This window comes from Actinoplanes sp. NPDC049681, assembly GCF_044465265.1.
In the GTDB taxonomy this organism is placed as follows: Bacteria; Actinomycetota; Actinomycetes; order Mycobacteriales; family Micromonosporaceae; genus Actinoplanes.
Genome location: NZ_JBITLP010000001.1, coordinates 1,085,482 through 1,140,760, shown reverse-complemented (window position 1 = coordinate 1,140,760; position 55,279 = coordinate 1,085,482). Strand labels below are relative to the sequence as shown.

Here is a 55,279-nt window from a genome sequence, read left to right as displayed (position 1 = left end):
ATTTCCCGGGTACGCGCAGAGCTGTTCGGCTCCCTGGGCGCCACGGGCCGCGGGCACGGCTCGGACACCGCCGTCATGCTCGGCCTCTGCGGCGAGGACCCGGAGACGGTCGACACCACGCGGGTCGCGGAACGGGTCGCCGCCATGCGCGCCGAGGGCCGCCTGCTGCTGGCCGGCAAGCACCCGATCGCCTTCGACGCCGACGCCGACCTGGTGCTCAACCGCCGCGAGAGTCTCCCGTTCCACCCCAACGGCATGCGGTTGCGGGGGTTCGGCGCGGATGGGGAGCTGCTCGCCGAGCGCACCTTCTACTCCGTCGGCGGCGGTTTCGTGGTGGAGGACGGCGTCGCACCGAATCAGGACGAGGCGGCACGGGTGCCGTTCCCGTTCGCGTCGGGCGCCGAGCTGCTGGAGATCTGCCGCCGCCAGGGTCTGCCGATCTCCGCGGTGATGCTCGCCAACGAACAGGCGTCGCGGCCGGCCGCGGACGTACGGGACGGGCTGCTGCACATCTGGGACGTCATGCAGGGGTGCGTGGAGCGTGGGCTGCACGCCGAGGGGATCCTCCCGGGTGGGCTGCGCGTACGGCGCCGCGCCCCGGGACTCTGGCGTGACCTGGTCACGCACTCGGACAAGGACCCGCTGCACGTCATCGACTGGGTCAACCTCTACGCGCTGGCTGTGAACGAGGAGAACGCCGCGGGCGGCCGGGTGGTCACCGCCCCCACCAACGGTGCGGCCGGGATCATCCCGGCGGTGCTGCACTACTACACGCGGTTCGTGCCCGGTGCCGACGACGAGGGCGTGGTGCGCTTCCTGCTCACGGCGGCGGCTATCGGCGTACTCATCAAGGGCAACGCCTCCATCTCGGGAGCGGAGGTGGGCTGCCAGGGCGAGGTCGGGTCCGCCGCCGCCATGGCGGCGGGCGCGCTCTGCGAGGTGCTCGGGGGTACGCCGGAGCAGGCGGAGAACGCCGCGGAGATCGCGCTGGAGCACAACCTCGGCCTGACCTGCGACCCGGTCGGCGGGCTGGTGCAGGTGCCGTGCATCGAGCGCAACGCGATCGCGAGCGTCAAGGCGATCAACGCCGCCCGGCTGGCCCGCAACGGCGACGGCACGCACCGGGTCAGCCTGGACACCGCGATCCGCACGATGCGCGACACCGGCCGCGACATGTCGACCAAGTACAAGGAGACGTCGCTCGGCGGCCTCGCGGTGACCGTCGTCGAGTGCTAGCGGCGGACGACCCGGCGCGGCTTCGTCGTCTTCGCGATCGTGAACGCCTTCAGCGACTTCGACCGGTAGTCGCGTCCGAGCGCCGTGGCCGTCCAGTAGCCGAGCAGGGTGCCGACGATCGCGAAGCCGCCGTACAGCCAGATCTGGGAGAAGAAGTTGCCCGCACCGCCCGAGAACGGGTAGTCGCCGCTCACGAACGGGCCGACCAGCACGGTGAGCAGCATGCCGCCGACCGCCGCCGCGACCAGCTCGGGCAGCCAGGTACCGACCGGGACGCGCTGCGCCCGGCGGAAGGCGATCACCGCGAGCACCAGGCCGATCACCGCGAACATGACGATGGAGACCCGGTTCTCCGCGGTCTCGTTGTCGGGAAAGCCCAGGCGCGTCACCAGCCGCGCCACCACGTTGATCGCGAACAGCGCCGCGGCCAGCACCGCGATCGACACCCAACGCTGCTTCATGACGTCCTCCCGGACGGACTTACGGCTCCTCGCCGCAGACGAATCGTGGCTCGGGATCGTAGCGCCAGGTGAACTTCTCGCGCTTGACCTCCTTGCCATCCTTGCGGATGACGCGCCACGCATCCTGTGTGAAACCTGGGAGTCCGCTGCTAGTTATGCACTTCGGGCCGGGCTCTCGGTGCACGGTCGGCGGGGACGTGATGTTGCGGCGGGGGCTGCGCACGGTCTTGACGCTGTCGTAGACCTTCGTGCTCCACATGGAGACCGTCACCGACCTGCTCGTGTACGAGGTGTCGATGAAGATGCCCCACGGCGTGGTGTTCTTGAACTTGAGATCGAGCGTCGGGTAGAAGATCGTCGACTCGATCACGGCCGGGTAGCGCGAGAAGTAGAACGAGTGCGGCTTGTGCTCGACGTCCTGGAGCCCCGCGTAGTAGGCCGCGTTGAACAGCGTCGTGGTGAACTGCGAGGCGCCGCCGCCGACCCCGGGCTCCAGCTTGCCGCCCACGATCACCGGCGCGTCCTGGTAACCGGACGCGTAGTCGCGCTCGCCGGTGTGCCCGTTGAGCGAAAAGGTCTCGCCCGGCCGGACCACGGCGCCGTCGACGGCCCGGGCGATCGTCATGATGTTCTGGCTGCGCGGCGAGCTCGCGCCGCCGGTGAAGTACGTGGTGAAGGTGGAGACCTTCTCCTTGATGCCGAGCGCGGCGATCTCCGCCTCGGCCACGGCCGGCTGCTGCTCGGTGCGGGTGGCGTCGACCACGCGGGGTGCCGGGGTGGGCAGGACGGCCAGCAGGGCGGTGCCGAGCGCGCCCAGGTCGACCATGTCACCGGCAGCGCCGGCGACGACGCTCGGCTTGCCCTTGACCAGCGTGATCCGGGCGTCCGCCGGCGCCTTCTCGACCTTGGCGAACTCCTTCGCGGCGGCCGCGTGCAGCCGCTTACCGTCGATCGCCGGGGTGAGCCGGCCGTCGTCGTCCGAGCGGAAGACCAGCCCTTGTGCGATCGCTGCGGGCGAGAGGGTGAAGGACTCCCCGGCGACTCGTACGGTCACGGGAGCCGCCACCGCCGGCACCGCCAGGTCGCGCACCAGGGCGTCGACCTGTTCGCGGTTCGTCGCCGGCGGCCGGTCGACCAGCGGGACCCGGGCCGTGCCGCCGGTCAGCCAGGCCTTGCGGATCTCGCCTGCGGCGGCCGCCGGGTCGAGGGCACGGCCCGCCGCCGGGTACGTGGGCTTCGGCGTGAGCCCCGCCCACGCGATGCCGGGCTTCTTGAGCGTGACCTTCTTCGGGTCCAGCTGCTTGCGCAGGACCGTCGCCAGCTTCTCCTTGTCGAGCTCGATCACCGGCGCGACGCTGCGCTCGCCGAACGGCGAAGGGCTGCCCTTGATCGCCCGGCCGACGGTGAGGTCGACGTTCAGCTTCAGCGCGATGTCGGCGGCCTCGATGCGCACGGCCTCGCCGTCCAGGTCGACCGTGACCGGGTCGCCGGTGCGCGGGCCGAGCGCCTCGGTGAGCTTGCGCTCAGCCTCGGTGCGGGACAGGCCGCCCAGGTCGACGCCGAGGACCCGGGTGCCCCGGGGCACGTCACCGCCGTACGCCCAGGCCGCGACCCCGGCCGCGGCGATGAGCAGGGCGGCGACCGTGCCCACGACGACGATCCGCCTGCGGTTGACCGAACGGGGCTCTCCGGCCTCGACGGCGGCCGGCGCTTCTGAAACGGCGGTCACGGCGCCGGCCTCCTGAGGATCGCCCGGTACGTGTAGACCGCGAACGTCAGGCTGCCGACCAGGATCATCACCAGGGCCACCCAGTCCTTGCCGCTGACCAGGTAGTCGCCCTCGGTGGTACGCCCGCCCGCGGCGAAGAACATGATCGCCGTCCACAGGCCCCAGGGCGGGGCGAGAGCCCAGCGCTGCCCCACCGTCGTGACGGCGAACCACGAGATCGCGAAGTTGGCCGCCGCGGCGACCAGGATCGCCACGCCGATCGGCGTCCCGCCGATGCGCAACGGCGTCAGGAAGAGCTCGATCAGCGCGGAGAGCACCGTCGCGACCAGGGAGATCACCACTCCCGCGGTCCTGATCAGGCGCTCGAGCCCGGCACGCGGCGGCTGCGGCTCGCCGGTGGGCGGCGCGGGCGCCGGCGCCTCCAGCGTCATCGCCCCACCACGTTGCTGAACAGGTCGCTCTCCCACTTGTGCGGGCCGCTCACCTCGCCGCGCTCACCCTTGGCCAGCGTGAAGTACTCGACGCCCATGAACTCGCCGCCGAAGTCGCCGGCGATGCCGTACAGCCACGAGTTGTCGGGGATCTGGGTGGCGTGCGCGCGCATCGCCGCCACCTTCTGCTCGTAGAAGTCGGTGCCGTCGATGCGAGCGGCGATCTCGTCGTCCGGGTGGCCGAACGGCAGGTCGTCGACGTTCTCCACCTCGGCGAACGGGTTGTCGTCCAGCGCCTTGAACGCCTCCATGCCGCCCTCGAGCACACTGCGGGGCATGGCCGTCCAGTAGATCTTCTCGGGCCCGAAGCCCTCGGCCTCGGCCAGCTCCGCGGCGCGCATCGCGACCCGGTGCGCCTGGATGTGGTCCGGGTGGCCGTAGAAGCCGTTCTCGTCGTACGTGATCAGCACCTGGGGGCGTACCTCCCGCATGATCTCCAGGCAGTGAGCCGCGGCCTCGTCGAGATCGGCCTGCCAGAAGGCCCGGGGGTGGTTGTTGGTCTCCAGACCCATCATCCCGGAATCGCGGTAGCGCCCCGCGCCGCCCAGGAACCGGTGGTCGGTGACGCCGAGCGCGGCGCAGGCGCGCTGCAGCTCCCCGATGCGCCAGCCGCCGAGCTGGTCCGCCTGGCGGGCCTCCAGCTGCGCCAGCTCCGGCACGTGGATCTCGCCCTCCTCACCCAGCGTGCACGTCACCAGCGTCACCTGGGCGCCCTCGGCGACGTAGCGGGCCATGGTGGCGCCGGTGCCGGTGACCTCGTCGTCCGGGTGGGCATGCACCAGCATGAGGCGGCGTGCGGGCAGGGTGTCGGTCACCCGCGCCACTTTACGCGCGCCCGTCCCGCCGCTTCGTCTGCTGTTTGCCCCCCGCGAGTGGTGTCCGATCAGCGATGCTGGTCGGCGTGGACTATCCCGAGCTCGCCGCCCGCACCGGCCGGTTCCGCTTCGGCGCTCCGCACGCCGTGACGGTCGGCGGGGACGGCGCCCGGGTGGCTTTCCTGCGCTCCGCGGGACCGTACGACCCCGCGTCGGCGCTGTGGACCCTCACCGTCGCGTCCGGGGCGGTCACCAGGATCGCCGACGGGCCGATCGACGCGTACGCCGGATCGGCCGACCTGTCCGTGCTGGCCTGGGCCCGCGACGGCCACCTGCATTGCTCGGGCATCGAGCGGACGGCGACGGCCCCGGTGGTGCACCCCCGGCCCGACCCGACCGGGCGCGCCGTCGCTTACACCACCCCCGACGGCACGCTGCGCGTCATCGGCGAGGACGGCGAGGATCAGCTGCTCGCCGGAGAGCCCGGCTCCGGCGTGTCGTGGGGCGTCGCCGAGCCCGCCGCGGCCGAGTTCGGGCGTACCCGGGGCTGGTGGTGGTCCCCCGACGGCAGCCGCATCCTGGCCGTCCGCAGCGCCGGCACGGTCAGCCTGCACCTGCTCGACCTGTACGGCGGGTGGGTCGACGTCCACTGGGACCGGGAGACGTACCCGTACCTGGTCGACGTCCGCTGGAGCGCCGGCAACCCCCTGATCACGGTGCTGCGCCGCAGCCAGCAGCACGGACTGGTGCTGTCGGTCGACCCGCGTACGGGCGAGACCCAGGTCCATGCCGAGCTGGCCGACGCCCGCTGGGTGGAACCGGTGCGCGGCACGCCGCTCCTGCTGCCCGACGGCCGGGTCCTGGTCGGCGGCGAGCTCGCCCACGACGGCTTCGACGCCCGGTGCCTGTTCGCCGACGGCAGCCTGCTCACCCCGCCCGAGCTCTACGTACGCCGGGTCGTGGGGGTGCTCGCCGGCACCCAGGAACTCATCGTCGAAGGCACCGAGGGCGAACCCGCCGAGCAGCACGTGTACGCGGTGCGTACGGCACTCGGCGGAGGCGGCGCGAAGTCCCGCCGCCTCACCGACGAACCGGGCTGGCACCACGCCACCGTCGGCGGCGACGTCATGGTCGTCGACCACACCGTGCGCCGCGGCAGTGCCGTCCTGCCCATGCCGACGAACGTGCTGCCGCTGCCGTACGCGCCCCAGCCGGCCCTCGAACGCGTCACCGACCGGCGCCTGCCCACCGGCGTGCTCTACCCGGCCGGCCACGTCACCGGCACCCGCCTGCCGGTCCTGATCGAGTTCGGCGCCGGCCCCGGCCACCAGCAGGTCGTCGTCGACCCGGCCCGGTGGCAGGAACGGCAATGGTGGGCCGACGCCGGCTTCGTCGTGGTCAGCGTCGACACCAGGGGTACGCCCGGAGTCGCGCCCAGCTTCGAGAAGGTGGTTCACCGCCGCCTCGCCGACGTGGCCCTCACCGACCACATCGACGCCCTGCACGCCCTCACCGGCAAACACCCCGACCTCGACCTGGGCCGCGTCGCCGTACGCGGCACCGACCTCGGCGGCTGGCTCGCGATCCTCGCCGTCCAGCGCCGCCCCGACGTCTTCCGCTGCGGCATCGCCGTCGACCCGGTCACCGACTGGACCGCGCTGCCGCCCGCGTACGCCGAGCGCTACCTCGGCACCAGCACCGACAACGCCGAGATCTACGACCACCACGCGGCGGAGCCGTCGGGAACGGCGCCGCTGCTGGTCTCCCCCACCGGGGGCCTGTCCGAAGAACTGCGATTCCTGACCCGGGAGTGTGCATGACATCAGCCCTGATCGGCCGCAGCCTGCCCATGGAAGCCCTGCCGACGACCGAGGTCGACTACCTCCAGCTCGGCGAGACCTCGGCCATCTCGGAGCTGTGGGACGGCAACGTCCTGACCTGCCCCCGAGACACCCCCCGCCACCAGATGATCCTGAACGCGCTGGCCAACGCGCTGCGCGCGGGACGCACCGACCTCAACGTGGTCACCGGCATCCCGGTCCGCCTGGGCCCGGGCCGCATCGCCGTGCCCGACCTGATCATCACGGGCGCCATCGACCCGGACATCCCCCTGGTGGAAGCGGGCTCCGTCCGCCTGGTCTGCGAAATCACCTCCGCAGCGAGCGCGACGGTGGACTGGACCCTCAAGATGCACGCGTACGCCCAGGCGCGCATCCCCTGCTACCTCGTGGCGGAACCGGACCGAGGGCTGCTGCACAGCAACATGCTGACGGCACAGGGCTACGTCGAGCAGTCGGTGATGCAGCTCGTCCGAGTAACCGGCCTGAACCTCTGAACCTGCCGGACGGATCCTCGCCATGGAAGAATCGCAGCCATGACGACGTCGGCATACTTCCGCCACGGCGGGCCGCTGAGCGAAGAAGAGTTCTTCGCGCTCGAAGCGGGATCCGAGCGCGTCGAACTCTTTGACGGAGACCTTCGCACGACGCCCGCGCCCTCGCCGCGTCACCAGCACATCTCCAGCGAGCTGAAATTCGCTCTGCGGCAAGCGGCCAAGGATGCGGGTCTTTACATCCACGAAGCGGTCAACGTCCGGCTCAACCCGGGGCGCATCCCCATTCCGGATCTCTCGTCATCACCTCTGCGATCAACTTTGATGAAGCTGCCGTCCCGGGCGAGGCCGTGCTGCTCGTCTGCGAGATCGTCTCGCCGTCCAATGCCTCCACGGACAAGATCCTCAAGATGCACTACTACGCGGAAGCCGGCATCCCTTGGTACCTGATCATTGAGCAGGAGACCGGGGCGCTGCACCTCTACGAGCTCAACGAGAGGCATTACGTGGAGCGGTCGGTCACGAAGGTCGGCGAGGCGCTGCACCTGCTGGATCCGCTCGACGTCACGATCGACCCCGAGGAGCTGCTTCCGCCGCAGTGACAGCGACTGTCCACAGGCGCCCCCGGCGAAGGTCCGTACTCGTCTAGGGTTTCGGCATGGATCACTTCGACGAGGCGGGGTCCGCGGTTCAGGCCGCGCTGGATGCCGGCGCGCGGTATGCCGACGCCCGGGTCATGCTGCGCCGCACCGAGACCATGACCGCCCGGGACGGCGAGGTCGAGGACCTCAGCTTCGACGAGAGCGCGGGCATCGGGGTGCGGGCCCTGGTCGGGTCCAGCTGGGGCTTCTACGCCGTACCGGATCTGTCCGACGCCGCGGCCCGGGCGGCCGGCCGCCGCGCCGCCGAGATCGCCGCCGCCAGCGCCCTGGTGCCGGGGCCGAAGATCGACCTGGTGCCGGCCGGCGGCGGGACGGCGAGCTGGGCCAGCCCGTGCGAGATCGATCCGCTCTCCGTGCCGCTGTCCACCAAGGGTGACCTGCTGGTCGCGGCGACGGGCGCCGCGCGGGACGCCGGCGCCGACCTGGCCGAGGGCATCTACCAGGTCTGGGACACCCGCAAGTGGTTCGCCTCCAGCGAGGGGCACCGCATCGACCAGCACATCCGGGAGTGCGGCGCCGGCATCACCGCCAGCGCGTACGGTGACGGCGAGATCCAGCGCCGCTCATGGCCGTCGCACCGCGGACAGTACGGCACCCGAGGCTGGGAGCTCGTCGACGAGCTGGCGCTGGCCGACAACGCGGCCCGGATGGCCGACGAGGCCCGTGCGCTGCTCACCGCGCCGCTGTGCCCCTCCGGCGACACCACGCTGATCCTCGGCGGCGAACAGCTGGCCCTGCAGATCCACGAGTCCGTCGGGCACGCCATCGAGCTCGACCGCATCCTCGGCTGGGAGGCGGCGTTCGCCGGCACGTCCTGGCTCGACCTCGAGCAGCTCGGCAGCCTGCGCTACGGCTCGGAGCTGATGAACATCACCATCGACCCGACCATCCCGGGCGCGCTGGGCAGCTTCGGCTACGACGACGAGGGCTCCCCGGCGGCCAAGCGCGACGCCGTCCGCAACGGCGTCTGGGTCGGCGTGCTCGCCGGCCGCGACTCCGCGGCGATGGCCGGCCTCGACTATGCCGGCAGCGTCCGCTCCGACGGCTGGGCCCGGATGCCGATGGTCCGCATGACCAACGTCGGCCTCGAGCCGGGCCCGCACACGCTCGACGAGATCATCGCGGCCACCGACGACGGCGTCTTCATGGACATCAACCGGTCCTGGTCCATCGACGACCGCCGGCTCAACTTCCAATTCGGCTGCGAGATCGGGTACGAGATCAAGAACGGCAAGCGCGGCCGGATGCTGCGCAACCCCACGTACACGGGCATCGGGCCCAAGTTCTGGCAGTCGATGGACATGCTCTCGTCGGAGAGCGTCGCGTGGGGCACGCCCAACTGCGGCAAGGGCCAGCCCGGCCAGATCGGCCACACCGGGCACCCCGCCGCACCGGCGCGGTTCACCAACGTACGGGTGGGGGTCCGGGGATGAGCGAGCGTTCCAGTGCCGAGCTGAACCTGGCCGCGCAGGTCGTCGACCTGACCCGCCGGCTCGCCGGCCCGCAGGCCGAGGCCGAGGTCGTCGCCGCGCACTCCGCCGAGGCGCTCACCCGGTTCGCCAACTCGGCGATCCACCAGAACGTCGCCGACGCCACCACGACGGTCCGGCTCCGGCTGCACGTCGACGGGCGTACGGCCGGAGGCTCCACCACGGTCACGGACACCGCGGGCCTGCAGGCGCTAGTCGAGCGCACCATCGCCGCCGCCCGCCTGTCCCCGCCGGACACCACCTGGCCCGGCCTCACCCCGCCCACGCCGCTGTCCGGGGATGCCGGCTTCGATCCCGCGACCGCGGCCGCGGGCCCCCAGGAGCGCGCCGCCCGGGTCCGCGACTTCGTGCAGGCCGCGGGCGGCCTGGAGACGGCCGGCTTCTGCCGCACCACGTACGCATCCGGCGGCTTCGCCAACACGCTCGGCCAAGCGGTGCAGGGCCGGTCGGCGGACGCGGCCATGGACGGCATCGCCCGCCTCGACGGCGCCGACGGTGTGGCCCGCCGCGCGAGCGCCCGCCTGGCCGACCTCGACGGAGCCGCCCTCGGCACCCGCGCGGCCGCAAAGGCCCGCGCCGGCGCCCGGCCCGTCGAACTGCCACCGGGCCGCTACGAGGTGGTCCTGGAACCCACCGCGGTGGCCGACCTGCTCGACAACCTGGCGAGCTTCGGCTTCAACGGCAAGGCATTCGCCCAGCACCAGTCCTTCGCCGAACTGGGCGCCCAGCAATTCGACGAACGCATCACCATCATCGACCAGCCCCTGGGCGCGACCTTGCCGTTCGACGCGGAAGGCACACCGCGGAGCAGCCTGGTCCTCGTGTCGGGCGGGGTGACGCAGGCGGTGAGCCACGACCGCACCTCGGCGGCGGAGGCGGGCGCGGCTTCGACCGGCCACGCTTCGGCCGCTTCCCGCTCGTGGGGGCCCATCGCCGCGAATCTGCGCCTGGCCGGTGGGCCGGCTTCCGAGCCGGGCACTTCGGCGACGGGTGGAGACGGGCCGGTCGCGGGGTCCGCGCGGGCTCTGGTGGCCGGGATGCGGCGGGGACTGCTCGTGACGGACCTCTGGTACACCCGCGTGCTCGACCAGAAGAGCCTCGTCGTGACGGGGCTGACCCGCAACGGCGTCTGGCTGGTGGAGGACGGCGAGGTGACGGCGGCGGTCGGCAACATGCGCTTCACCCAGTCCTACCCGCAGGCGCTCGGTCCGGGGGCGGTGCTGGCCGTGGGAGCGGAGGAGGTGTCGCTGCCGGACCGCTGGTCGGGCGTGCGATACACGGCCCCGGCCCTCCACCTCGCCTCCTGGAACATCACCGGCAACGCCTCAGGCTGACGCCGCCGGCCGGCAGGGCCGGTGCGGCCGGCAGGGCCGGTGCGGCCGGCAGGGCCGGTGCGGCCGGCAGGGCCGGTGCGGCCGGCAGGGCCGCTGCGGCCGGCAGGGCCGCTGCGGCCGGCAGGGCCGCTGCGGCCGGCAGGGCCGCTGCGGCCGGCAGGGCCGCTGCGGCCGGCACGGGCCGCTGCGGGCAAGCAGCGGGGCTGCGCCTACGGCGAACGCCATGCCACGTGGCCGGAAAGCGGCCGCCGGCGCGACCATCCAAACGGCGCGGACGGCGAAGGGCGGACGGCGACGGCGCCGGGCGGCTGGCCCATCGCTGGGTGGGCCGCCCGCTTCGGTGGGCGGCTCATTGACCGGCATGCTTCACTGAGGCCGTGAGCGACATGCGGCGTGACCAGGGAACGGACGGCGACGAGGGCGACGAGCCCACCACCGGTGCGCCCGCCGGAGCTGTCGCCGCGAGCCAAGCCGACTTCAGCGCCCAAGCCTCACCGGACCCCACGCCCAGCGGCACCACGCCCAGCGCCGCAGCGTCCATGCCCGGCAGCGCGGACCCGGTCCCGCCCGGCAGCGCGGGCACGGTCCCGCCCGGCAGCGCGGACACGGCCCCGCCCGGCAGCGCAGGCACGGCCGCCCCCGGCAGCGCGGCGGCGGGTATCCCGGGCGGCGCAACGCCCCCGCCCGGCCCAGCAGGGCACACTGCGGGCCGCTCGACGGGCTGGCGGACCCGGGCTGCCCGGCTCGCACCCGCCGCGCCCGACGGGGACGCACGCATGAAGCGCCGCCGCCGGTGGTTCATCGGCGGGCTCGCCGCCGGGGCCGTCCTTGTCGTCCTCACCCTCTGCGCCGGCGGTTTCATCGTCGTCTCGGCGTTCATCTCCGACGGCCGCCATGACGTGGACGAGGTTCGGCAGGACGACCGTCTGCGCAACACGGCCTGCCTGGAGCTGGAGCAGCGCCTCAACCGCCTCATCCCGCCCGGCGCCACCACCACTCCACAAGCTCGCGCCCTGGCCATCCGGGACGAGAACGCCGCCACGCGGATTTACGTCAGTCGGTTGCAGGGCGAGCGGGCCGGCGATGGATGGCGTCAGGTGCTCGATGCGCGTACCGCTTATGCCGAGGCCCTCGATGCGCAGGCGAAGTCCCGTACCCCCGCCTTCTATGTCGCTCCCCGGACCGGCGACGGCCGGGCCGTGACCGATGAGCTGGACCGGTTCTCCCCGGCCGAGTGCGCCGGACCGATCCGCCGCCTCGCCGCTCCCGACCTGTAGCGCGCGGTAAGCCTTCCCTTACAGCGCACGAAGCTGACCTTCGTTGTAACGTGTGCCACACATCGCGGACGCACACAGACTGGGTTCCTGCGCGCCCGCCGCCAGAGCACGTCATGGCTGCACTGTTCAGGGAGACGTCAATGACGACGACGGCAACGAGGCTGGATGCGGGGCGTTCGCGCGCCGCCATCGCGGCGAAGACGTTGCGTACGGACCGGTGGTGGCTTCCGCCGCTGGTGACCTTCGTGGGGCTGAGCGCGTGGGTGATCTACGCCACTGTCCGCGTATTCATGCACAGCAAGTACTACGTCGAGCAGTACCACTACCTGACCCCGTTCTACTCGCCGTGTCTCACCGACCGGTGCGTCGAGGGGTCCGCGGAATTCGGCACGCCGTTGCCGTCCTTCTGGCTCATCCCGGAAGCCGCCTTCACGCTTCCGTTCCTGCTGCTCTTCCGCCTCACCTGTTACTACTACCGCAAGGCCTACTACCGGGCCTTCTGGATGTCGCCGCCGGCCTGTGCCGTGCCCGACGGGCACAAGAAGTACACCGGCGAGACGCGGTTCCCGCTCATTTTCCAGAACGCTCACCGGTACGCCTTCTACGCCGCCGGCATCATCTCGGTGATCAACACCTGGGATGCCGTACGGGCCTTCCAGAGCGGCGACAAGTTCGGGTTCGGGCTGGGCAACATCATCCTCGTGGGCAACGTGGTGATGCTGTGGGCGTACACGTTGTCCTGCCACTCGTGCCGGCACATCGTCGCCGGGCGGCTCAAGCACTTCTCGAAGCACCCCGTGCGCTACCGCTTCTGGCTGCTCGTCTCGAAGCTCAACGCCCGGCACATGCAGCTCGCCTGGATCACCCTCGGGACGCTCGCCCTGACCGACTTCTACGTCATGGCGGTGTCGGCCGACTGGTTCCACGACCTGCGTTTCATCAACTAGAGGGCCCTCCACAATGACTACGCGAATCGAACGACACCACTACGACGTCGTCGTCATCGGCGCGGGCGGGGCCGGTCTGCGCGCCGCCATCGAGGCCCGGCTGGCGGGCAAGCGGACCGCCATCATCTCGAAGTCGCTGTTCGGCAAGGCGCACACGGTCATGGCCGAGGGCGGTGCCGCGGCGGCGATGGGGAACGTGAACAGCCGCGACAACTGGATGGTGCACTTCGGTGACACCATGCGCGGCGGCAAGTTCCTCAACAACTTCCGGATGGCGGAACTGCACGCCAAGGAGGCCCCGGAGCGGATCTGGGAGCTGGAGACGTACGGCGCGCTGTTCGACCGTACGAAGGACGGCAAGATCTCGCAGCGGAACTTCGGCGGGCACGAGTACCCGCGGCTCGCGCACGTCGGCGACCGTACGGGACTGGAGCTCATCCGTACGCTGCAGCAGAAGATCGTGTCTCTGCAGCAGGAGGACTTCGCGGAGACCGGGAGCTACGACTCGCGGATCCGGGTCTTCGCCGAGACGACCATCACCGAGCTGCTGCTGGACGGCGACAAGATCGCCGGGGCCTTCGGCTACTACCGGGAGTCCGGCGAGTTCATCCTGCTGGAGGCGCCGGCGGTCGTGCTGGCGACGGGCGGCGTCGGCCGCTCGTACAAGGTGACCTCCAACTCGTGGGAGTACACCGGCGACGGCCACGCGCTCGCGCTGCGGGCCGGGGCGACGCTCATCAACATGGAGTTCCTGCAGTTCCACCCGACCGGCATGGTCTGGCCGCCCAGCGTCAAGGGCATCCTGGTCACCGAGTCGGTCCGCGGCGACGGTGGCGTGCTGCGCAACTCCGACGGCAAGCGGTTCATGTTCGACTACGTCCCCGACGTGTTCCGCCACCAGTACGCCGACACCGAGGAGGAGGCGGACCGCTGGTACACCGACCCGGACAACAACCGGCGCCCGCCGGAGCTGCTGCCCCGCGACGAGGTGGCCCGCGCCATCAACAGCGAGGTCAAGGCCGGGCGTGGCACCAAGTCCGGCGGCGTGTTCCTCGACGTCTCCACCCGGATGCCCGCCGAGGTCATCACCCGGCGACTGCCGTCGATGTACCACCAGTTCAAGGAACTGGCCGACGTCGACATCACCAAGGAGCCGATGGAGGTCGGACCGACCTGCCACTACGTGATGGGCGGCGTCGAGGTCGACCCGGACACCGGCGCGGCGTTCGGCCACGTCGAGGGCCTGTTCGCGGCCGGTGAGGTGTCCGGCGGCATGCACGGCTCCAACCGGCTCGGCGGCAACTCCCTGTCCGACCTGCTGGTGTTCGGCAAGCGGGCCGGCGAGCACGCGGCCGCGTACGCCGACGCCCTCCCGAAGCGCCCCAAGGTGGCGACGTCCGACGTCGAAAAAGCTGTGGACACCGCGCTTGCACCGCTGAACCGGGCGGACGGCGAGAACCCGTACACCTTGCAGCAGGACCTTCAGGCCGTCATGGGTGACCTGGTCGGCATCATCCGGCGCGAGGGTGAGCTGAGCGACGCGCTGAAGCGGCTTCAGGAGCTGAAGCTGCGGGTGGCGAACGTCGGCGCGGTCGGCGGCCGGCGTTACAACCCGGGCTGGCACCTGGCCCTGGACCTGCGCAACATGCTCGTCGTCTCCGAGTGCACGGCCAAGGCCGCGCTGGAGCGCGAGGAGTCCCGCGGCGGCCACACGCGCGAGGACTTCCCGAAGATGAGCCCGCAGTGGCGCAAGGTGAACCTCGTCTGCTCGCTGGACGACGCCGGCGACGTGCACCTGGAACGCAAGCCACTGCCGAAGATGCGCGAGGAACTGCTCAAGCTCTTCAAGCGCACCGAGCTCAGCAAGTACCTGACCGACGAGGAACTCGCCGAGTTCGACGCGATCGCGACGGAGGCCAACTGATGAAGCGTCACTTCAAGGTCTGGCGGGGCGACGCGTCCGGCGGCGAGATCCAGGACTTCGACGTCGAGGTCAACGAGGGCGAAGTCGTGCTGGACATCATCCACCGGCTGCAGGCGACCGAGACCCCCGACCTGGCCTGCCGATGGAACTGCAAGGCCGGCAAGTGCGGCTCCTGCTCGATGGAGATCAACGGCAAGCCGCGGCTCGGCTGCATGACGCGGATGTCCACGTTCGAGGAGAACGAGACCGTCACCATCACGCCGCTGCGTACCTTCCCGGTCATCCGGGACCTGGTCACCGACGTCTCCTTCAACTACGAGAAGGCGCGGGAGACGCCGGCCTTCGCACCGCCGGCGGGCGTGAAGCCGGGCGACTACCGGATGCAGCAGGTCGACGTCGAGCGCTCGCAGGAGTTCCGCAAGTGCATCGAGTGCTTCCTCTGCCAGAACACCTGTCACGTCGTCCGTGACCACGAGGAGAACAAGAAGGCGTTCAGCGGCCCGCGCTTCTTCATCCGCGCTGCCGAGCTGGACATGCACCCGCTCGACGACCGCGAGGACCGCAAGGAGTACGCGCAGGCGAACCAGGGCCTCGGCTACTGCAACATCACCAAGTGCTGCACCGAGGTCTGCCCGGAGCACATCAAGATCACGGACAACGCCATCATCCCGATGAAGGAACGGGTGGTGGACCGCCGCTACGACCCGCTGGTGTGGCTCGGCCGCAAGATCTTCCGCCGGGACCAGCTCGACACGACCCCGGCCGGCCACGGCGGCATCCCGACGAAGAGCCGCGGCGGGGAGAACATGGCCCCCAGCTCCTCGGAGGGCGTCACCGGAGTGGCGGCGGGTCTGGCGGGTGCGGGTGCGCGCCTGCCGCAGGCGCCGCCGGTGGGCCCGGACGGCAAGCTGGACGTTGCCGAGCTGCTCTCGCAGAACGCGGGCGGCCCGTCACCGTTCGGCGACGACCAGGAGTTCCCGCTCAAGGACATCACTTACAAGCACCCGGAGCCGGACAAGGACTGAAGCACCACCGAGGAGGGCCCGCCGCACGGCGGGCCTTCTTTCGTTGGCCTCACAGCCACACCTCATGGTCCGGGGCAGCACCGGCTCGGCACAGGGGTGAAAACCCCCAGTCAGGGTCGGATGGTTTCCGGCTTCTGACCGCCGGCCGCGCTCCCTAGCGTCATTCATGTGATCGAACTACGTGAACTGACCAAACGGTACGGCGACCGGACCGCCGTCGACGGGCTGAGTGTCCGGGTCCAGCCGGGTGTGGTGACCGGCTTCCTCGGCCCCAACGGATCCGGCAAGTCGACGACCATGCGGATGATCCTCGGCCTGGATGCCCCGGACCGCGGCCAGGCGCTGATCGACGGTGTCCCGTACCCGGAACTGAACTGGCCCTTGAAGACGGTCGGCGCGCTGCTCGACGCCGGGGCGGTCCATCCCGGACGCAGCGCCCGGGCGCATCTGGCCGCGCTGGCCGCGAGCAACGACATCCCCGGCTCCCGGGTCGACGAGGTGCTGCGCATCGTCGGGCTGTCCGACGCGGCGACGCGGCGCGCCGGTACGTACTCGCTCGGCATGCGGCAGCGGCTCGGCGTCGCGGTGGCGCTGCTCGGCGACCCGGGCGTCCTCCTGCTCGACGAGCCGGTCAACGGGCTCGATCCGGAGGGCATCCGGTGGATCCGGGACCTGCTGCGCGGGCTCGCCGCAGAGGGCCGGACGGTGTTCGTGTCCAGTCATCTGATCGCCGAGATGGCGTTGACCGCCGACCGGCTCGTGGTCATCGGCCGCGGCCGGCTGCTGGCCGAGACGACCGTCGCCGACCTGGCCGCCCGCGCCGAGGGTCTGGAGGACGCGTTCTTCCGGCTCACCTCGCAGGCCACCGACTATCGCGGAACGGGAGCGAAATGAACGGGTACGGATTCCGTCACGCGGCGCGGATGGAGCGCATCAAGCTGAGCAGCGTCCGGTCGACATGGTGGCTGGCGATCGCGGCGGTGGTGTCGATGGCCGCGGCCGGTGCCGGGGTCGGACTCGGCTACCGGTCGCACACCCCCGCGGCCACCGCCGCACAGATCCTCAACAACAGCCTGGGCGGCGCCATCCTGGCCCAGCTTCTCCTCGGCGCGCTCGGCGTGCTGATGGTGACCGGCGAATACGGCACCGGAATGATCCGCTCGACGTTCGCCGCCGTCCCGAGACGCCGGGTCGTTCTGGCCGCGAAGGCCGCCGTCTGCGGGGGCACGGCGCTCGCCGTCGGCCTGACCGCGAGCTTCGCCGGCTATCTGAGCGGGCAGCTGGCGATCCGCGGCACCGCCATCCCGGCCGCGTCCCTCGGGGAACCGGCCATCCTGCGCGCCGTCGTGCTGACCGGCGTGTATCTGGGCGCGACCGCGCTGCTCGGGGTGGGCATCGGCACGATCGTGCGGCACGGGGGCGCCGCGATCGGCACGCTGTTCGCCCTGATGTTCGTCCCGACGATCGTGATCGGCCTGTTCGGCGAGAACGGCATCGCGGTCGGCCGCTTCGTCCCGCTGCTGATGCTGCTCAACTCGATCGCGGTGACCACGCCCGTGCCCGGCCTCTTCTCCGGCTGGGTCAGCGCGCTGCTCATGTGCGCGTACGCGGTGGCGGCCATCCTCGGCGGCGGAGTGCTGCTCCGTCATCGCGACGCGTGACCGGCGACAATGAGCTGATGACCGCGCTGCGTGCCCCGTTCACCACGCAGGCCCTGCGCCGGGCGGCGTTCTGCGTCGCCGGCGTGGTGAGCGCGGGCGCGATTCTGGCCGTACCGGCGATCGGGCCGGGCGTGGGCGTCCTCGTCCTGTGGGCGACCGGGGCCCTCGCCGACCGGCCCGCGCCTGCCGTCGCCCCGCTGTTCCTGGTGCTGTTCCCGCTCACCGTCGTGCTCCTGGTCGTGTTGGCCGCCCCGCTCGGGCGCGCGATGGGAGCGGTGCATCGCTTACTCGCGGAGCGGCTGCTCGACGTACACGTGGAGGCCCCGCCCCCGCGGCCCTCCAAGCGGATCAGCGCGGTCGTCGCCGACGGCCCGGGCTGGCGGGCGATCGGGTACGGCCTGCTCAAGGTCCCCCTCGCCATCCCCGAGGGGTACGGCGCGTTCTGCTACGTCTTCGGGGTCGTCAACCTCAGCTACCCCGTGTGGTGGCCGCTGTTCCGCAACCATCCGCCCGGCACGCGCCTCGGGCCGGTGTGGGCGCTCACCCCGTTCGGCGCCATCGGTACGCGTACGTTCGCCGGCACGTTCCTCATCGCCGCGGCCGGCCTCGCCATGCTGCTGGTCGCACCGTGGTTGATGCGGGCCGGCACGACGCTCGACGTCGCCGCGATGCGCCGGCTGCTCGGTCCCCGCCGGCTCGCGGAACGGGTACGCGAACTGCAGGTCACCCGGGCCCGCGCGATCGACGACGCGGCCGCGATGATGCGCAGGCTGGAACGGGACCTGCACGACGGCGCGCAGATCCGGCTGGCCACGCTGGCGATGAACCTCGGCATGGCCACCGAGAAGCTCGGCACCGACGGCCCGCCACCCGACCTCGCACAGGCCCGCGAGCTGGTCGCCCTTGCCCACCGCGGAGCGAAGGACGCCCTCGCCGAACTGCGCGACCTGGTACGCGGCATCCACCCGCCGGTCCTGGACAGCGGCCTCGCCGACGCCCTGGCGACGCTCGCGACCAGCACCGCCATCCCGGTCGCGGTCGACGTCGACCTGTCCGGCCGCCCGGCGCCGGCGATCGAGACCATCGCCTACTTCTGCGCCTCCGAACTGCTCGCGAACGCGGCCAAGCACAGCCGGGCGACCCGGATCGACCTCAGCGTCGCCGGATCAGGCGAGCATCTGGTGCTGGCCGTCGAGGACGACGGCACCGGCGGTGCGGACCCGGACGGTCCCGGCCTGTCCGGCCTGACCCACCGCATCGCGGTCGTGGACGGGCGCATGCGCGTACGCAGCCCGGCCGGCGGTCCGACCCGGGTCGAGATCGAACTGCCCACACACGCGTGAACGGAGGCGACGGCATGCGGGTGGTGATCGCGGAGGACGCCGCGATGATGCGCGAAGGACTGGTCCGGCTGCTCACCGACCGCGGTTTCGAGGTGTGCGCGGCGGTCGCCGACGCGGAAGCCCTGCGGTCCGCGGTCGCGGCGTTCGTACCCGATGTAGCGATCGTCGACGTCCGGATGCCGCCGACCCACACCGACGAAGGACTGCGCGCCGCGATCGACATCCGGCGCGACCATCCCGGCGTCGGCGTGCTGGTGTTCTCCCAGTACGTGGAGACCCGCTACGCGACCCGCCTGCTCGCCGACCGGCCGACCGGCGTCGGATACCTCCTCAAGGACCGCGTCGCGGACGTCGCCGACTTCGTGGACGCACTGACCCGGGTGGCATCCGGCGGCACCGCGCTCGATCCGGAGGTGGTCGGCCACCTGATGCGGGCCGGACGGGACACGGCCGAGGTGGCGTCGCTGACTCCGCGGGAGCGTGAGGTGCTGGCGCTGATGGCCGAGGGGCGATCCAACGCCGGGATCGCGGCGGCGCTGGTCATCACCCCCGGAGTCGTGGAGAAACACGTGGCGAACATCTTCGCGAAACTCGGCCTGCCGTCCTCGGACAGCGACAACCGCCGGGTCCTGGCCGTCCTTCGCCACGTCGGCGGCTGACGGGGGCGGTTCTGCCGTCTGGCAGGCTGAGCGCGTGCTCGTTGATCAGTTGCCGACCCTTGCGGTCGCGTCACTGGCCGCGTTCGGGCTCGCCCTCCTGTCCGCGGTGGCCGGTTTCGGCGGCGGTGTCCTGCTGCTACCGGTGTTCACCGCGCTCTTCGGGCTGCGAGTCGCCGTACCGATGCTGACCCTGACACAGGTATCCAGCAACACGTTCCGGGTGTGGCTCAACCGCCGTGATCTGCACTGGCGATTGATCGGCTGGTTCGCGCTCGGCGCGGTGCCTCTCGCCGTTGCCGGAGGGCTGCTGCTCGCCCATGCACCGCTCGGGCCGTTGAAGCGCCTGCTCGGCGTTTTCCTGATCGGCGTGGTGATCTGGCGGCGACGCAATCCCCGGCCCCGCAAACCCGCCGAGCGGACCTTCACCGCGGTCGGCGCCGCATCCGGGCTGGGGTCGGCGCTGCTGGGCTCGGTCGGACCGCTGACCGCCCCGTTCTTCCTCGCCTACGGGCTGACCCGCGCGGCATACATCGGCACCGAGGCGGCCGGCGCGGTCACCCTGCACCTGTCGAAGATCGCCGCATACGGCGCCGGAGACCTCCTCACCCGCCGGGTCGTCCTGTACGGACTCGCACTGACCCCCGCCACCCTCGCGGGAGCCTGGACCGGCAAGAAGATCGTCGGACGCATCAGCGACCACGTCTTCGTGATCCTGGTGGAGATCGGCTTGGTAGCCGCAGGCGCCCTCTTCCTCCTAGGCATGTGACTCAGCTTTTCCGAAGCGGGTCTGCGAGGCCGGCCGGGTAGAGCGGCCTGTCCGCGGTGAACCTGCTCAGCGATCGCCTCATGACCTTCGTGCCCGCGTCGTCGAGTATTTCGCCGACGGGGTCCCGCTCGTAGACGGAGCGGTCGGCGAGCCGGCAGTCGAAGACGAAAACGAGCTCGTGCCCGTCGCGGCCGAATGCGTGGAAGACTCGTGGAGTCGTGGTACTCGAACACGAGCAGGTCGTCGCCACGACGTGGCACGGCCACGGCGATCGGGCGGATCGACGACATTCGTCGAGGCTATCCCTGCGAGCACGCGTGGCGTCGTCGCCGGGGCGTTCGCACCTGCGACTAGTCCTTCATCCGAGCGCGGAAGCCGCCTTCTCCGCGGGAGATCTCCAGTTCGCCGGACGCTGGGAGGGTCAGGAACCCGCAGCCCTGAATCACCTCGCCGCCCCCGATATCGGCCGATTCGAGATGGCAGAGGAGGTATGCGCCTTCCTTGGCGGGTAGGACGAACTCGCCGTCATCGTCGAGGGGGGCGACCACCCCGCCGGCCTGGGTCACCTGGTCGCGAGTGAGCTGCGCATGCATGTACGGCAGGTCTTGCTGGCTGATCGGCTTTTTGCCGGTGGTGCTCCACAGGTCGTCGACGGCCGCGGCCGGCACGGCGATGATCCAGCCCTCGTCGATCGGTGAATCCCCCAGCCCGGTGTCGTCCACGGCGACCGCTTTGCCGGTCAGGCCGTCGTGGTGTGACGGGCCGGTGCATGCGGCCACCAGTGGTGCGAGCAGCAGCATTGCCCCTGCTCGCACCACGAGGGATGTCCGGAAGTGGGACCGGCTCATGTCAGGGTGAACTTCGTTCGTCCGTGGACCCGCCGAGCTGCCCATGTCTTGGGAGTCTGCACGGTGAGGTGCCAGGACGGGCCGGACTTGACCATCTTGTAGCTCGCCCCGCCGCTGAGGGAGATCGACCTGGTGACCCTGATCCGGACCGTGGCCGTGCTGGTCTGGCCCGCGGAGTCAGGGGCGATGACGGTGATGACGTGCTCGCCCTCAGAAGCCGGCCTACCAAGGATGAGCCGTCGCCGGCTCCCGGAACCGCTATTTCTTCACCTGGGCGGAGAAGCCGCCTTCTCCGTCGGTGATCCTCAGTTCCCCGGACGCGGGCAGGGTCAGGAACGCGCAGCCTCGAGCCCACTCCTGCCCACTCTCGCCGCGTTCGAGATGGCAGAGGAAGTGTGGGCCTTCCCTGGCGGGTAGGACGAACTCGCCGTCATCGTCGAGGGCGGCGACCACGCCGCCGGCCTGGGTCACCTGGTCACGACTGAGCCGCGCATCGATGTGCGGCAGGTCCTGCTGGCCGATCGGCTTGTTGCCGGTGGTGCTCCACAGGTCGTCGACGGCCGCGGCGGGCACGGCGATGATCCAGCCCTTGTCGATCGGCGACTCGCCGCGCCCGGTGTCGTCCAGGGAGGCGGCTGTGCCGGTCAGGCCGTCGGCTGGCGGGTCGGTGCATGCGGCCAGCAGTGGTGCGAGCAGGAGCATTGCCGCTGCTCGCACCGCTAGGGACGGCCGGAATCGGGGGCGGCTCATTTCAGGGTGAACGCCGCTTCGAACGGGTGGTTGCCCATGTCTTGGGAGTCTGCACGTTGAGGTGCCAGGACAGGCCGGACTTACGCAGAGACCACCCTGAGCAGTCGCACAAGCGTTCTAACGCGCTGTACAGTGGCGCCGTGAGTGCTTATCAGCCGTCGATGCTCGACATGATGGGTGGCGCCGAGGCCACGCTCGAGGCGCTACCCGGCCGCCTTGTCCGGCATCCGCTCACGACCGGCGCCTGGGTCGATGTGCTGCCCGGCTGGGTCCACGGGTCCGACGAGGCCTTCGAGACGCTCCGCACCGAGGTCGACTGGCGCGCCGAGCGGCGGCAGATGTACGACGGCGTCGTCGATGTGCCGCGCCTGCTGCGGTGGTACGGCCCCGGCGAGCGGCTGCCGCATCCGGTGCTGGCCGAGGCTCGCGAGATGCTGTCCGCGTACTACCGGGCCGAGCTGCGGGAGCCGTTCGTGACGGCCGGCATGTGCCTGTATCGCGACGGCCGTGACAGCGTGGCCTGGCACGGCGACACCATCGGGCGCTCCGCCCGGGAGGACACGATGGTGGCGATCGTGTCCTTCGGCTCGCCCCGCAACCTGATGCTGCGGCCGCGGGCGGGTGGGGCCGGGACGCTGCGCTTCCCTCAGGGGCACGGGGACCTGATCGTGATGGGTGGCTCCTGTCAGCGGACGTGGGAGCACGCCATCCCCAAGACGGCCAAGCCGGTGGGCCCGCGGATCAGCGTCCAGTTCCGCCCGGTCGGCGTGGCTTAGCGAAGCCCAGCGCCACGGTCGCCACGAGGGCATGGGTGCGCAGCGGCTTGGCGGTGCCGTACGGCAGGAAGTCGGTCATGAGCATCTCTCGTCAGGCGGCGCCGAAGGATGACGGCATTTCGCCGGGCGGCCGGCTGCCCCGGGACCAGCGCTGATCGATTGACGCCGATGCGTCGGAGAATTTACACTCGCAGTGTATTTAGTCGTTCTGCCGCCCGCGTCGAGTTGTGCCCCACGACCAGCCTGAGCTGCCCGAATGCCGTGACGGCTGTGCCGGCAGCACATTGACTTGCCGCCGCAGGAATTTACGCTCCAGGTGTCATTAATTCGATCACCCCAACCGCCCTCCCCTTAGGACATCGAGGTGACGATGACACAGTCCACCGCCGAGACCCCGGGTCTCGCCCTCGACCAGATCGGCGTCCGCTTCGGTGGGCTCGTGGCCCTCGACGGCGTGTCGCTGCGCGTACCGCCCGGCCGTACCGTCGGGGTCATCGGCCCCAACGGCGCCGGCAAGACCACCCTGTTCAACGTCGTCTGCGGTTTCGTCGCCCCGACGAGCGGCTCGTTGACCCTCGACGGCCGCCCGTTGCGACCCCGGCCGCACCGGCTGACCCGGCTCGGCATCGCGCGCACCTTGCAGGGGGTCGGCCTCTTCGCCGGAATGACCGTCCTGGAGAACGTGCTGGTCGCCGCGCCGGGCAAGACCGACCGGGCGATGGCCGCGCTGGAGCGGTGCGGCGTCGGGTCCCGGGCCCAAGAGCTTCCCGGCAAGCTTCCGTACGCGCTCCGCAAACGTGTAGCGCTCGCGCGTGCCCTGGTGTCCGACCCCCGGCTGCTGCTGCTCGACGAGCCGGCGGGTGGGCTCGGCGCGGGGGAGATCGACGAGCTGCGGGAGCTCATCGAGGGTCTGTCGTGCTCGGTGCTGCTCGTCGAGCACCACATGGATCTCGTGATGGCGGTCTGCGACGAGATCCTGGTCCTCGACTTCGGCCGGCCGGTCGCGCACGGGACGCCGGCGGAGATCCGCAACGACGAGGCCGTCGCGGACGCCTACCTGGGTGCCGCCGCGTGAGCGCCCTGCTGCGCACCGAGCGCCTCACCGCCGGGTACGGCGCTGCTCCGGTGCTGCACGACGTCGACCTGGACGTGGCCGCCGGCTCGATCACCGCGGTCCTCGGGGCCAACGGGGCCGGGAAGACGACTCTGCTGCGTACCCTCTCGGGGTTGTTGCCGGCCGCCCAGGGCCGGATCCTGCTCGACGGCAAGGACCTGCGCGGGGTCCGGGTCGAGGAGATGGTGCGCCGCGGGGTGGCGCACGTGCCGGAGGGCCGCGGCGTCGTCACCGAGCTGACCGTGGACGAGAACCTGCGCCTCGGCGGCCTGTGGCGCAAGGATCGCGCGGACGCGAGACGCGCCCTGGACGAGGTGTACGAGCTGTTCGAGCCGCTCGCCCGCCGCCGCAGCTTCCCCGGCCACCAGCTGTCCGGTGGGGAGCGGCAGATGCTCGCGCTGGGCCGCGCGCTGGTCGGGCGGCCGCGGCTGCTGCTGCTCGACGAGCCGTCGCTGGGGCTCGCGCCACGGATCACCTCGCAGATCATGCAGCTGCTGCGCACCCTGCGGGACAGCAGCGGCCTCACCGTGCTGCTCGTCGAGCAGAACGTCCGCGGCGCCCTGGCCGTCGCCGACGAGGCCGTCGTGCTGTCCCTCGGCCGCGTGGTCAGCCGCGGCACGTCGGTCGACGACGAGCTGCGCCACGCGTACCTCGGATTCTGAGAAGGAGGGGCCTTGGACCGCTTCGTGTTCCTCACGTTCGACGGCCTGAGCCGGGGCGCGGTGTACGCCGCGTTCGCCCTGGCCCTGGTCCTCATCTGGCGGGCGACGAGGATCGTCAACTTCGCCCAGGGCGCGATGGCGGTGGCCACCGCGTACGCGGGCTACTCCGTCTCCGCGGCGACCGGCTCGTACTGGCTGGGATTCGCCGTGGCGATCGTGGCCGGCATCGCGCTGGGCGCAGCCACCGAGCGGGTGGTGATGCGCTTCGTCGACCACTCCTCGCCGCTCAACGGGGTGGTGGTCGCGCTCGGCCTGGTGCTGGTCATCCAGGGCGTGCTCGGCATGATCTACGGCAGCGAGTTCCGGCCGGCGCAGGCGCCGTTCAGCCGGGACGCGTTCACAGTCGGCGGGGTGGCGTTGCTGTCGCGCTTCGACCTTTTCGTCTTCGCGGCCGTGGGCGTCGTCGTGGCGGGGCTCGCGTTGCTGTTCACGCGGACGGCCACCGGCCTGCGGATGCGCGCCTCGGCCTTCGCGCCGGACGTCTCGCGGCTGCTCGGCGTGAACGTGGGCGGGATGCTCACGCTGGGCTGGGCGCTGGCCGCGGCGGTGGGCTCGCTCGCCGGGATGCTGGTCCTGCCGACCGAGCTGGGCCTGCATCCGAACGCCATGGACATCGTGTTCGTCTCGGCGTTCACCGCGGCGGTGGTCGGCGGCCTGGACAGCGCGGTCGGCTCGGTGGTGGGCGGCCTGATCGTGGGACTGCTGCTGTCGTACGTGAGCGGCTATCTGGGCGCCACCGTCGCGCCGATCGCCGTGCTGGTGCTCCTGGTCGTGGTCCTGCTCGGCCGTCCCGGCGGCCTCTTCTCCCGATCGGCGGCGAGAACCGTATGAGATGGCGTCATCTTCTGTGGACGATCGGCGCGGCGGTCCTCATCGTCGCCCTGACGTACGTGCTGCCGCCCTTTCGCACCTATCAGCTCGCGACCGTCGGGGCGTACCTGTGCGTGACCGCCGGCCTGACCGTCCTCACAGGCCTGAACGGGCAGCTGTCGCTGGGGCACGGCGCGCTGATGGCGACCGGCGCGTACACCGTCGCCCTGCTGCAGGAGAAGCTGGCCGGGGCGCTGCTCGTCTCGGTCGTCGCGGCGGTCGCGATCACCACACTGGTGGGCGCGGTGGTCGGCCTGGCGGCGGCCCGGCTGCGCGGGCCCTACCTGGCCGGGCTGACGCTCGCCGTGGCGGTGGTGGTTCCGGCGATCACCAGCACCTTCGACGGTACGTTCAACAGCGACCAGGGCCTGTCCGTGCTCCTGAACCCGCCGCCGGGCACCATCGCGGTCGAGCAGTGGCAGGCGTGGCTGTGCTGGTCCGGCGCCCTCGTGACGATGCTCGCGCTGGCGGTGCTCGTCCGCGGCCGCTTCGGGCGTGAGATGCGGGCCGTACGCGACGACGAGACCGCCGCGCGGCTCGCGGGCGTCAGCGTTGCCCGTACCCAAGTCCTGGCTTTCGTGGTGAGCGCGGCCTGCGCCGGGCTCGGCGGCGCACTGGTCGCCGTGCTGGCCCAGAGCGTCTCCCCCGGCGCCTTCCCGCTGTCGTTGTCGCTCTTCCTGGTCATGGCCATCGTCATCGGCGGCCTGGGCAGCCTGGCGGGCGCCGTCTGGGGCGCGGTGCTGCTCGTCGCGCTGCCCGCCCTGGCGCACACGGTCACCGACGGCATCGAGGTGCAGCGGCTCGAGGGCAACCTCCCGCTGGCGCTGTTCGGGATCACGTTGATCGTCGTCATGCTCGCCGCTCCCGGCGGCATCGCATCCCTCCGACCCTTCCGACGCATGAGGAGTAAGGCATGAGACGTTTTCTGACCACCCTTACCGTCCTGACCCTGGCCGCCGCCACGACCGCCTGCAGCGACGGCGGCGGGGGTGGGAGCAGCGGCAACACCCCGGGCGTGACCGACACCGAGATCCTTGTCGGCACCCACATGCCGCTGACCGGCCCGGCCGCCGCCGGCTACTCGAAGATCGCGCCGGCCACCAAGGCGTACTTCGACTTCGTCAACGCCGCCGGCGGCGTGCACGGCCGGAAGATCACGTACAAGATCATGGATGACACCTACAACCCGGCGACCACCCAGCAGGTCGTGCGCGAGCTGGTGCTGCAGGACAAGGTGTTCGCGATCCTCAACGGGCTCGGTACGCCCACCCACACCGGCGTGCTCGACTTCCTCAAGACCAACCGGGTGCCCGACCTCTTCGTGGCCTCGGGCAGCCGCAGCTGGAACCAGCCGGACAAGTACCCGGGCACCTTCGGGTTCAACGTGGACTACACCGTCGAGGGCAAGATCCTCGCCAGCCACGTCAAGCAGACGCAGGCCGGCAAGAAGGTCTGCTTCCTCGGCCAGGACGACGACTTCGGCCGGGACAGCCTGGCCGGCATCGAGAAGGTCCTCGGCCCGGTCGCGGCGAAGCAGTCGTACGTCACCAGCAATCCGAACGTCGGCCCGCAGATGGGCGCCCTCAAGCAGGCGGGCTGTCAGGTCGTCATGCTGGCCACCGTGCCGGGCTTCACGGCGCTGAGCCTCGGCACCGCAGCCAAGATCGGCTTCAAGCCGCAGTTCGTCGTGACCCAGGTCGGCGCGGACCTGACCACGCTGTCGAAGCAGCTCGGGGCGGCCGCGCCGCTGACCGAGGGGCTGATCTCCGACAACTACCTGCCGCTGAGCAACGACGACGCCAACCCGTGGATCCAGCTGTTCAAGAAGGTCAACACGCAGTACAACGGCGGCGCCGAGTTCGACAACAACATCGTCTACGGCATGGCCGTGGCGTACCTGTTCGTGCAGAGTCTGCAGGCGGCCGGCAAGGACCTCACCCGCGACGGGATCGTCGCCGCGGTCGAGAAGGGCGGCTTCCAGGGCCCCGGGCTCGCCCCGCTGCGGTTCTCCGCCGACAACCATTCCGGGTACGGCGGGATGCAGCTCAGCCGCGTCCAGGGCGGCAAGCAGACGTACTTCGGCACCGTCCTGGAGACCGATGACGGCGACGGGCCCGTGCAGCCGTACACGGCCGCGCCGGCGGTTCCGCCGCAGAACGGTATCCCCGCGGCACCGTGACATTTGCGACTGTCCGCCCGCCGCTGCAGGGTTGGCGGCGGTAAAGTTACTCGCTAGTATTCAGCACTTCAACTGCAACATCATTGGGGGTTCTGGCCGGATGTCGAAGCTCTCGGGCGCCGTCGCGATCGTGACGGGCGCCAGTCGCGGAATCGGATTCGCCATCGCACAGCGCTTCGTCGCCGAGGGTGCCAAGGTGTGCATCACGGGACGCAACGCCGAGGCCCTGGAGACCGCGGTCAAGGACCTGGGCGGCCCGGACGTGGCGATCGGGATACCCGGCAAGGGCGACGACGCCGGGCACCGCGCCGAGGTGGTCGACACCGTGCGGAACGCCTTCGGGCCGCTGTCGATCCTGGTCAACAACGTCGGCATCAACCCGGCGTACGGGCCGCTCGCCGACCTGGACCTGGGGGCCGCTCGCAAGATGGTCGACGTCAACGTGCTCGGCGCGCTCGGCTGGGTCCAGGAGTCGCTGCGCGGCGGCCTGGCCGAGACCGGCGGCTCGGTCGTCAACATCTCCTCGGTCTCGGGGGTACGCCCGGCGCCGGGCATCGCCTTCTACGGCGTCACCAAGGCCGCGCTCATCCACCTCACCGAGGAGCTGGCGGTCGAGCTGGCCCCCAAGATCCGGGTGAACGCGATCGCGCCCGCCGTGGTCAAGACGAAGTTCGCGACCGCGCTCTACGAGGGACGCGAGGAGGAGGTCGCGGCCACGTACCCGCTGCGCCGCCTCGGCGTGCCGGAGGACATCTCCGGGGCCGTCGCGTTCCTGTGCTCGCCGGACGCCTCCTGGATCACCGGGCAGACCGTCGTGATCGACGGCGGTTCGACCCTGCTGACCCAGGCGGTCCAGTGAGCGCCCGGCGCGTCGTGGTGACCGGGGCGGGCGGCGGCATCGGCGCCGCCCTGGCCCGGCGTTTCGCCGCCGACGGCGCCCGGGTGATCGTCAACGATCTCGACGCCGCGGCGGCGCAGGCCGTCGCGGCCGAGATCGGCGGCCTGGCCGTGCCCGGCGACGCGGCGAGCGAGGCGGACGTGCAGCGCCTCGTCGACGCCGCCTGGGACGAGCTCGGCGGCTGCGACCTGTTCTGCGCCAACGCCGGCATCCTCACCTCCGGCTCGTTCGACGCACCGGACGCCGACTGGGAGAAGGCGTGGCAGGTCAACGTCATGTCCCATGTGTACGTGTCCCGCGCCCTGCTGCCTCGCTGGCTGGACGGTGACGGCGGCCGCCTGCTGTTCACCGTCTCCGCCGCCGGGCTGCTCACCCTGCTCGGCTCCGCGCCGTACTCGGTGACCAAGCACGCCGCACTGGGCTACGCGGAATGGCTGCGCGCGACGTACGCCCACCGCGGCATCACCGTGCAGGCGCTGTGCCCGCAGGGCGTCAACACCGCCATGCTGACCGGCGACGGCGAGAGCGCCAGCAAGGACCTGCTCGCGGCCGGCGCCCTGGAACCCGACGAGGTCGCCGCCGTCGTGGCCGAGGCGGTGCAGGGCGACAGCTTCCTGATCCTGCCGCACGCCGAGGTGGCCGAGTATTACCAGCGCCGCGCTACCGAGACCGACCGCTGGCTCGGCGGCATGAACAAGGTGCAGCGCTCCTTCGACTCGGCGACCGCGTCATGAGCGGGCCGCGGGGCCTGGACCTGGAGCGACTTCAGGCGTACCTCGGTTCGCCGCCGCTGAGCGCGACCATGTTCGCCGGCGGACGGTCCAACCTCACGTACGCGGTGACCGACGGCACCCACCGCTGGGTGCTGCGCCGCCCGCCGCTCGGGCACGTGCTGCCGACCGCGCACGACATGGCTCGCGAGCACAAGGTGCTGGACGCCCTGTCCCGCGCCGGCTTCCCCGCGCCGAAGCCCGTACGGCTGTGCACCGATCCAGAGGTCATCGGGGCGCCGTTCTACCTCATGGAGCACGTCGACGGCGCCATCTATCGCGACGTCGCCGCTCTCGAGGCGATGGGTGCGGACTCCATGCGGCGGCTGACGCTGTCGCTCGTGGACACTCTTGCCGACCTGCATGCCCTCGACCCAGCCGCGATCGGGCTCGGTGACTTCGGCAAGCCGGAGGGCTTCAACGAGCGGCAGGTCCGCCGCTGGAAGAAGCAGCTGGACGCGTCGCGCAGCCGCGAGGTCGCCGGCATCGAGGAACTGCACGCCCGGCTGGCCGCGGACATCCCGGCGGGCGGGCCCGGCGCGGTGGTGCACGGCGACTACCGCCTCGACAACGTGCTCATCGGGGAGGCGCTGCAGGTCAACGCCGTACTGGACTGGGAGATGTCCACTCTGGGCGATCCGCTCAGCGACGTCGCCCTGATGCTGGTCTACGCGGGGCGTCCGCTGCTCACCAAGGACGGCACGGCCCGTACGCCACTGTCGGTGCCCGGGCACCCCGCGCTCACGGAGCTGGCGGACCACTATGCCAAGCGCTCCGGCCGGGACGTCTCGGACCTCCACTGGTATGTGGGCTTCGCCGCGTTCAAGCTCGCGGTGATCCTCGAGGGCGTGCACTACCGCTACGTTCAAGGACAGACGGTCGGTGAGGGCTTCGACACGGTCGGCGCCATGGTCGCACCGCTCGTCACCCAGGGACACGTGTCGCTGGACGGAACGCTGGAGGCAAACTGATGGACTTCGCGTTCGACGAGAAGACCGAGGACTACCGCAAGCGGCTGCTCTCCTTCATGGACGAGTACGTCTACCCCGCGGAGGACGGCTTCCACGAGGCTTCCGCGGGCGAGTGGTCGCCCCCGCCGGTCATCTCGCGGCTGAAGGCGCAGGCCAAGCTCGCCGGCCTGTGGAACCTGTTCCTGCCGGGCGAGCACGGCGCCGGCCTGACCAACCTCCAGTACGCGCCCCTGGCCGAGCTCACCGGCCGCAGCCCGTCCATCGCCCCGGCCGCCCTCAACTGTGCCGCCCCGGACACCGGCAACATGGAGGTCCTGGCCGAGTTCGGCAGCCCGGAGCAGCAGGAGCGCTGGCTGCGCCCGCTGCTCGACGGCACCATCCGCTCGGCGTTCGCGATGACCGAGCCGCAGGTCGCCTCCTCGGACGCGACCAACATCGGCACCCGGATCGAGCGCGACGGCGACGAGTACGTCATCACCGGCCGCAAGTTCTACATCTCCGGCGCGATGAACCCCGACTGCAAGATCTTCATCGTGATGGGCAAGACCGACCCGGACGCCGCCCGCCACGTGCAGCAGAGCATGGTGCTCGTGCCCCGGGACACCCCTGGCCTCACGATCCACCGCGGCATGACGGTCTTCGGCTACGACGACGGTGACCACGGTGGCCACGCCGAGCTGACCTTCGACGGCGTACGCGTACCGGCCGCCAACCTGATCGGCGAGGAAGGCTCCGGGTTCGCCATCTCCCAGGCCCGCCTCGGCCCGGGCCGGATCCACCACTGCATGCGGCTGATCGGCATGGCCGAACGGGCACTCGAGCTCATGTGCCGGCGGTCGCTGAGCCGTGTTCCGTTCGGCAAGCCGCTCGCCGAGCAGGGCGTGGTGCAGGAGTGGATCGCCGAGTCGCGCGTCCGCATCGAGCAGGCACGGCTGCTGGTGCTCAAGGCCGCCTGGCTGATGGACACCGTGGGCAACAAGGGAGCGCACACCGAGATCCAGGCGATCAAGATCATCGTGCCCGCCACGGCCGAGTGGATCATCGACAAGGCGATCCAGGCGCACGGGGCCGCCGGCGTCGGCCAGGACACCCCGCTGGCCCGGCTCTGGGCCGCCGCCCGTACCCTGCGCCTGGCCGACGGCCCGGACGAGGTGCACAAGCGCTCGCTGGCCCGCCGGGAGCTGAACCGCTACCGGACCGCGTGAATGCGGCCCGCCGCACCCACCCCGTCAAACCACCACCGGAGTTCTTGATGCCGGCTGCCTCACCACGTCCACCCCAGCGCATCGACGGCCGCACGGCCCGCTCGGAGCGCACCCGCGCCGCCATCGTCGAGGCGCACCTGACGCTGCTGCGCGACGGCGATCTGCGTCCCACCGCGGACCGCATCGCCAAGCAGGCGGGCGTCTCCCTGCGCGCCCTGTGGAGCCACTTCGCCGACATGGAGGCGCTCTTCGCGGCCAGCGGCAAGTTCACCCTCGAGCAGCGCGACGAGGCGCACGAGCCGATCCCCGCAGACCTGCCCCTCGAGCGCCGCATCGAGGCGTACTGCCACCAGCGCGCCCGCCTGCTGGAGATGATCGCGCCGGTGGCCAAGGCGTCGTCGCTCAAGGAGCCGTTCTCGCCGGCCCTGCAGGCGTACCGCCGCGCCCACATCGACCGGGTCCACGACGAGCTGCAGGCCCTCTTCGGCCGGGAGATCGGCGGCGACGAGCACCTGCTGAACGCCCTGACCGCCACCAGCATGTGGCCCACCTGGGGCACGCTGCGCGACGCCATGGACCTCGACCCCGAGGCGGCGCGCCTGGCCCTGACCAGGACGATCAAGGCCCTGCTGACGGCCCGCGACTGACCGCACGCCGGTCCGGGCCGCCCCGCGACCCGGACCGCCGGCGGCATCAGGCCACGGTGACCGCCTGGACCAGCGAGACGCCGAACAGCTCGGCCGGATCGGTCCACCAGTGGCGCAACGCGAACCCGGCCCGGGCCAGTTCCGCCTCCAGCCCGTCGCGCCGGAACTTCGCCGAGATCTCGGTGCGCATCTCCTCGCCCGCCGCGAAGTCGACCGTCAGGCCCAGCTCACGGATGTGGACCCGCTGCGCGCTGCCGGCCCGCAGCCGCATCTCGATCCACTCCCGCTCCGCGTCCCAGAGCGCCACGTGGGCGAACGCGTCGACATCGAAGTCCGCGGCCAGCCGCTGGTTGATGACGCGCAGCACGTTGCGGTTGAAGTCGGCCGTCACGCCGGCCGCGTCGTCGTACGCCGGCACGACGATCGCCGGGTCCTTGACGAGATCCGTGCCGAGCAGCAACCACTCGCCCTCGTGCAGCACCCCGCGCAACGCCGACAGGAACGTTGCGCGCTCGGCCGGGACGAGGTTGCCGATGGTCCCGCCGAGGAAAGCGACGACCCGGTTGTCGCCCTCCGGGATGTGCTGCAGGTGACGGGTCATGTCGCCGACCACCCCGCGGACGACCAGGCCGGGATAGTCCGCCGTGAGCCCGTACACCGCCTCCTCCAGGGCCGCTCCGGAGACGTCGAGGGGCACGAAGGCGCCCAGCGTGCCGCGGTGCAGCAGTGCGTCCAGCAACAGGCGCGTCTTCTCCGACGAGCCGGAACCGAGCTCGACCAGGGTCTTGGCCTCGGTGATGCGCGCGAACTCGGTGGCCCGCTCGGCCAGGATGGACCGCTCGGTACGCGTCGGGTAGTACTCGGGCAGCCGCGTGATCTTCTCGAACAGCTCACTGCCGCGGGCGTCGTAGAACCACTTCGGCGGCAACCACTTCGGGGTGGCGGTCAGGCCGGTGCGTACGTCGGCACGCAGCTCGCGGTCGATGTCGTCCTCGTCGAGGTGGATCTCGAGCATGGTCACGATCTCCCTAGCGGGGTGAGGTTGACGGTGGACGGGGTGGCGACGAGCAGGTGCCCCTCGGGCACGGCCTGCCAGGCGGCGCCGGGTTCCAGGGGTTCGGAGCTGACCAGCACGCCGTCGCGTGCGGTGCGGACGGACAGGGCGTGGCCCACCGTCGTGGCGACGATCCGCGCGCCGTCGGTGAGCAGCAGGTTCAGCCGGGAGCCGGGCGCGGCGGCCGCCACCTCCGCGACCACCTCGGCGACGGCTTCCGGTGCCGGCACCCCGGCGCGCAACCGGTCGCGGACCAGGGCCCAGAGCAGGGCCGCGTCGGTGGGCGCGTCCAGAGTGAGCAGCTCCTCAACCGGCAGCCGGTCGGCCACCTTGACCACCGAACCGGGCCAGCCCCGGACCACGCCGTTGTGGCTGAACAGCCACGGGCCCTCGGTGAAGGGCGCCGCTGCGGTCTCGGTCACCGGCATGCCGACGGTGGCGGAGCGTACGGCGGCCAGCACCGCCCCCGACGTCGTGGCGGCGGCGAGCGCCGGCAGGGCCGCATCCGACCACATCGGCATGGCGCTGCGGTAGCGGACGGGCTCGGTGGCGCCCGGCGGGAACCAGGCGACCCCGAAGCCGTCGGCGTTGATGGTGCCGCCGCCGCGCATGTCCCGCGGTGCCCACGCCTGCCGTACGAGCGCGTGCGGCGCGTCGAGGAGCAGCTCGGACAGTGCCACCGGGACGCCGAGGTAGGCCAGGTGCCGGCACATCAGCCGGCCTCCGGACCGGCGTCGCGGGCGCAGCGGAACCCACTGAAGATCTGCCGCCGGATCGGGTGGTCCCAGTTGCGGAAGGTGCCCCGGCACGCCGCCGCGTCGGTGCCGAACGAGCCGCCCCGCAGCACCTTGTAGTCGCCGCCGAAGAAGACCTGCGAGTACTCCGCGTACGGAAAGACCCGGAAGCCGGGATAGCCGTGGAAGCCGGAGGCCGTCCACTCCCAGACGTCGCCGATGAGCTGGTGCACGCCGAGCGGCGACGCGCCCTGCGGGTAGGCGCCGACCGGGGCCGGTGCGAGGTGACGCTGTCCGAGGTTGGCGTGCTCGGGTCCGGGCGGGTCGTCGCCCCACGGGTAGCGGCGGGAGCGTCCGGTGGCGGGGTCGTGGCGGGCCGCCTTCTCCCACTCGGCCTCGGTCGGCAGCCGCCGCCCGGCCCAGGCGGCGTACGCCTCGGCCTCGAAGTAGCAGACGTGCACGACCGGCTCGTCCGCCACGATCCGCGCGGTACGCCCGAACCGCGTGTACGCCCACCCGTCGCCGTCCCGCCGCCAGTGCATCGGTGCGGTCAGACCGGCGTCCTGCCGGTGCGCCCAGCCGCGCTCGCTCCACCAGCGCGGATCGTCGTAGCCCCCGGCCTCGATGAAGGCGGCGTACTCGGCGTTGGTGACGGGAGCCGCGTCGATGAAGAACGCCGGCACGTCGACGGTGTGCGCGGGCCGCTCGTTGTCCAGCGCCCACGGCTCGGTATCGGTGCCCATGGTGAACGGGCCGCCCGGAACGAGCACCTCGCCCGAGACCGGTACGCGGGCCGGCGGCGGCGCGGGCGCGTCCAGGACCGGTGCGCCGGCGCGCAGCTGGTGGGTGGCGAGCATCGTCTCGTCGTGCTGCTGCTCGTGCTGCACGATCATGCCGAACGCGAACCCGCCCGCGACCAGGGGACGGTCGTCGAGGCGTACGTGGTCCAGCACGTCCAGGGCCTTGTCGCGCACCTGTCCGGCGTACGCCCGGGCCTCGGCCGGATCGAGCAGCGGAAGGGCCGGACGGTCCCGCCGGGGGTGCTTGAAGGCGTCGTAGAGCTCGTCGATGTCGCGGCGCAGCGGCTCGCGGCCGCCGACGTCCCGGACGAGCCAGAGCTCCTCCTGGTTGCCGACGTGCGCGAGGTCCCAGACCAGCGGGGACATCAGCGGCGAGTGCTGGCGGACCAGGTCGGCATCGTCGACGGCGTCGGTGAGCAGGGCGGTACGCGCCCGGGCGCGGTCCAGTTCGGCGGCAACGGTCAGCCGCAGGTCATGGGTCATCGAAGCGGGTCCTTCCATCGTCGGGCGCGGCAAGCCGGCCCGGAGGTCACCGGATCAGGTCTTCGCTACGGGCGCCGGCGTGCTCGAGGCGCCGGCCGACGATGTCGCCCACCCGGTCGCGTACCGGCCGGGGCAGCCCGGTCCGGTCGAGGTGCCGGCAGGCGAGGTCGGCGAGGTCGGCCGCGCACGCCGCGACCACCGGATCGGCGAGGCCGTCCCGGGCGGCGGCCTGCCACCGGCCGGCCGCGGGACCGGCGAGGTCACGGGCGGCATCGGTGAGGGCGTCGTCGGACAGCAGCGTGCAGAGCACGGCGACCGGCGCTATCCACTCAGGACCGGGCTGCGCGTCGAGATAGCGCACCTCGAGGTAGCCGCGCGGCCGTACGGGCGGAAACAGCGTGCTGATGTGGTAGTCGAGGTCGTCCACCGTCGGCGGATCGGGCAGAGCTCCCCCGATCCAGTCGGCGAAGGTGACGCCGGCCGGTGCCTCCCAGTGGCCATGGGGCCGGCGCACGCACAGCAGCGGAGCGGCCAGCACGTAGCGGATCCAGCCGGCGACCGGGTCACCGCCGTCCGGCACGGGTCCGCTGCGCCGCCGGTCGATGCCGAGCCAGGCGGCCATCCGCCCGCTCGCCCAGCCGGTGTCGACGCCCGCGTGCATCCGCGAGGTCGCGAACAGGGCCAGCAACGGCGGCCCGACGTCGTGCGCCGCGGCCCACCGGGCGGGCATCCGCGCGGCGGTTCCCGCGTCGAGGCAGACCTGCAGGCCGGCCGTACTGCACATCATCGTGTGCCCGGACGACGTCCCGTCGCGGTCGAAGGCGTACTGCATCGCCGCGTACCGGGGGGTGTCGAGGATGCGTACCGGCGGCCGGTGCGGGTCGAGGCCGCACTCACCGAGGCCGATGCCGGAGCGGGCGAGAAGGTCGGCCAGATAGGCCTGATCGGCGGTGACCGCCGAGTGGAGCGAGGTCAGGGAGTCCGCCGGAGCGGAGGAGATCTCGACCTGACCCCCGGGTTCGAGGGTTACCGTGCCTCCCGACGGGAGGGGCACGGGCTCACGGTTGCCGAGGACGGCGGGTGCGTGCGGCCCGAGCGCGGGTCGCAACGCGGTGGCTCGCAGATGCGCCGTGGGAAGCCCGGCGCGGTGGGTGGTCCATTCCAGTTCGACGCCGACCCGGTGCGGTGGGCCGGTCTTGAAGCAGATGCCGGATATGTGTTCCGCGGCGTCGGAGACGTGCCGCAGAATCCTCCCCGTCGAATCCTCGTCACTACTTGTGGTAGTCACGGCTCTCCCTTGAGTGGCGATCCCTCGGAGACCATACACAGATGTTGCGACAAGCTGCCATCGACGTTGTCCGCGCCCGCCGCGAAACCCCAGGCTGCGCCAATGTCACTCATTTGAACAACGCCGGCGCCGCCCTGCCGCCCGCCGTGGTCACCGACACCGCCGTCGCGTATCTGCGTCGCGAGGCGGAGATCGGGGGCTACGAGGCCGCCGCCGAGGCGGCCGAGCGGGTCGAGGACGTCTACCGGTCGCTCGCGCGGCTGGTAGGCTGCGCCCCGGACGAGATCGCCGTGGTGGAGAACGCCACCCGCGCCTGGGACATGGCGTTCTACGGCTTCGCCTTCCGCCCGGGCGATCGCATCCTGACCACCCGCGCCGAGTACGCCAGCAACGTCATCGCCCTGCTGCAGGTGTCCCGCCGTACGGGCGCGGTTGTCGAGCTGGTGGACGACGACGAGCACGGCCAGATCGACGTCGCCGACCTCGCCCGGCGCCTCGACGACACGGTGAAGCTGGTCGCGTTGACGCACGTACCGACCTCCGGCGGGCTGGTGAACCCTGCGGCGGAGGTGGGCCGGCTGACCCGGGCCGCCGGCGTGCCGTTCCTGCTCGACGCCTGCCAGTCGGTCGGCCAGCTCCCGATCGACGTGGAACAGATCGGCTGCGACCTGCTGTCGGCGACCGGCCGCAAGTTCCTGCGGGCCCCGCGCGGCACCGGATTCCTGTACGCCCGCCGCGCCCTCGCCCAGCAGCTCGAGCCCCCGCTGCTGGACCTGCACTCCGCCAGCTGGCCGGCCCCCGACCGGTACGAGATCCGCCCCGACGCCCGGCGCTTCGAGAACTGGGAGACGAACTACGCCGCGAAGCTCGGCCTCGGCGCCGCCGCCGACTACGCCCTGTCCTGGGACGCCGAGGCGGTCACCGAGCGCATCACCGCGCTGGCGACCGGCCTGCGCGAGCGGCTCGCCGAGCGTCCCGGCGTCTCGGTGCACGACCGCGGCGCCCGGCTGGGCGGCATCGTCACGTTCACCGTCGCCGGCGTGGAAGCGGCGGAGGTTCAGCGCACGTTGCGAGCGGCGGGCATCAACACCAGCGTGAGCGCCGCTGACTACGCACAGTGGCACCTGCGCTCGCGCGGCCTGCCGGACGTCGTCCGCGCCTCGGTCCACTACTACAACACCGAGGAGGAGCTCGACCTGCTCTGCCGGCATCTGCCCACCGCCCGGTGAGGCCGCCCCCGGTGAGGCCGCGCAGCGTCCCCACGCTCCCGGTGAGGCCCGCTCAGCGGCGCCGGTGCACGCCACCGCGCGGGGTTCGCCCCCGGCGCCGCAAGGCCGCGACCCCGACCACCCCGACAGCCAGCGCGACGACCGGCACGGCCAGCTGGTAGGCCGGAATTCCACCGAGGCCGGAGTCGGCCGCGGGCGGTGGGGCAGCACCCGCTCCGCCGCCCGCCGACCGCTTGCCGCCTCCCGACTTCGATGCCGCGGCGCTCGGGGAAGCCTTGAGGTCCTTACCGACGACCGAGGTGATCCAGCGCGCGATCGTGTCGATCCGGCCGCCGAGGTCGGCGCCGGTGTGCGGGCAGGTCGGGCCGTGGCTCACCACCGCGACGACGACCGCCGAGCCGTCCGCCTCCTCGGAGAAGTACGGGCCGCCGGAGTCGTGCGGGCACGGGCTGGTGTCGGCCCGCGGTGCCGCACCGGCGAGGCCGATCACGTCCTGCTGCACCGACGTCACCCGGAACCGGCCGGTATGCAGCCGGCTCGGCTCCTGGGTCGCGGCGCCGTTCAGCAGCCCGAATCCGGTCAGCCGCAGCTTGTCGCCGACCCGGGGCCGGCTGCGGTTCAGCCGCAGCGGGGGGATGTCGGTGATGGGCCGGTCGAGCTCCGCGAGAGCGACGTCGGCGCTGTCGCTCTGCCGCACCGCGATCACCGTGGCGACATGCCCGGCGTCGCTGCGCAGGTCAGCGCGGCCGACCGTGGCGGTGGTCCGCCGGGCGACCGGCCGGGACACGTGGTTGTCGTGCTCGTCGCGGAAGCAGTGCCCCGCGGTGAGCACCCAGCGCGGCGAGATCAGGCCCCCGGAGCAGGAGCTGTCGCGCCGGCCGCCGTCTGCGGTCGGGATGCCGGACATGGTGAGCTTTACGGCGAACCGGTACTTGCCGTCGGCCACGCTCTCCCCGTTGGCGACCGCCTGGGCCGCCGTACCGGGGAGAACCGCCAGACCGCAGAGCACCAGGAGCGCCAGCACGAGGTTCGTCGGTTTCCTGTCCATCGTGCAGCGAAGATCACCCATAACGGTGATCGGTTGGAAGACCACTTCCTGCTCGAAAACGCGGTCAGCCGATGATCACGGGCAGTGTCAACGAGCGAGCGCCCGCCGGGGTTTCCCGCCGTGCGCGCCCCCTTGACGAAGAGCCGGGGCTGTGCGGATTGACCTGCGAAGACAGGCCGGGGTTACGGTCCCGAAGTCAGACATTTCGCCCGGATCCTCGCCTTGCGCAGCGTTGCGGAGGGAACCGGGCCGACCGAGGAGACGCACCTGTCCGCTAGCCCGCTGCGCCTGGCCGCCTGCGCCGGCGCCGTCGCCGTCCTGCTGATTCCCGTGCCCGCGTACGCGGCCCGGTCCGCCCCGGAGAAGGTGAGCGTCACGGCAGCAGAGAAGCTTCAACCGCGTGTGGTCACGCGCAAGATACCCAGGCTCACCCGGCGCCAGCTGGCCCTGCGCCACGCCCGGGCCCGGGTCCGGGTCGTCCGGTTCGCGCGCGCCCAGCGCGGCGACTGGTACGCGTACGGCGGCGCCGGCCCGTCGACATGGGACTGCTCGGGGCTGACCCGGGGCACGTACCGGGTCGTCGGCATCCGGCTGCCGCACTCGTCGGCGGCTCAGGCCCGGCGCGGGAAGCGGGTCACGCCGCGTACGGCCCGGGTCGGTGACCTGGTCGCCATGCGCGGCCACGTCGGCATCCTGGTCGGCCGATGGCGGATGGTGGACGCGCCGGGCACCGGGCGCCGCGTGACGGAACGCCTGATCTTCCGCACGCGGACGCTCCAGTTCCGCCGGCTCATCGGCTGACGGCTACAACACCACCACCGAGCGGGCGCCTTCGCCGCGTGCCATGCGCTCGAAGGCCGCCGGCACGCCGGCCAGCCCGATCCGGTCGGTGACGAGGTGGTCCAGGTTCAGCGCCCCGGACACCACCTCGCGGGCGAGCTGCGGCACCTCGGCGTCCGGGTCGGCCGACCCGTACACCGAGGCCCGCAGCGTCCGCGCCGACGAGAAGATGTCCAGCGCGCTGAGCTGCACCATGTCGTCGGCCCGGCCCATGCCCACGACCGTGACCTGCCCGCCGCGCCGGGTGGCCCGCCACGCCGCGCGGATCGTCCCCGCCCGGCCCACGCACTCGAACGCGTGGTCGGCGCCCCGGCCGGAAGTGCGCGACCGGATCTCCTTGGAGAGCGTCTCGCCGGACACCACGAAGTCCGTCGCCCCCGCCGCCTCGGCCAGGGCCTTCTTGCTCTCGGACACGTCCACCGCGATCACCGACGCGGCTCCGGCGGCCCGCGCGGCCGTCACGACCGACAGCCCGACGCCGCCCAGGCCGATCACGACCACCGAGTCCCCCGCGGCCACCTTCGCGGTGTTCCGCACCGCTCCGGTGCCGGTCAGCACCGCGCATCCGAGCAGCGCGGCGCTTTCCCACGGCAATTCCGACGGTACGGGGATGACAGCCCGTTCCGGCACCACCACCTGCTCCGCGAACGCGCCCAGCCCCAGCGTCACGTGCACCGGCGCCCCGTCGAGCGTGCTGCCGTTCTCCAGCGCCGCCACGTTCGCGGTCGAGCACAGCCACGGTTCGCCGTGGGTGCAGAACCAGCAGTCGCGGCACGGCGGGGACCAGTTGAGGGCGACGTGCGTACCCGGGGCGACGCGCGTGACGCCGGCACCGGCTTCGACCACCTCGCCGGCCGCCTCGTGGCCGAGGATCAGCGGGTACGGCGGGCTGAGCGTCCCGTTGACCATGGACAGGTCGGAGTGGCACACACCGGCCGCGCGGATGCGCACGCGGACCTGGCCGGGGCCGATCTCGGGAAGGTGGATCTCCTCGACCGCGGGCGTCGTGCCCGGGCCGCGCGCCACGAGGGCGCGGATGTATGCCGTCACTGCTGGATCGCCTTCGTCTGCTGGAATTCCTCGAGACCGTGCACGCCGAGCTCCCGGCCGATGCCCGACTGCTTGTACCCACCGAAGGGCGCCAGCGGGTTGAACGCGCCGCCGTTGACGTCGACCGCGCCCGTGCGCATCCGCCGTGCCACCGCCAGCGCCCGCTCCGGGCTGCCCCACACGCCACCGGCGAGCCCGTAGCGCGAGTTGTTGGCGATCCGCACCGCGTGGTCGTCGTCGTCGAACGGGATGATCGACAGCACCGGCCCGAAGATCTCCTCCTGGGCGAGCTCGCTGTCCGGGTCCACGTCCGCGAAGACGGTCGGCGCCACGAAATATCCCTTCTCGGGTACGGGCGCAGCACCCGCGACGAGCCGGGCGTCGGCGCGCTCGATGAAGCCGCGTACCCGCTCGCGCTGGGCCGCCGAGACCAGGGGCCCGAGCCGGGTCGCCTCGTCGAACGGGTCTCCCGTGACGAAGGCCTGGGCGACGGACCCGGCCAGCTCGACCGCCGTGTCGTAGTGGCTGCGGTGCACCAGCATGCGCGTCCACGCCGTACAGGTCTGACCGGAGTTGAGGAACGCGTTGCCCACGCCCACCTTCACCGCCTTGGTGACGTCCGCGTCCTCCAGGATCACGTTGGCGGACTTGCCGCCGAGCTCGAGCGCGACCCGGGCGATCCGGTCGGCCGCGGCGTGCGAGATCGCCCGGCCGGTGGCCGTGGAGCCGGTGAACGACACCATGTCGACGTCCGGGTGCCCGGCGATCGCGGCGCCGACCACCGGGCCGGTGCCGGGCACCAGGTTGAGCACGCCCTCCGGCAGCCCGGCCTCGTCCGCCGCGTCGAACAGCAGGTATGCGGTCAGCGGCGTCAGCTCGCTCGGCTTCAGCACCACGGTGCAGCCGGCGGCGAGGGCCGCGGCCACCTTGGCGACGACCTGGTGCAGTGGGTAGTTCCACGGCGTGATCGCCCCGACCACGCCCACCGGCTCGCGCACGACCAGCGAGTTGCCGATCGTCTCCTCGCGTACGGGCTGGGCCGCCAGGTCGGCGTACCCCCGGAGAACCGCGAGCGGCAGACCGGCCTGGACCGCCTTGGCGATCTTGATCGGCGTGCCGAGCTCGAGCCCGACGGTGCGGGCGATGTCCGCGGCGCGGGCCGACAGCGCCTCGTGCAGCTTGCCGAGCACGGCGCCGCGCTCGGCCATCGAGGTGGCCGCCCAGCCGTCGAAGGCGGCGCGGGCGGCGGCGACGGCCCGGTCCACGTCTCCGGCGGTCCCGGCCGGGACGTGCCCGAGGATCTCCTCGGTCGCCGGATTCTCCACCGCGATCGTCTCGTCCGACGACGGGGCGACCCACCGGCCGCCGATGTACAACCTGTCCCGGTTCATCGCAGCACTCCGTTCTTCATGGCCTCGAGGCCGGAGATCACGGTTTCCAAGCCGAGCTCGAACGCGCCTTCGTCGACGCTGCGGTGGTGCTCGGCGAGCAGGTGGGCGTCGCGGAGGTGGGGGTAACGCTCGGCGTACACCTGGGGGTCCTCGTCGAAGCCGAGGGCGAAGGAGCCCAGCGCCGCGCCGGTGACGAGGTAGCGCATCAGGGCGCCGATGTGGGTGGCCCGCGCGGGCGGCCAGCCCGCTCGGGTCAGGCCGCCGTACACGGTGTCGGCCATCGCGAGCGCGGCCGGCCGCCGGCCGGGGCCCGAGGCGAACAGCGGCACCATGTTCGGGTGCTGCAGCAGCACACCCCGATACGAGTACGCCCAGAGCCGCAGCGCGTCCTGCCACTCGTGCGTCGCGAAGAACGACACGTCGACCTGGGCGACCACCGCGTCGGCGACGGCGTCGAGGATCTCGTTCTTCGTGGGGAAGTGGTTGTAGAGCGACGGCCCGGCGACGCCCAGCTCGGTGGCGAGCCGGCGCACGGACACGGCCTCCAGCCCTTCGGCGTCCACCAGGGCCCCGGCCACCTCGACGATGCGCTCGCGGGTGAGCAGCGTTCCGCGGGGGCGGGCCATTTTGACGCTCCTGAACCTCTGGACTCCGGAAAACTTACACCGCTAGTTTTAGCACGTGGACTTTTCACTCAGCGACGAAGAGCGGGCGGTCCGCGACACCGCCCGACAGTTCATCACCCGCGAGGTCATGCCTCTCGAGCAGGAGGCGCTGCGGCGGGAACGCGCGCATCAGCCCGGGCTCGACCACAGCGAGCTGCGGGAGCTGCAACTGAAGGCCAAGAAGTTCGGCTTCTGGGGCCTGTCGACCCCGGAGGAGTACGGCGGGATGAACCTGCCGGCCGTCTTGCAGTCCCTGATCTGGACCGAGATCGGGCGTACCTTCGTCCAGTTCCGGTTCGGCGGCGAGGCGGACAACATCCTGTTCTACGCCAACGACGAGCAGAAGAAGGAATACCTGATCCCCACCATCGAGGGAGAACGGATCTCCTGCTTCGCGATCACCGAGCCCGGCGCCGGCTCGGACGCCGCGAACATCAAGCTCAGCGCGCGCCGCGACGGCGACGACTGGATCCTCAACGGCGAGAAGACCTTCATCACCAACGGCAACGACGCCGACTTCGTCATCGTCGTCGCGGTGACCGACCGCGAGAAGGGCGTCCGCGGCGGCGGCACCACCGCCTTCCTCGTCGACCGCTCGATGGGCTGGCGCTCCGAATTCATCCAGACCATGGGCGAGGGCGGCCCTGCGGCGCTGGTCTTCGAGGACGTCCGGGTGCCGCACCGCAACATCCTCGGCGAGGTCGGCCAGGGCTTCGAGCTGGGCATGATGTGGATCGGCAAGGGCCGCTACCTCATCCCGTCGAACGCCCTCGGCATCGCGGAGCGGGCGCTGAGCATGGCGATCGAGTACGCCAACACCCGCGAGACCTTCGGCCGCAAGATCGGCGACAACCAGGCCATCCAGTGGATGATCGCCGACTCCGAGGTGGAGCTGGAGGCGGCCCGCTGGCTCATCCTCAAAGCCGCCTGGACGGTGGACCAGGGCACGGACCCGCGGCACGCTTCCTCCATGGCGAAGCTGTACGGCGCGGCCATGGTCAACAACGTGGTGGACCGGGTGATGCAGGTCCACGGCGGCATGGGCTACACCCGCGAGCTCCCGATCGAACGCTGGTACCGGCAGGTGCGCCTGATGCGCATCTACGAAGGCACCGACGAGATGCAACGCCTCATCATCGCCCGCGATTTGCTGCGCGGGTACACCAAGATCGGAGGGCACTTGGCATGACCGACTGCACCGCAGCGAAGCAAGGGCCAGGAGGGCATGCCCGGGAGGTAAAGCCATGACCATGTTGTCGTTGGCCACCATCCTTGCCGAAGCGGCACGAAAGTATCCCGACAAGATCGCGGTGGTCGACGGCCCGACCCGGACGACATACCGAGACCTCTGGCAGCAGTCCCTCTCCTACGCGGCGGGTCTCCGCGAGCTCGGCGTCGCCCCGGACGACACCGTGGCGATAGCCGTTCCCAACCTCAGCGACTTCCCCCGGGTGTACTTCGGTGCCCTGGCGGCCGGCGCGCGCCTCGTCCCCGTGCACCTGCTGCTCACTGCCGACGAGATGGCGTACGTCCTGCGCGACAGCGGCACCGACGTACTGGTGGCGCACTCCAGCCAGCTGCAGACGGCGGCGGCCGCCGCGCAGAAGGCCGGCGTCAAGCTGGTCAGCGTCGGCCCGCTGCCCGACGGGCTGCCGGACGCACCGCAACGGCTGGAGGACGCCGCCGCCGCGGTGGCGCCGCTGCCGTCGTACGCGTCCCGCGAGGCCGAGGACGTCGCGGTGGTCTTCTACACCAGCGGCACCACCGGCGAACCGAAGGGCGCGCTGCTCACCCACCTCAACCTCGTCATGAACGCGACGGTCAACGTGATCGACGCCCACGACTGCCGGCCGGACGACGTGGTGATGGGCTGCCTGCCGCTGTTCCACACGTTCGGCCAGACCGTCGCCATGAACGGCACCTTCCGCCTCGGCGGAACGCTCGTGCTCCTGCCCCGGTTCTCCGGACAGGCGGCGCTCGACATGATGGTCCGCGAGGAGGTGACGGTCTTCCTCGGCGTACCGACGATGTACATCGCCCTGCTGGAAGCCGCCGCCAAGGCCGACAAGCTGCCCGAGCTGCGGCTCTGCTTCTCCGGCGGGGCGTCCCTGCCGGTGGCGGTGCTGGACAAGTTCAAGGAGATCTTCCACGCCACCATCTACGAGGGGTACGGCCTGTCCGAGACCTCACCGACCGCCACCACGAACCAGCCGGCGTTCGGCACCCGGCCCGGCACGATCGGCCACCCGGTCTGGGGCGTGGAGGTGGAGATCGCCCGCGCCGAGGTCGACGAGCGGATCGAGCTGCTACCCGCCGGCGAGCTGGGCGAGATCGTGATCCGCGGGCACAACGTCTTCGCCGGCTACCTCAACCGGCCGGAGGAGACCGCGCACGCACTGGTGGACGGCTGGTTCCGCAGCGGCGACCTGGGCACCAAGGACGCCGACGGCTTCATCACCATCGTCGACCGTAAGAAGGACCTGGTCATCCGGGGCGGCTTCAACGTCTATCCGCGCGAGGTCGAGGAGGTGCTGGCCCGCCATCCCGGCGTGGTGCAGGTCGCCGTGATCGGCGTGCCGGACGACGTGCACGGCGAGGAGATCTGCGCGGTGGTGGTCCCCGACCAGGGCGGTGTCGCCCCCGACGACCTGATCGAGTGGTCGAAGGAGCGCCTCGGCCGGCACAAGTACCCCCGCCAGGTCCGGATCGTGGAGGAGCTGCCGATGGGACCCAGTTTCAAGGTGCTGAAGCGGGAGCTACGCCGGACGTTCGGCGGCCAGTAACGCCGGCAGCTCTGCCACGATCGGCTCGTCGGCCGGCAGCCACGGCACGCTGTCCAGCTCGTCGACGGCGAGCCAGCGCATCGCCCTGTGTTCCAGCGCGCGCGGCACGTCGCCGTCCCGCAGCGTCACCTCGAAGACGCGCAGGACGGCGCGGCCGTGCGCCAGCGGCACGTCCGGTCCGACCCGGGCACCCACCTCCGCCCGTACGCCCAGCTCCTCCGCGCACTCGCGGGCCAGCGCCTGGGCGTCCGTCTCCCCCGGCTCGACCTTGCCGCCGGGGAATTCCCAGCGCCCGGCGACCTCCGGAGGCGCGGACCGCTGGCACGCCAGCACCCGGCCGGCCATGACGATCACGGCGGCAACGATCACTCTCGGTGACGAAGCGCTGCTGACGTGCTGTCCAAGGGCCATGAGCCAAGAGCGTGCCACAAAACTTATCCGTTCAGGTTGAACGATGCGTCCCGATCGTCACGAGAACACGGATATGTGGGCGTGGACATCGTTGACGGCGGAGACCAAACTGTGGGCACCGACCATGACGACATGGCGACAGTTTGGCCACAAGCCGGCAACGACGCCAGGGAGGTGCGGCCATGCGGGGCAGGAAACTACGGGGAAGTCGCCCCGATTACCTCAGCGACGCGCTCGCGGTGCTGGGCGGCTGGACGCGCGACGGCGTCCAGCTCAAACGCGTGCTCGCCTGCGACGACAGCCAGCACGCCGCCCTGACCGAGCGCATCAAGGTGGCTGCCGACACCCTGCGCCTGCGTCCGCGCATCCAGCGTACGAACGGTCACACGCAGATCCTCCTCGGCGCGTCGGACGGCGGCGCCATCACCGATGGTGAGGTCACCCTGGCGGCGCGGATCGAGGATGCGTACCGCACAGTGGTGGGCCCTCAGTAACCTTGGCGCCATGACGGCTCCGGTGTACGACAGCAAGGGTCAGTACCAGCAGGTCGTGTCCGGCCTGCTCGAGGGCGAGCAGGTCATCGCGGTCTACGACGCGGTCGGCGTGGGTACCGGCTTCATCGGCCTGACCGACCGCCGGGTGATCATCCAGGACAAGTCCTTCGTCGGCAAGCGCTTCGCGATCACCAGCATCCCGTATTCGAAGATCAGCAGCGTGAGCGTGGTCAGCAACAAGAGCTGGGCCGGCCAGTATTTCTCCACCGGGACCATCGCCATCACGGTCGGTCAGCACGTGTACGAGGTCGAGTTCCGCGGCTCCGAGAAGACCCACCACGTGCACAACGTGATCTTGCACTACGCGTCCTGACGCTCGAGTCCTCGAAGGTGCGCCGCCCTGCCCGGGCGGCGCACCTTTTTGTCTTCATAGACAAAAGTCCATGCCACGCATCGAAAAGTATGGACACCTGATCCAGAAGTGCTTAATGTTTCCTCACCGTTACAGCGCCATTACACCGCCGCCCGGCACTCCCGCAGGTCCTGGCCCTCCCCACGTCAGGAAAGGACGGATACCCATGTCCTCCAGATATCGACGCATGCCCAGATATCGATCGGTTTCCGCGGTGGCGGTGCTGGTCGCGGGCCTGCTCATCGCCGTCGAGGCCCCCGCGCGTGCCCACGACGTCAACCCCGACGACTACCAGCAGGTCACCCTCGCCAAGGGCGTGGAGGAGGTCGGCGAGCCCATGGCGCTGGCCGTACTCCCCGACCGGTCCGTGCTGCACACCGCCCGCAACGGGACCCTGCGACGCACCGACGCGAACGGCACCACCACCGTCATCGGCACGCTCGCCGTCTACAGCCACGACGAGGAAGGGCTGCAGGGCGTCGGCGTCGACCCGGGCTTCAGCACCAACCGCCAGATCTACCTGTACTACGCACCGCCGCTGTCCACGCCCTCCGGCGACGCTCCGGCCACCGGCTCGACCTGGGGCAACTGGCAGGGCGTCAACCGGCTGTCCCGCTACACGCTCAACGCCGACTTCACGCTCAACACCGGCAGCAAGGTCGACGTGCTGGACGTACCGGCCGACCGCGGGCTCTGCTGCCACGTCGGCGGCGACATCGACTTCGACGCGGCCGGCAACCTCTACCTCTCCACCGGCGACGACACCAACCCGTTCGACTCGGCCGGATACTCGCCGCTGGACGAGCGCACCGACCGCAACCCCGGCTACGACGCGCAGCGCAGCGCCGGCAACACCAACGACCTGCGGGGCAAGGTGCTGCGGATCAAGGTGAACGCCAACGGTACGTACTCCATCCCCAGCGGCAACCTCTTCGCGCCGGGCACCCCGAACACCCGGCCCGAGATCTACGCCATGGGCTTCCGCAACCCGTTCCGGATGAGCGTCGACAAGGCGACCGGCGTGGTCTACCTCGGCGACTACGGGCCGGACGCGGGCAGCACCGACCCCAACCGCGGGCCGGGCGGGCAGGTCGAGTTCAACCGGATCACCAGCCCCGGCAACTACGGATGGCCGTACTGCACCGGCTCGAACACGAGCACGGAGACCTACAACGAGTGGAACTTCGCCACCAACAGCACCGGGCCCAAGTACGACTGCGCCGGCGGGCCGACCAACAACTCGTTCCGCAACACCGGGCAGACCAAGCTGCCCCCGGCCCGCCCGGCCTGGATCAAGTACGGCGGCGACAGCGGCACCCCACCCGAGTTCGGCACCGGCTCCGAGTCCCCGATGGGCGGCCCGGTCTACCACTTCGACCCGAACCTGAACTCGCCCACGAAGTTCCCCGCCGACCTCGACGGCCACTTCTTCGCCGGTGAACTGGGCCGCGGCTGGATCAAGCCCATCCACGTCGGCGCCGACGGCTCGGTCGGCGAGATCTCCTCGTTCCCCTGGGCCGGCAAGCAGGTGATGGACATGGCGTTCGGGCCGGAAGGCTCGCTCTACGTCCTGGACTACGGCACCGGCTACTTCAACGGCGACGCCAACTCGGCGCTGTACCGCTTCGACTACCTGGCCGGCTCCAACCGGGCACCGACCGCTGTCGCGAGCGCCGACCGGACGTCGGGGCAGGCCCCGCTGACGGTCACCTTCTCGTCGGCGGGCTCGTCCGACCCCGAGCACGGCGCCCTGACGTACTCGTGGAACTTCGGCGACGGCAGCACCTCGACGGCGGCCAACCCGACCAAGACGTACCCGACCAACGGCAAGTACACCGCGACGCTGACCGTCCGCGACCCCGAGGGCCTGACGGGCACGGCGAGCGTCGCGGTCACGGTCGGCAACACCGCCCCGACGGTACGGATCAACAACCCACCCAACGGCTCGCTCTTCTCGTACGGCGACACGGTCCCGTTCTCCATCACGGTCACCGACCCGGAGGACACCTTCATCGACTGCGCCAAGGTGAAGATGACGTACGTCCTGGGCCACGACAGCCACGGCCACCAGATCACCTCGCAGAACGGCTGCACCGGCGCCATCACCATCCCGGTCGACGGTGAGCACGACTCGGCGGCGAACATCTTCGCGATCTTCGACGCCGAGTACACCGACGCCGGCGGGCTGACCACGCACACCCAGCACACCCTGCAGCCGCGGCACCGGCAGGCGGAGCACTACAAGGCCTCCTCCGGCGTCGACCCGATCACCAAGACGGAGGCCGAGGGCGGCAAGACGGTCGGCAACATCGACAACGGCGACTGGGTGTCGTTCGAGCCGTACCGGCTGGACAAGGCGACGTCGTTCACCGCCCGGGTCTCCTCCGGCGGGGCGGGCGGCACGCTGCAGGTACGTACCGGCTCGCCGACGGGCACGGTGCTCGGCTCAGCCACGGTCCCGGTGACCGGCGGCTGGGAGACGTTCACCGACGTGTCCGGCGCGATCAGCGGCGCACCGGCCGCGGCCGGCACCCTCTACCTGACCTTCTCCGGCGGCACCGGCGCGCTGTTCGACGTCGACGCGTTCACGTTCCACAGCGCCGGCCCGGTCCGCGGCCTCGCCGGCAAGTGCCTGGACGTGGCGGGGGCCGGCACCGCCGACGGCACGAAGATCCAGCTTTACACCTGCAACAACACCGCGGCCCAGACCTGGACGGTCACACCCGGCAGCACCATCAAGGCGCTCGGCAAGTGCCTGGACGTGGCCGGCGGCGCCACCGCCAACGGCACCAAGGTCCAGCTCTACACCTGCAACAACACCGCGGCCCAGACCTGGACGGCCCAGGCCGACGGCACGATCCGCAACCCACGGTCGGGGCGCTGCCTCGACGTGTCGGAGAACAACCCCGCCGACGGCCAGCAGATCCACATCTGGGACTGCATCGCCGGTGCGGCCAACCAGAAGTGGGTGCTCCCATGATCGGCAAACTGCTCGCGGCCCTGCTGCTGATACCCGCACCGGCGGCGCTCGCCGACGACCCGTACGACGTGCTGGTCTTCTCCCGGACAGCCGGCTTCCGGCACGACTCGATCGCGGCCGGCACCCAGGCCATCCGAGACCTGGGAGCGCAGAACGGCTTCTCGGTCACCGCGACCGAGGACCCGGCGGTCTTCACGCCCGGCGGACTGGCCGGCTACGAGGCGGTGGTCTTCCTCAACACCACCGGCGACGTGCTCGACGCCGCCCAGCAGACCGCCTTCGAGAACTACATCCGAGGCGGCGGCGGATACGTGGGCGTGCACGCCGCGGCCGACACCGAGTACGACTGGCCGTTCTACGGCGAGCTGGTCGGTGCCTGGTTCGCGTCGCACCCGGCCATCCAGCCGGCCACCGTCGTGGTCGAGGACCGGGCGCATGCCGCGACCGCCCACCTGCCGCAGCGCTGGAACCGTACGGACGAGTGGTACAACTACCGCACCAACCCCCGCTCGACCGCGCACGTGCTGGCCAGCCTGGACGAGAGCACGTACTCCGGCGGCGGCATGGGCGCCGACCACCCGCACGCCTGGTGCAAGACGCTCTCCGCCGGCCGCTCCTTCTACACCGGCGGCGGGCACACCCAGGAGTCGTACGCCGATCCCGCCTTCCGCGCGCACCTGCTCGGCGGCATCCGCTACGCGGCCCGGCAGACCAACGCCGACTGCCGCCCCGAAGTGGGCTACACCGCCCTTTACAACGGTTCGACGACCGGCTGGTCCCAGGCCGGCCCGGGCGGCTTCACCACCAGCGACGCGACACTGACCTCCACCGGCGGCATGGGCCTGTACTGGTACAGCGCCAAGCAGTTCACGAACTACTCGCTCAAGCTCGACTGGAAGCTCGCCGGCGACGACAACTCCGGCGTCTTCATCGGTTTCCCGCCGTCGACCGACCCCTGGTCGGCGGTGAACAACGGCTACGAGATCCAGATCGACGCCACGGACACCCCGGACCGCACCACCGGCGCGGTCTACACGTTCAAGTCCGCCGACCTCGCCGCCCGCGACGCCGCGCTGAACCCGCCCGGCGAGTGGAACACCTACGAGCTGCTCGTCGAGGGCGAGCACCTGCAGGTGTTCCTCAACGGCACGAAGATCAACGACTTCACCAACACCGACCCGGCCCGCTCGCTGGCCGGCCACATCGGCCTGCAGAACCACGGCGACGGCGACGACGCGTCGTTCCGCAACGTCCGGATCAAGGAGCTCGGCGGGAACCCGCCGCAGGAGCGCACCGGGCGCATCGCGGGCCTGGCCGGCAAGTGCCTCGACGTGGCGGGCGCCGGCACCGCCGACGGCACCAAGATCCAGCTCTACACCTGCAACAACACCGCTGCCCAGAACTGGACGGTCACGGCCGGCGGCACGCTCAAGGCACTCGGCAAGTGCCTGGACGTCGCCGGCGGCGGCCGGACCAACGGCACCAAGGTGCAGCTCTACACCTGCAACGGCACCGGGGCCCAGACCTGGTCCGCCCAGGCCGACGGCACGATCCGTAACCCGCAGTCGGGACGCTGCCTCGACGTGTCCGAGAACAACCCCGCCGACGGCCAGCAGATCCACATCTGGGACTGCATCGCCGGCGCCGCCAACCAGAGGTGGACGCTCCCCTGAATACGCCGCCGCCCCGCCGGTGTTCCGGCGGGGCGGCAGTTGCTCAGTACCAGCCGATCCACGGCCCCTGCGACGGCGCCGACTGGCGCATGAAGTGCTCGATCCCGTCCGGGCCGTACGCGCCGACCCAGATCCGGCCGTCGGTGAAGTAGCCGTTGTGCGGTGAGCCGTTCAAGATGCCGTGGAAGTTGTCCGTGCCGGACCAGCCGCCGGATGCGCGGGCGTCCTGCCACATGTGCAGCATCTCGTGGCTCGGGTTGATCCAGAACACCTCCAGGCGGCAGTCCGTGTTCCGGGCGGTCGACGGGTCGTAGAGCATCGCGACGCGCATGTTCACCCAGCCGCTCCACGTGCCGCCCGCACTGTTCTGCCAGCGGTGCCACAACTGGTCGCTGCCGCGCTTGAACTCCTCACGTCGGCCGTCGCAGTTGTTGATCCCCGCGATGCGGAACGTCTCCGTCGTGGTGATCTCGTACCGGAACGTCGGATTGGCCGGGGCGTTGGCGGCGCTTGCCGCCTCGACGTGGGTGACCATTCCGGCGGCGATCCCCAGCGCGATCATCGGCGCTGCCAACCGGCGTAGAAGCTTGGACATTCGTTCCTCCGCAAGAGGTTTGCGGGTGACCGCTCCGGTGGCGATTCCCCTGTGGGCTTCCACGTTCGTCGGCCGGAGACCTCGGGAACAGGCGGTTGGGCGGCGGTTGACCGGCGGCTTCCGCGCTCAGGGAAACTTCAGCACGCGGGTGGGCAGCGGCGTCTCGACGACCGAGCCGTCCGCTGCCCGCTTCAGCTCGTACCCCTGCGGTCCCTCCTTGTCGGCCACCACCTCGGCGAGCCGGGTGCCGCGGTAGACCAGCCCGGCGCCGTCGTCGGTGGCGTACCCGTCGGGCAGGGTGCCGTCGCCGATCAGCTCGTGCATCTTGGGCCGGCGCTGCTCCTCGGCGTCGTAGTGCACCCCGTTGCTGTACGGCAGCCAGCCCAGCCCATCGGTGAACCCGCGCAGCTGCAGCCCGAAGCTGTCGGTGCTGCCGCCGACGTGCCAGCAGATCGAGCCGGCCGAGACGCCGCCCAGCACGATGCCGGACTGCCACGCCTCGTACAGGATCTCGTCGAGGCCGTGGACGCGCCAGACCGCGCACAGGTTCGCGACGCTGCCGCCGTTCACCCAGATGACGTCCTGATCGAGCAGGTGCGCGCGGATGTCGTCGTGGTTGGGCATCGGGAACAGCTGCAGGTGCGACGTGCGGTACGTGGTCCGGGCGAAGGCGGCGTACGTCGCGCCGATCCAGTTCTCAGGGTCGCCGACGGCCTGGTGCAGGAAGCAGATCTTCGCCGTGGGGCCGGCGTCGGCCAGCTCGGCGGCGAAGTGGTGGATCGGACCCGGGCGCAGGTCGAAGATGCCGTACTTGCCGCGCTCGAAGCCGGCGCTGGTGGCGAGGATGGTGGGTTCGTCGGCCGTCATCGCGCCATCATGGCGCACGCGTCGGCGGTCTCAAGAACGAGGTCCACGGCCGTGTCCAGCGCCTCGGCGAGATGCAGCGGATCGCCGTCGATCCCGGCGAACAGCGCGTCGACCCGGTGGCGGAAGCGCTCGGGCGCGCCGGGCAGCTGAGCCGCGGAGGCCACCGCGCCCTTCTCGTTGGTCAGCCATCGTCCGGCGGCGCCGTGCAGGGCGTGGGCGCACAGCCCGGTGACCCGGAACAGGCAGCCGGCCACGTAGCTCGCGTCACCCCGCGACACCGCCTTGCGGGCCACCCCGATCAGGAAATCGGCCTCCCACAGACCGGAGATCACGGCGTCCCGCAGCGCCGGCGGGTACGGCCGGGTGCGCTCGTGCAGCGCGGCCAGCTCGCCCGACGGGTCGGCCAGGATCACACCGAGGGCCACTTCCGCGGCGTACGTGAAATCCGGGACGCCCAAAGGGTGACCGACCTGCGCATGGAAGGAGTAGCGACCCTGCCGGGCATCCTCCACGGCCCGGGCGACGCGGTCGAGATCGCGATAGATCCAGTCCACCGCGGCGCCGTCGACGGTGAGCCACCCGCCGCCGTCCACCCACGGCCCCCACTCGCCGGGGGCGGTGACGCTGGCAGCGGGTCCGCTCACCGCACGCGCGAGGGCGTTGAGGGCGTCGACGTCCAGCGGCGGCCGGTAGTAGAGCCCGAGGTCGGTGTCGGAGTCGGGCGTGTGGGTGCCGCGCGCCCGGCTACCGCCCAGCACCACGCCGACGATCCCGGGCACCTCCACCAGGCGCGTCGCCAGCTCCTGCAGTCGCGCATCGCTCACCGCCACGCCGTCATCCTCCCCGGTTACTGCTGCGGCGTGGGCTCCACCGTCGCCGGTACGTCCGGCTGAGTCTCGTCCTCGCACGGCAGCGTCAGGTCCAGCGCGTCCAGGTCGGCGGAGCTGAGCAGGCCCAGATGCTGGTCGAGGAGATTCTCCTCCTCGGGCTTGGTCTCGTCGCTGCACACCGCGCTGCGCCCCGCCGGGGTGCACTCGCGATCGACGCGCCCGCAGCCCGGCCCGTCGTGGTGGTGGCCCCCGTCGCCACGGCGGTTGCCGAAGGCGATCACCCGGTGGGTGGGCTCGCGCGTGACCGTTGAGTCGAGCAACCGCCGCGCGGTCTCCTTGGAGCCGGTGTAGGTCACCTCGTAGTGCAGTACCCGCTCGCCGGGCACCCCGCGGGTCTGCACCCGCTTGCTGCCGGGCGGCAGCGTCGGGTCCCGCACCAGCATCGTGCGGAACGGAATGGTCTGCGTCTCGGAGATGCGTTCGATGCGTACGGCGGGACCCGTGGTGGCAGCGGCGGCCGTCGTGGGCTTCGTCGTCGGCGCAGCGGTTGCGGCCGGAGCCTCGGTGCGGCGGGGGCCGCGGGTCGCCGTACGGTCCGCCTCCCCCGGCCCGGAGCGGTCCTCGTCGACGGGGAGCTGGGCCTCGTCCGCGGCCTCGGCGGGTACGGCGGAGGGCGGTGCCGCCACCTCGAGCGGCGCGGCGACCACCGCTTCCTGCTTGACGGCCGTGACCGGACGGGCCGGCGCGTCGTCGGTCAGCGCGGCCACTCCGCCTGCCGTCCCGGCGACCAGGGCGAGCACGCCCAGGCCGGCGGTGCTCATCCGGACGCCGAACGGGAGGCGCGCCCAGAATGACTTTCGCGGCATTTCGAGCAAATGCTGCCAGGAATCACTAGATGTCTGGTTTAGCACCCCAGCATTGTGCGGCCGTGCGCGCGCAGCGCCAGCGTCGCAGCCGCACCCGAAAGGATGACCGCGCCGGGACCGACGGGTATGCGACACCGCCCGACCCGCTGCGCGGGGATGCTCGGGGCCGCCCGGCACCACTTCCGAGAATGCTGGGACACGCCACGACACCTGGAGGCACGGTGCGCAGAACGGTCAGCATCCTCGCGGCGGCAACGGTGGCCCTGACCGGTTCGCTCGCGGCCGGCGGTCCCGCCTCGGCAGCAACTCCGTCACTGCGGTTCCACGGGACGCAGTACGACTCGCCCGGCGCCGACACCCGCAGCGCGGCGAGCCTCGACAACGAGTGGATCTCACTGGTCAACAGCGGCAGCCGGGCGGTGAACCTCAGCGGCTACACGATCCGCGACAAGGCCAATCACGTGTACACCTTCGGCAGCGTGTCGATCGCGGGCAACGGCGGCCGGCTCTGGCTGCACACCGGCAAGGGCACGGACACCACGAAGCACCGCTACTGGGGCAGCGGGAACTACGTGTGGAACAACGACGGCGACACGGCGTACCTGCGGAACGCGTCGGGCAAGCAGCTCGACAGCTGTTCGTGGACGTACAAGAAGGACCGTGCCTGGGTGGCCTGCTGAGGCGGCAGGCCACCCGGCGGCGCCTCAGGCGCCGGCGCGCAGCGGGGCGAGCGCGGTGCTCCAGGCGACGACCTGGTCCAGCACGGTGTTCAGCGCGCCGGCCTGGTGCTCGCCCGGCACGAACTGGCTGTAGTTGACGAAGTCGGTGGCGAGCGACAGCGTCACCGCGGCGCGGACGTCCGCCATCATCAGCTCTCCCGCGAT

57 protein-coding genes (2 of these 57 running past the window's edge) are annotated in these 55,279 nt (G+C 71.3%); 36 read left to right on the top strand and 21 right to left on the bottom strand.

Going from position 1 to position 55,279, the window contains the following annotated elements; all coding sequences use genetic code 11:
- Window positions 1-1,236 carry the 3' portion of an L-serine ammonia-lyase gene (locus tag ACIBO8_RS05290; RefSeq protein ID WP_396113808.1) on the top strand. The gene continues 117 nt to the left of window position 1, outside the view, so 1,236 of the gene's 1,353 nt are visible here — the last part of the coding sequence; its start codon lies off the left edge, out of view; the stop codon is at window positions 1,234-1,236.
- Here ACIBO8_RS05290 and ACIBO8_RS05285 read toward each other — a convergent pair.
- The 4 genes from ACIBO8_RS05285 to mshB are packed head-to-tail and all read right to left on the bottom strand — an operon-like array spanning window position 1,233 to window position 4,732.
- Window positions 1,233-1,697 (bottom strand): hypothetical protein, encoded by a 465-nt coding sequence (locus ACIBO8_RS05285; protein ID WP_396113807.1) that lies wholly within the window; start codon window positions 1,695-1,697, stop codon window positions 1,233-1,235. The genes ACIBO8_RS05290 and ACIBO8_RS05285 overlap by 4 nt on opposite strands.
- A 19-nt stretch (window positions 1,698-1,716) precedes the next feature.
- Window positions 1,717-3,426 carry a VanW family protein gene (locus tag ACIBO8_RS05280; protein ID WP_396113806.1) on the bottom strand — a complete coding sequence of 570 codons (1,710 nt, stop codon included), beginning with the start codon at window positions 3,424-3,426 and terminating at the stop codon, window positions 1,717-1,719.
- Window positions 3,423-3,857: a hypothetical protein gene (locus ACIBO8_RS05275; RefSeq protein ID WP_396113804.1), complete on the bottom strand. Its 435-nt coding sequence runs from the start codon at window positions 3,855-3,857 to the stop codon at window positions 3,423-3,425. The genes ACIBO8_RS05280 and ACIBO8_RS05275 overlap by 4 nt, the downstream gene beginning before the upstream one ends.
- The gene (gene mshB, locus ACIBO8_RS05270) at window positions 3,854-4,732 is read right to left on the bottom strand and encodes an N-acetyl-1-D-myo-inositol-2-amino-2-deoxy-alpha-D-glucopyranoside deacetylase (protein ID WP_396113803.1); all 879 of its coding nucleotides are present in this window, start codon (window positions 4,730-4,732) and stop codon (window positions 3,854-3,856) included. Before mshB ends, ACIBO8_RS05275 begins: the two co-directional genes overlap by 4 nt.
- Window positions 4,733-4,818: 86 nt before the next feature.
- Here mshB and ACIBO8_RS05265 point away from each other — a divergent pair, with 86 nt between their 5' ends.
- From ACIBO8_RS05265 to ACIBO8_RS05240, 6 genes are read left to right on the top strand one after another with little or no spacing between them, the layout of a single operon-like run.
- Window positions 4,819-6,552, top strand: coding sequence for a prolyl oligopeptidase family serine peptidase (locus ACIBO8_RS05265; protein WP_396113802.1), 1,734 nt, complete (start codon window positions 4,819-4,821; stop codon window positions 6,550-6,552).
- Entirely contained in the window at window positions 6,549-7,067 is a 519-nt protein-coding gene (locus ACIBO8_RS05260) for a Uma2 family endonuclease (protein WP_396113801.1), read from the top strand. Before ACIBO8_RS05265 ends, ACIBO8_RS05260 begins: the two co-directional genes overlap by 4 nt.
- 39 nt (window positions 7,068-7,106) lie before the next feature.
- Window positions 7,107-7,514, top strand: coding sequence for a Uma2 family endonuclease (locus ACIBO8_RS05255; protein ID WP_396113800.1), 408 nt, complete (start codon window positions 7,107-7,109; stop codon window positions 7,512-7,514).
- Complete coding sequence (locus tag ACIBO8_RS05250; RefSeq protein WP_396113799.1) at window positions 7,415-7,666, top strand: Uma2 family endonuclease; 252 nt, start codon at window positions 7,415-7,417, stop codon at window positions 7,664-7,666. Before ACIBO8_RS05255 ends, ACIBO8_RS05250 begins: the two co-directional genes overlap by 100 nt.
- A gap of 56 nt (window positions 7,667-7,722) precedes the next feature.
- Complete coding sequence (locus ACIBO8_RS05245; protein WP_396113798.1) at window positions 7,723-9,159, top strand: TldD/PmbA family protein; 1,437 nt, start codon at window positions 7,723-7,725, stop codon at window positions 9,157-9,159.
- A complete protein-coding gene (locus tag ACIBO8_RS05240) occupies window positions 9,156-10,550 on the top strand; it encodes a TldD/PmbA family protein (protein ID WP_396113796.1) in 1,395 nt (464 codons plus the stop codon). The genes ACIBO8_RS05245 and ACIBO8_RS05240 overlap by 4 nt, the downstream gene beginning before the upstream one ends.
- Here the strand turns inward: ACIBO8_RS05240 and ACIBO8_RS05235 are convergent.
- Window positions 10,528-10,728, bottom strand: coding sequence for a hypothetical protein (locus ACIBO8_RS05235; RefSeq protein ID WP_396113795.1), 201 nt, complete (start codon window positions 10,726-10,728; stop codon window positions 10,528-10,530). The genes ACIBO8_RS05240 and ACIBO8_RS05235 overlap by 23 nt on opposite strands.
- 199 nt (window positions 10,729-10,927) lie before the next feature.
- Between ACIBO8_RS05235 and ACIBO8_RS05230 the strand changes: the two genes are divergently transcribed.
- The 9 genes from ACIBO8_RS05230 (at window position 10,928) to ACIBO8_RS05190 (ending at window position 20,152) form a co-directional block, all read left to right on the top strand.
- Window positions 10,928-11,827 (top strand): hypothetical protein, encoded by a 900-nt coding sequence (locus ACIBO8_RS05230; protein ID WP_396113794.1) that lies wholly within the window; start codon window positions 10,928-10,930, stop codon window positions 11,825-11,827.
- Between the two features lie 140 nt (window positions 11,828-11,967).
- The gene (locus ACIBO8_RS05225; protein WP_396113793.1) at window positions 11,968-12,774 is read left to right on the top strand and encodes a hypothetical protein; all 807 of its coding nucleotides are present in this window, start codon (window positions 11,968-11,970) and stop codon (window positions 12,772-12,774) included.
- A 13-nt stretch (window positions 12,775-12,787) separates the two neighbouring features.
- Window positions 12,788-14,698, top strand: a complete 1,911-nt coding sequence (locus ACIBO8_RS05220) for a fumarate reductase/succinate dehydrogenase flavoprotein subunit (protein ID WP_396113792.1) — start codon at window positions 12,788-12,790, stop codon at window positions 14,696-14,698.
- A complete protein-coding gene (locus tag ACIBO8_RS05215; RefSeq protein ID WP_396113791.1) occupies window positions 14,698-15,723 on the top strand; it encodes a succinate dehydrogenase/fumarate reductase iron-sulfur subunit in 1,026 nt (341 codons plus the stop codon). The genes ACIBO8_RS05220 and ACIBO8_RS05215 overlap by 1 nt, the downstream gene beginning before the upstream one ends.
- 168 nt (window positions 15,724-15,891) lie before the next feature.
- The gene (locus ACIBO8_RS05210) at window positions 15,892-16,617 is read left to right on the top strand and encodes an ABC transporter ATP-binding protein (RefSeq protein WP_396113790.1); all 726 of its coding nucleotides are present in this window, start codon (window positions 15,892-15,894) and stop codon (window positions 16,615-16,617) included.
- Window positions 16,614-17,384, top strand: coding sequence for an ABC transporter permease (locus ACIBO8_RS05205; RefSeq protein WP_396113789.1), 771 nt, complete (start codon window positions 16,614-16,616; stop codon window positions 17,382-17,384). The genes ACIBO8_RS05210 and ACIBO8_RS05205 overlap by 4 nt, the downstream gene beginning before the upstream one ends.
- A complete protein-coding gene (locus ACIBO8_RS05200) occupies window positions 17,381-18,727 on the top strand; it encodes a sensor histidine kinase (protein WP_396113788.1) in 1,347 nt (448 codons plus the stop codon). The genes ACIBO8_RS05205 and ACIBO8_RS05200 overlap by 4 nt, the downstream gene beginning before the upstream one ends.
- Before the next feature lie 14 nt (window positions 18,728-18,741).
- Window positions 18,742-19,386 (top strand): response regulator transcription factor, encoded by a 645-nt coding sequence (locus ACIBO8_RS05195; RefSeq protein WP_396113787.1) that lies wholly within the window; start codon window positions 18,742-18,744, stop codon window positions 19,384-19,386.
- 34 nt (window positions 19,387-19,420) lie between these two features.
- Complete coding sequence (locus ACIBO8_RS05190; protein ID WP_396113786.1) at window positions 19,421-20,152, top strand: sulfite exporter TauE/SafE family protein; 732 nt, start codon at window positions 19,421-19,423, stop codon at window positions 20,150-20,152.
- 350 nt (window positions 20,153-20,502) lie between these two features.
- Here the strand turns inward: ACIBO8_RS05190 and ACIBO8_RS05185 are convergent, their stop codons facing one another.
- Both ACIBO8_RS05185 and ACIBO8_RS05180 read right to left on the bottom strand, forming a co-directional pair.
- Window positions 20,503-20,952 carry a hypothetical protein gene (locus ACIBO8_RS05185; RefSeq protein WP_396113785.1) on the bottom strand — a complete coding sequence of 150 codons (450 nt, stop codon included), beginning with the start codon at window positions 20,950-20,952 and terminating at the stop codon, window positions 20,503-20,505.
- 306 nt (window positions 20,953-21,258) lie between these two features.
- A complete protein-coding gene (locus ACIBO8_RS05180) occupies window positions 21,259-21,702 on the bottom strand; it encodes a hypothetical protein (protein ID WP_396113784.1) in 444 nt (147 codons plus the stop codon).
- A gap of 209 nt (window positions 21,703-21,911) precedes the next feature.
- Between ACIBO8_RS05180 and ACIBO8_RS05175 the strand changes: the two genes are divergently transcribed.
- The 11 genes from ACIBO8_RS05175 (at window position 21,912) to ACIBO8_RS05125 (ending at window position 31,902) form a co-directional block, all read left to right on the top strand.
- The gene (locus ACIBO8_RS05175) at window positions 21,912-22,526 is read left to right on the top strand and encodes an alpha-ketoglutarate-dependent dioxygenase AlkB (protein ID WP_396113901.1); all 615 of its coding nucleotides are present in this window, start codon (window positions 21,912-21,914) and stop codon (window positions 22,524-22,526) included.
- A gap of 370 nt (window positions 22,527-22,896) precedes the next feature.
- On the top strand, window positions 22,897-23,601 hold the full coding sequence (locus tag ACIBO8_RS05170; protein ID WP_396113900.1) for an ABC transporter ATP-binding protein: 705 nt from the start codon (window positions 22,897-22,899) through the stop codon (window positions 23,599-23,601).
- Complete coding sequence (locus tag ACIBO8_RS05165) at window positions 23,598-24,302, top strand: ABC transporter ATP-binding protein (protein ID WP_396113783.1); 705 nt, start codon at window positions 23,598-23,600, stop codon at window positions 24,300-24,302. Before ACIBO8_RS05170 ends, ACIBO8_RS05165 begins: the two co-directional genes overlap by 4 nt.
- A 12-nt stretch (window positions 24,303-24,314) precedes the next feature.
- Window positions 24,315-25,193: a branched-chain amino acid ABC transporter permease gene (locus ACIBO8_RS05160; RefSeq protein WP_396113782.1), complete on the top strand. Its 879-nt coding sequence runs from the start codon at window positions 24,315-24,317 to the stop codon at window positions 25,191-25,193.
- Window positions 25,190-26,149, top strand: a complete 960-nt coding sequence (locus ACIBO8_RS05155; protein WP_396113781.1) for a branched-chain amino acid ABC transporter permease — start codon at window positions 25,190-25,192, stop codon at window positions 26,147-26,149. The genes ACIBO8_RS05160 and ACIBO8_RS05155 overlap by 4 nt, the downstream gene beginning before the upstream one ends.
- Window positions 26,146-27,411 (top strand): ABC transporter substrate-binding protein, encoded by a 1,266-nt coding sequence (locus tag ACIBO8_RS05150; protein WP_396113779.1) that lies wholly within the window; start codon window positions 26,146-26,148, stop codon window positions 27,409-27,411. The genes ACIBO8_RS05155 and ACIBO8_RS05150 overlap by 4 nt, the downstream gene beginning before the upstream one ends.
- A 100-nt stretch (window positions 27,412-27,511) precedes the next feature.
- A complete protein-coding gene (locus tag ACIBO8_RS05145) occupies window positions 27,512-28,270 on the top strand; it encodes an SDR family oxidoreductase (RefSeq protein ID WP_396113778.1) in 759 nt (252 codons plus the stop codon).
- On the top strand, window positions 28,267-29,043 hold the full coding sequence (locus tag ACIBO8_RS05140) for an SDR family oxidoreductase (RefSeq protein WP_396113777.1): 777 nt from the start codon (window positions 28,267-28,269) through the stop codon (window positions 29,041-29,043). Before ACIBO8_RS05145 ends, ACIBO8_RS05140 begins: the two co-directional genes overlap by 4 nt.
- Window positions 29,040-30,050: a phosphotransferase family protein gene (locus ACIBO8_RS05135; protein WP_396113775.1), complete on the top strand. Its 1,011-nt coding sequence runs from the start codon at window positions 29,040-29,042 to the stop codon at window positions 30,048-30,050. The genes ACIBO8_RS05140 and ACIBO8_RS05135 overlap by 4 nt, the downstream gene beginning before the upstream one ends.
- A complete protein-coding gene (locus ACIBO8_RS05130) occupies window positions 30,050-31,255 on the top strand; it encodes an acyl-CoA dehydrogenase family protein (protein ID WP_396113774.1) in 1,206 nt (401 codons plus the stop codon). The genes ACIBO8_RS05135 and ACIBO8_RS05130 overlap by 1 nt, the downstream gene beginning before the upstream one ends.
- Window positions 31,256-31,302: 47 nt before the next feature.
- Complete coding sequence (locus tag ACIBO8_RS05125; protein ID WP_396113773.1) at window positions 31,303-31,902, top strand: TetR/AcrR family transcriptional regulator; 600 nt, start codon at window positions 31,303-31,305, stop codon at window positions 31,900-31,902.
- Window positions 31,903-31,948: 46 nt separating this feature from the next.
- On the opposite strand, the gene egtD is transcribed toward ACIBO8_RS05125, so the two are convergent.
- Genes egtD through egtA form a run of 4 tightly spaced genes read right to left on the bottom strand, consistent with a single transcriptional unit; the run spans window position 31,949 to window position 36,261 of the window.
- Window positions 31,949-32,917, bottom strand: a complete 969-nt coding sequence (gene egtD, locus ACIBO8_RS05120) for an L-histidine N(alpha)-methyltransferase (protein ID WP_396113899.1) — start codon at window positions 32,915-32,917, stop codon at window positions 31,949-31,951.
- 2 nt (window positions 32,918-32,919) lie between these two features.
- Window positions 32,920-33,669: an ergothioneine biosynthesis protein EgtC gene (gene egtC / locus ACIBO8_RS05115; protein WP_396113772.1), complete on the bottom strand. Its 750-nt coding sequence runs from the start codon at window positions 33,667-33,669 to the stop codon at window positions 32,920-32,922.
- Complete coding sequence (gene egtB / locus ACIBO8_RS05110; RefSeq protein WP_396113771.1) at window positions 33,669-34,973, bottom strand: ergothioneine biosynthesis protein EgtB; 1,305 nt, start codon at window positions 34,971-34,973, stop codon at window positions 33,669-33,671. The genes egtC and egtB overlap by 1 nt, the downstream gene beginning before the upstream one ends.
- A 46-nt stretch (window positions 34,974-35,019) precedes the next feature.
- Window positions 35,020-36,261 carry an ergothioneine biosynthesis glutamate--cysteine ligase EgtA gene (gene egtA, locus ACIBO8_RS05105; RefSeq protein WP_396113770.1) on the bottom strand — a complete coding sequence of 414 codons (1,242 nt, stop codon included), beginning with the start codon at window positions 36,259-36,261 and terminating at the stop codon, window positions 35,020-35,022.
- Between the two features lie 41 nt (window positions 36,262-36,302).
- Here egtA and ACIBO8_RS05100 point away from each other — a divergent pair, with 41 nt between their 5' ends.
- The gene (locus ACIBO8_RS05100; RefSeq protein WP_396113769.1) at window positions 36,303-37,490 is read left to right on the top strand and encodes an aminotransferase class V-fold PLP-dependent enzyme; all 1,188 of its coding nucleotides are present in this window, start codon (window positions 36,303-36,305) and stop codon (window positions 37,488-37,490) included.
- Window positions 37,491-37,542: 52 nt separating this feature from the next.
- On the opposite strand, the gene ACIBO8_RS05095 is transcribed toward ACIBO8_RS05100, so the two are convergent.
- A complete protein-coding gene (locus ACIBO8_RS05095) occupies window positions 37,543-38,538 on the bottom strand; it encodes a S1 family peptidase (protein WP_396113768.1) in 996 nt (331 codons plus the stop codon).
- A gap of 222 nt (window positions 38,539-38,760) precedes the next feature.
- On the opposite strand from ACIBO8_RS05095, the gene ACIBO8_RS05090 reads away from it, so the two are divergent.
- Window positions 38,761-39,339, top strand: a complete 579-nt coding sequence (locus tag ACIBO8_RS05090) for a C40 family peptidase (RefSeq protein WP_396113767.1) — start codon at window positions 38,761-38,763, stop codon at window positions 39,337-39,339.
- 3 nt (window positions 39,340-39,342) lie between these two features.
- Here ACIBO8_RS05090 and ACIBO8_RS05085 read toward each other — a convergent pair whose 3' ends face one another.
- The 3 genes from ACIBO8_RS05085 to ACIBO8_RS05075 are packed head-to-tail and all read right to left on the bottom strand — an operon-like array spanning window position 39,343 to window position 42,445.
- Window positions 39,343-40,428 (bottom strand): alcohol dehydrogenase catalytic domain-containing protein, encoded by a 1,086-nt coding sequence (locus tag ACIBO8_RS05085; RefSeq protein ID WP_396113766.1) that lies wholly within the window; start codon window positions 40,426-40,428, stop codon window positions 39,343-39,345.
- Window positions 40,425-41,819 carry an aldehyde dehydrogenase family protein gene (locus ACIBO8_RS05080; RefSeq protein WP_396113765.1) on the bottom strand — a complete coding sequence of 465 codons (1,395 nt, stop codon included), beginning with the start codon at window positions 41,817-41,819 and terminating at the stop codon, window positions 40,425-40,427. The genes ACIBO8_RS05085 and ACIBO8_RS05080 overlap by 4 nt, the downstream gene beginning before the upstream one ends.
- Window positions 41,816-42,445: a TetR/AcrR family transcriptional regulator gene (locus ACIBO8_RS05075; RefSeq protein ID WP_396113764.1), complete on the bottom strand. Its 630-nt coding sequence runs from the start codon at window positions 42,443-42,445 to the stop codon at window positions 41,816-41,818. The genes ACIBO8_RS05080 and ACIBO8_RS05075 overlap by 4 nt, the downstream gene beginning before the upstream one ends.
- A gap of 55 nt (window positions 42,446-42,500) precedes the next feature.
- On the opposite strand from ACIBO8_RS05075, the gene ACIBO8_RS05070 reads away from it, so the two are divergent.
- Both ACIBO8_RS05070 and ACIBO8_RS05065 read left to right on the top strand, forming a co-directional pair.
- Entirely contained in the window at window positions 42,501-43,673 is a 1,173-nt protein-coding gene (locus ACIBO8_RS05070; RefSeq protein ID WP_396113763.1) for an acyl-CoA dehydrogenase family protein, read from the top strand.
- 55 nt (window positions 43,674-43,728) lie between these two features.
- Window positions 43,729-45,267, top strand: coding sequence for a long-chain fatty acid--CoA ligase (locus tag ACIBO8_RS05065; protein ID WP_396113762.1), 1,539 nt, complete (start codon window positions 43,729-43,731; stop codon window positions 45,265-45,267).
- Here ACIBO8_RS05065 and ACIBO8_RS05060 read toward each other — a convergent pair.
- A complete protein-coding gene (locus ACIBO8_RS05060; protein ID WP_396113761.1) occupies window positions 45,241-45,678 on the bottom strand; it encodes a (deoxy)nucleoside triphosphate pyrophosphohydrolase in 438 nt (145 codons plus the stop codon). The two genes, ACIBO8_RS05065 and ACIBO8_RS05060, sit on opposite strands and share 27 nt — an antisense overlap.
- A 182-nt stretch (window positions 45,679-45,860) precedes the next feature.
- Here ACIBO8_RS05060 and ACIBO8_RS05055 point away from each other — a divergent pair, with 182 nt between their 5' ends.
- The 4 genes from ACIBO8_RS05055 (at window position 45,861) to ACIBO8_RS05040 (ending at window position 51,237) form a co-directional block, all read left to right on the top strand.
- Window positions 45,861-46,172, top strand: coding sequence for a pterin dehydratase (locus tag ACIBO8_RS05055; RefSeq protein WP_396113760.1), 312 nt, complete (start codon window positions 45,861-45,863; stop codon window positions 46,170-46,172).
- 10 nt (window positions 46,173-46,182) lie between these two features.
- Entirely contained in the window at window positions 46,183-46,545 is a 363-nt protein-coding gene (locus tag ACIBO8_RS05050; RefSeq protein WP_396113759.1) for a PH domain-containing protein, read from the top strand.
- Between the two features lie 205 nt (window positions 46,546-46,750).
- Complete coding sequence (locus tag ACIBO8_RS05045) at window positions 46,751-49,564, top strand: PQQ-dependent sugar dehydrogenase (RefSeq protein WP_396113758.1); 2,814 nt, start codon at window positions 46,751-46,753, stop codon at window positions 49,562-49,564.
- Window positions 49,561-51,237 carry a ThuA domain-containing protein gene (locus ACIBO8_RS05040; RefSeq protein ID WP_396113757.1) on the top strand — a complete coding sequence of 559 codons (1,677 nt, stop codon included), beginning with the start codon at window positions 49,561-49,563 and terminating at the stop codon, window positions 51,235-51,237. Before ACIBO8_RS05045 ends, ACIBO8_RS05040 begins: the two co-directional genes overlap by 4 nt.
- A gap of 43 nt (window positions 51,238-51,280) precedes the next feature.
- On the opposite strand, the gene ACIBO8_RS05035 is transcribed toward ACIBO8_RS05040, so the two are convergent.
- From ACIBO8_RS05035 to ACIBO8_RS05020, 4 genes are all read right to left on the bottom strand, one after another.
- Entirely contained in the window at window positions 51,281-51,832 is a 552-nt protein-coding gene (locus ACIBO8_RS05035; RefSeq protein ID WP_396113756.1) for a hypothetical protein, read from the bottom strand.
- A 126-nt stretch (window positions 51,833-51,958) separates the two neighbouring features.
- Entirely contained in the window at window positions 51,959-52,699 is a 741-nt protein-coding gene (locus ACIBO8_RS05030; protein ID WP_396113755.1) for a Type 1 glutamine amidotransferase-like domain-containing protein, read from the bottom strand.
- Entirely contained in the window at window positions 52,696-53,529 is an 834-nt protein-coding gene (locus tag ACIBO8_RS05025; RefSeq protein ID WP_396113754.1) for a nucleotidyltransferase domain-containing protein, read from the bottom strand. Before ACIBO8_RS05025 ends, ACIBO8_RS05030 begins: the two co-directional genes overlap by 4 nt.
- A gap of 17 nt (window positions 53,530-53,546) precedes the next feature.
- A complete protein-coding gene (locus ACIBO8_RS05020; RefSeq protein ID WP_396113753.1) occupies window positions 53,547-54,395 on the bottom strand; it encodes a G5 domain-containing protein in 849 nt (282 codons plus the stop codon).
- A gap of 221 nt (window positions 54,396-54,616) precedes the next feature.
- On the opposite strand from ACIBO8_RS05020, the gene ACIBO8_RS05015 reads away from it, so the two are divergent.
- Entirely contained in the window at window positions 54,617-55,075 is a 459-nt protein-coding gene (locus tag ACIBO8_RS05015; protein WP_396113752.1) for a lamin tail domain-containing protein, read from the top strand.
- Between the two features lie 24 nt (window positions 55,076-55,099).
- Here the strand turns inward: ACIBO8_RS05015 and ACIBO8_RS05010 are convergent, their stop codons facing one another.
- Window positions 55,100-55,279 carry the final stretch of an NADPH-dependent FMN reductase gene (locus ACIBO8_RS05010; RefSeq protein ID WP_396113751.1) on the bottom strand. The gene runs 384 nt beyond the window's last position, so the window shows 180 of its 564 coding nt (coding positions 385-564); its start codon lies beyond the right edge, outside the window; it ends in the stop codon at window positions 55,100-55,102.

Excerpts from the sequence above, each read along its gene's own strand:
- ACIBO8_RS05285 (WP_396113807.1), bottom strand. The coding sequence starts at position 1,697 with ATGAAGCAGCGTTGGGTGTCGATCGCGGTGCTGGCCGCGGCGCTGTTC.
- ACIBO8_RS05275 (WP_396113804.1), bottom strand. The coding sequence starts at position 3,857 with ATGACGCTGGAGGCGCCGGCGCCCGCGCCGCCCACCGGCGAGCCGCAG.
- ACIBO8_RS05260 (WP_396113801.1), top strand. The coding sequence starts at position 6,549 with ATGACATCAGCCCTGATCGGCCGCAGCCTGCCCATGGAAGCCCTGCCG.
- ACIBO8_RS05255 (WP_396113800.1), top strand. The coding sequence starts at position 7,107 with ATGACGACGTCGGCATACTTCCGCCACGGCGGGCCGCTGAGCGAAGAA.
- ACIBO8_RS05245 (WP_396113798.1), top strand. The coding sequence starts at position 7,723 with ATGGATCACTTCGACGAGGCGGGGTCCGCGGTTCAGGCCGCGCTGGAT.
- ACIBO8_RS05240 (WP_396113796.1), top strand. The coding sequence starts at position 9,156 with ATGAGCGAGCGTTCCAGTGCCGAGCTGAACCTGGCCGCGCAGGTCGTC.
- ACIBO8_RS05225 (WP_396113793.1), top strand. The coding sequence starts at position 11,968 with ATGACGACGACGGCAACGAGGCTGGATGCGGGGCGTTCGCGCGCCGCC.
- ACIBO8_RS05220 (WP_396113792.1), top strand. The coding sequence starts at position 12,788 with ATGACTACGCGAATCGAACGACACCACTACGACGTCGTCGTCATCGGC.
- ACIBO8_RS05215 (WP_396113791.1), top strand. The coding sequence starts at position 14,698 with ATGAAGCGTCACTTCAAGGTCTGGCGGGGCGACGCGTCCGGCGGCGAG.
- ACIBO8_RS05205 (WP_396113789.1), top strand. The coding sequence starts at position 16,614 with ATGAACGGGTACGGATTCCGTCACGCGGCGCGGATGGAGCGCATCAAG.
- ACIBO8_RS05195 (WP_396113787.1), top strand. The coding sequence starts at position 18,742 with ATGCGGGTGGTGATCGCGGAGGACGCCGCGATGATGCGCGAAGGACTG.
- ACIBO8_RS05185 (WP_396113785.1), bottom strand. The coding sequence starts at position 20,952 with ATGCTGCTGCTCGCACCACTGGTGGCCGCATGCACCGGCCCGTCACAC.
- ACIBO8_RS05180 (WP_396113784.1), bottom strand. The coding sequence starts at position 21,702 with ATGCTCCTGCTCGCACCACTGCTGGCCGCATGCACCGACCCGCCAGCC.
- ACIBO8_RS05175 (WP_396113901.1), top strand. The coding sequence starts at position 21,912 with ATGCTCGACATGATGGGTGGCGCCGAGGCCACGCTCGAGGCGCTACCC.
- ACIBO8_RS05170 (WP_396113900.1), top strand. The coding sequence starts at position 22,897 with ATGACACAGTCCACCGCCGAGACCCCGGGTCTCGCCCTCGACCAGATC.
- ACIBO8_RS05155 (WP_396113781.1), top strand. The coding sequence starts at position 25,190 with ATGAGATGGCGTCATCTTCTGTGGACGATCGGCGCGGCGGTCCTCATC.
- ACIBO8_RS05150 (WP_396113779.1), top strand. The coding sequence starts at position 26,146 with ATGAGACGTTTTCTGACCACCCTTACCGTCCTGACCCTGGCCGCCGCC.
- ACIBO8_RS05145 (WP_396113778.1), top strand. The coding sequence starts at position 27,512 with ATGTCGAAGCTCTCGGGCGCCGTCGCGATCGTGACGGGCGCCAGTCGC.
- ACIBO8_RS05135 (WP_396113775.1), top strand. The coding sequence starts at position 29,040 with ATGAGCGGGCCGCGGGGCCTGGACCTGGAGCGACTTCAGGCGTACCTC.
- ACIBO8_RS05130 (WP_396113774.1), top strand. The coding sequence starts at position 30,050 with ATGGACTTCGCGTTCGACGAGAAGACCGAGGACTACCGCAAGCGGCTG.
- ACIBO8_RS05125 (WP_396113773.1), top strand. The coding sequence starts at position 31,303 with ATGCCGGCTGCCTCACCACGTCCACCCCAGCGCATCGACGGCCGCACG.
- egtD (WP_396113899.1), bottom strand. The coding sequence starts at position 32,917 with ATGCTCGAGATCCACCTCGACGAGGACGACATCGACCGCGAGCTGCGT.
- egtC (WP_396113772.1), bottom strand. The coding sequence starts at position 33,669 with ATGTGCCGGCACCTGGCCTACCTCGGCGTCCCGGTGGCACTGTCCGAG.
- egtB (WP_396113771.1), bottom strand. The coding sequence starts at position 34,973 with ATGACCCATGACCTGCGGCTGACCGTTGCCGCCGAACTGGACCGCGCC.
- ACIBO8_RS05100 (WP_396113769.1), top strand. The coding sequence starts at position 36,303 with ATGTTGCGACAAGCTGCCATCGACGTTGTCCGCGCCCGCCGCGAAACC.
- ACIBO8_RS05095 (WP_396113768.1), bottom strand. The coding sequence starts at position 38,538 with ATGGACAGGAAACCGACGAACCTCGTGCTGGCGCTCCTGGTGCTCTGC.
- ACIBO8_RS05080 (WP_396113765.1), bottom strand. The coding sequence starts at position 41,819 with ATGAACCGGGACAGGTTGTACATCGGCGGCCGGTGGGTCGCCCCGTCG.
- ACIBO8_RS05075 (WP_396113764.1), bottom strand. The coding sequence starts at position 42,445 with ATGGCCCGCCCCCGCGGAACGCTGCTCACCCGCGAGCGCATCGTCGAG.
- ACIBO8_RS05065 (WP_396113762.1), top strand. The coding sequence starts at position 43,729 with ATGACCATGTTGTCGTTGGCCACCATCCTTGCCGAAGCGGCACGAAAG.
- ACIBO8_RS05060 (WP_396113761.1), bottom strand. The coding sequence starts at position 45,678 with ATGGCCCTTGGACAGCACGTCAGCAGCGCTTCGTCACCGAGAGTGATC.
- ACIBO8_RS05055 (WP_396113760.1), top strand. The coding sequence starts at position 45,861 with ATGCGGGGCAGGAAACTACGGGGAAGTCGCCCCGATTACCTCAGCGAC.
- ACIBO8_RS05050 (WP_396113759.1), top strand. The coding sequence starts at position 46,183 with ATGACGGCTCCGGTGTACGACAGCAAGGGTCAGTACCAGCAGGTCGTG.
- ACIBO8_RS05045 (WP_396113758.1), top strand. The coding sequence starts at position 46,751 with ATGTCCTCCAGATATCGACGCATGCCCAGATATCGATCGGTTTCCGCG.
- ACIBO8_RS05040 (WP_396113757.1), top strand. The coding sequence starts at position 49,561 with ATGATCGGCAAACTGCTCGCGGCCCTGCTGCTGATACCCGCACCGGCG.
- ACIBO8_RS05035 (WP_396113756.1), bottom strand. The coding sequence starts at position 51,832 with ATGTCCAAGCTTCTACGCCGGTTGGCAGCGCCGATGATCGCGCTGGGG.
- ACIBO8_RS05030 (WP_396113755.1), bottom strand. The coding sequence starts at position 52,699 with ATGACGGCCGACGAACCCACCATCCTCGCCACCAGCGCCGGCTTCGAG.
- ACIBO8_RS05020 (WP_396113753.1), bottom strand. The coding sequence starts at position 54,395 with ATGCCGCGAAAGTCATTCTGGGCGCGCCTCCCGTTCGGCGTCCGGATG.